This is a genomic window from Sphingomonas metalli (genome assembly GCF_014641735.1).
Taxonomy (GTDB): Bacteria; Pseudomonadota; Alphaproteobacteria; order Sphingomonadales; family Sphingomonadaceae; genus Sphingomonas; species Sphingomonas metalli.
The window spans coordinates 112,499-167,345 of sequence record NZ_BMIH01000002.1 but is presented as its reverse complement, the minus strand read 5'-3'; the positions used below and the strand labels follow the sequence as shown (position 1 = coordinate 167,345).

The 54,847-nt window shown below is 69.5% G+C and carries 57 protein-coding genes and 1 pseudogene (2 of these 58 cut by a window edge); 32 read left to right on the top strand and 26 right to left on the bottom strand.

Annotated elements, in window-relative coordinates; all coding sequences use genetic code 11:
• Positions 1–900, bottom strand: the 5' portion of a protein-coding gene (tgt, locus tag IEX18_RS06955; RefSeq protein WP_188658016.1) for a tRNA guanosine(34) transglycosylase Tgt. 237 nt of this gene lie to the left of the window's left edge; only the first 900 of its 1,137 coding nucleotides appear in the window; its start codon is at positions 898–900; its stop codon lies off the left edge, out of view.
• A 245-nt stretch (positions 901–1,145) separates the two neighbouring features.
• Between tgt and IEX18_RS06950 the strand changes: the two genes are divergently transcribed.
• Positions 1,146–3,098 (top strand): alpha/beta hydrolase family protein, encoded by a 1,953-nt coding sequence (locus IEX18_RS06950; RefSeq protein ID WP_188658015.1) that lies wholly within the window; start codon positions 1,146–1,148, stop codon positions 3,096–3,098.
• Positions 3,099–3,222: 124 nt separating this feature from the next.
• On the opposite strand, the gene IEX18_RS06945 is transcribed toward IEX18_RS06950, so the two are convergent.
• From IEX18_RS06945 to pyk, 8 genes are all read right to left on the bottom strand, one after another.
• Entirely contained in the window at positions 3,223–3,738 is a 516-nt protein-coding gene (locus IEX18_RS06945; RefSeq protein ID WP_229664424.1) for an EF-hand domain-containing protein, read from the bottom strand.
• Between the two features lie 100 nt (positions 3,739–3,838).
• A complete protein-coding gene (locus tag IEX18_RS06940) occupies positions 3,839–5,224 on the bottom strand; it encodes a PepSY-associated TM helix domain-containing protein (RefSeq protein ID WP_188658014.1) in 1,386 nt (461 codons plus the stop codon).
• A gap of 16 nt (positions 5,225–5,240) precedes the next feature.
• Positions 5,241–7,409, bottom strand: a complete 2,169-nt coding sequence (locus IEX18_RS06935) for a TonB-dependent receptor (protein WP_188658013.1) — start codon at positions 7,407–7,409, stop codon at positions 5,241–5,243.
• Between the two features lie 135 nt (positions 7,410–7,544).
• Positions 7,545–7,964: a DUF2946 family protein gene (locus IEX18_RS06930; protein WP_188658012.1), complete on the bottom strand. Its 420-nt coding sequence runs from the start codon at positions 7,962–7,964 to the stop codon at positions 7,545–7,547.
• Between the two features lie 56 nt (positions 7,965–8,020).
• Positions 8,021–9,046 (bottom strand): tRNA preQ1(34) S-adenosylmethionine ribosyltransferase-isomerase QueA, encoded by a 1,026-nt coding sequence (gene queA, locus IEX18_RS06925; RefSeq protein WP_188658011.1) that lies wholly within the window; start codon positions 9,044–9,046, stop codon positions 8,021–8,023.
• Positions 9,043–9,795 (bottom strand): peptidylprolyl isomerase, encoded by a 753-nt coding sequence (locus IEX18_RS06920; protein WP_188658010.1) that lies wholly within the window; start codon positions 9,793–9,795, stop codon positions 9,043–9,045. Before IEX18_RS06920 ends, queA begins: the two co-directional genes overlap by 4 nt.
• Before the next feature lie 373 nt (positions 9,796–10,168).
• Positions 10,169–10,936, bottom strand: a complete 768-nt coding sequence (locus IEX18_RS06915; protein ID WP_188658009.1) for a Crp/Fnr family transcriptional regulator — start codon at positions 10,934–10,936, stop codon at positions 10,169–10,171.
• An 81-nt stretch (positions 10,937–11,017) separates the two neighbouring features.
• A complete protein-coding gene (gene pyk / locus IEX18_RS06910; RefSeq protein ID WP_188658008.1) occupies positions 11,018–12,481 on the bottom strand; it encodes a pyruvate kinase in 1,464 nt (487 codons plus the stop codon).
• Between the two features lie 77 nt (positions 12,482–12,558).
• On the opposite strand from pyk, the gene IEX18_RS06905 reads away from it, so the two are divergent.
• The 6 genes from IEX18_RS06905 (at position 12,559) to IEX18_RS06880 (ending at position 16,291) form a co-directional block, all read left to right on the top strand.
• Complete coding sequence (locus IEX18_RS06905; RefSeq protein WP_188658007.1) at positions 12,559–12,849, top strand: DUF1244 domain-containing protein; 291 nt, start codon at positions 12,559–12,561, stop codon at positions 12,847–12,849.
• Positions 12,850–12,933: 84 nt separating this feature from the next.
• Complete coding sequence (locus IEX18_RS06900; protein ID WP_308419328.1) at positions 12,934–14,259, top strand: metal-dependent hydrolase family protein; 1,326 nt, start codon at positions 12,934–12,936, stop codon at positions 14,257–14,259.
• A gap of 9 nt (positions 14,260–14,268) precedes the next feature.
• Complete coding sequence (locus IEX18_RS06895; RefSeq protein WP_188658006.1) at positions 14,269–14,844, top strand: sigma-70 family RNA polymerase sigma factor; 576 nt, start codon at positions 14,269–14,271, stop codon at positions 14,842–14,844.
• On the top strand, positions 14,834–15,541 hold the full coding sequence (locus IEX18_RS06890; RefSeq protein WP_188658005.1) for an anti-sigma factor: 708 nt from the start codon (positions 14,834–14,836) through the stop codon (positions 15,539–15,541). The genes IEX18_RS06895 and IEX18_RS06890 overlap by 11 nt, the downstream gene beginning before the upstream one ends.
• A gap of 31 nt (positions 15,542–15,572) precedes the next feature.
• The gene (locus IEX18_RS06885) at positions 15,573–15,815 is read left to right on the top strand and encodes a hypothetical protein (RefSeq protein WP_188658004.1); all 243 of its coding nucleotides are present in this window, start codon (positions 15,573–15,575) and stop codon (positions 15,813–15,815) included.
• Positions 15,812–16,291 carry a DUF3429 domain-containing protein gene (locus tag IEX18_RS06880; protein ID WP_188658003.1) on the top strand — a complete coding sequence of 160 codons (480 nt, stop codon included), beginning with the start codon at positions 15,812–15,814 and terminating at the stop codon, positions 16,289–16,291. Before IEX18_RS06885 ends, IEX18_RS06880 begins: the two co-directional genes overlap by 4 nt.
• Positions 16,292–16,328: 37 nt before the next feature.
• Here IEX18_RS06880 and hemA read toward each other — a convergent pair whose 3' ends face one another.
• Positions 16,329–17,570, bottom strand: a complete 1,242-nt coding sequence (gene hemA / locus IEX18_RS06875) for a 5-aminolevulinate synthase (protein ID WP_308419327.1) — start codon at positions 17,568–17,570, stop codon at positions 16,329–16,331.
• A 112-nt stretch (positions 17,571–17,682) separates the two neighbouring features.
• A complete protein-coding gene (murI, locus tag IEX18_RS06870; protein WP_188658002.1) occupies positions 17,683–18,480 on the bottom strand; it encodes a glutamate racemase in 798 nt (265 codons plus the stop codon).
• A gap of 123 nt (positions 18,481–18,603) precedes the next feature.
• Between murI and plsY the strand changes: the two genes are divergently transcribed.
• The 4 genes and pseudogenes from plsY (at position 18,604) to topA (ending at position 23,517) form a co-directional block, all read left to right on the top strand.
• Positions 18,604–19,206, top strand: coding sequence for a glycerol-3-phosphate 1-O-acyltransferase PlsY (gene plsY / locus IEX18_RS06865; protein ID WP_229664423.1), 603 nt, complete (start codon positions 18,604–18,606; stop codon positions 19,204–19,206).
• A gap of 10 nt (positions 19,207–19,216) precedes the next feature.
• Positions 19,217–20,299: pseudogene (gene dprA, locus IEX18_RS06860) on the top strand (DNA-processing protein DprA).
• A gap of 68 nt (positions 20,300–20,367) precedes the next feature.
• Positions 20,368–20,736 carry a DUF4440 domain-containing protein gene (locus tag IEX18_RS06855; RefSeq protein WP_188658000.1) on the top strand — a complete coding sequence of 123 codons (369 nt, stop codon included), beginning with the start codon at positions 20,368–20,370 and terminating at the stop codon, positions 20,734–20,736.
• A 252-nt stretch (positions 20,737–20,988) separates the two neighbouring features.
• Positions 20,989–23,517 (top strand): type I DNA topoisomerase, encoded by a 2,529-nt coding sequence (gene topA, locus IEX18_RS06850; RefSeq protein WP_188657999.1) that lies wholly within the window; start codon positions 20,989–20,991, stop codon positions 23,515–23,517.
• 154 nt (positions 23,518–23,671) lie between these two features.
• Here the strand turns inward: topA and IEX18_RS06845 are convergent, their stop codons facing one another.
• Both IEX18_RS06845 and panC read right to left on the bottom strand, forming a co-directional pair.
• Positions 23,672–23,947 carry an SEL1-like repeat protein gene (locus tag IEX18_RS06845; RefSeq protein ID WP_188657998.1) on the bottom strand — a complete coding sequence of 92 codons (276 nt, stop codon included), beginning with the start codon at positions 23,945–23,947 and terminating at the stop codon, positions 23,672–23,674.
• Between the two features lie 65 nt (positions 23,948–24,012).
• On the bottom strand, positions 24,013–24,855 hold the full coding sequence (gene panC / locus IEX18_RS06840) for a pantoate--beta-alanine ligase (protein WP_188657997.1): 843 nt from the start codon (positions 24,853–24,855) through the stop codon (positions 24,013–24,015).
• An 81-nt stretch (positions 24,856–24,936) separates the two neighbouring features.
• Here panC and IEX18_RS06835 point away from each other — a divergent pair, with 81 nt between their 5' ends.
• The 4 genes from IEX18_RS06835 to IEX18_RS06820 all read left to right on the top strand — a co-directional run bounded on the left by IEX18_RS06835 (position 24,937) and on the right by IEX18_RS06820 (position 28,298).
• Entirely contained in the window at positions 24,937–25,728 is a 792-nt protein-coding gene (locus IEX18_RS06835; protein WP_188657996.1) for a division plane positioning ATPase MipZ, read from the top strand.
• The gene (locus IEX18_RS06830) at positions 25,725–25,988 is read left to right on the top strand and encodes a J domain-containing protein (protein WP_188657995.1); all 264 of its coding nucleotides are present in this window, start codon (positions 25,725–25,727) and stop codon (positions 25,986–25,988) included. The genes IEX18_RS06835 and IEX18_RS06830 overlap by 4 nt, the downstream gene beginning before the upstream one ends.
• 70 nt (positions 25,989–26,058) lie before the next feature.
• Positions 26,059–27,435, top strand: coding sequence for a phosphoglucomutase/phosphomannomutase PgmG (pgmG, locus tag IEX18_RS06825; RefSeq protein WP_188657994.1), 1,377 nt, complete (start codon positions 26,059–26,061; stop codon positions 27,433–27,435).
• 98 nt (positions 27,436–27,533) lie between these two features.
• Complete coding sequence (locus IEX18_RS06820) at positions 27,534–28,298, top strand: 3'-5' exonuclease (protein ID WP_188657993.1); 765 nt, start codon at positions 27,534–27,536, stop codon at positions 28,296–28,298.
• A 121-nt stretch (positions 28,299–28,419) separates the two neighbouring features.
• On the opposite strand, the gene IEX18_RS06815 is transcribed toward IEX18_RS06820, so the two are convergent.
• Positions 28,420–29,487, bottom strand: a complete 1,068-nt coding sequence (locus IEX18_RS06815) for a DUF3667 domain-containing protein (protein WP_188657992.1) — start codon at positions 29,485–29,487, stop codon at positions 28,420–28,422.
• Positions 29,488–29,579: 92 nt separating this feature from the next.
• Here IEX18_RS06815 and IEX18_RS06810 point away from each other — a divergent pair, with 92 nt between their 5' ends.
• From IEX18_RS06810 to IEX18_RS06755, 12 genes are all read left to right on the top strand, one after another.
• Positions 29,580–30,842, top strand: a complete 1,263-nt coding sequence (locus tag IEX18_RS06810) for a glutamate-5-semialdehyde dehydrogenase (RefSeq protein WP_188657991.1) — start codon at positions 29,580–29,582, stop codon at positions 30,840–30,842.
• A 31-nt stretch (positions 30,843–30,873) separates the two neighbouring features.
• Positions 30,874–31,128, top strand: a complete 255-nt coding sequence (locus IEX18_RS06805; RefSeq protein WP_188657990.1) for a type 2 periplasmic-binding domain-containing protein — start codon at positions 30,874–30,876, stop codon at positions 31,126–31,128.
• On the top strand, positions 31,125–31,406 hold the full coding sequence (locus IEX18_RS06800; RefSeq protein ID WP_188657989.1) for a type II toxin-antitoxin system RelE/ParE family toxin: 282 nt from the start codon (positions 31,125–31,127) through the stop codon (positions 31,404–31,406). The genes IEX18_RS06805 and IEX18_RS06800 overlap by 4 nt, the downstream gene beginning before the upstream one ends.
• Positions 31,403–32,035, top strand: coding sequence for a nicotinate-nucleotide adenylyltransferase (locus IEX18_RS06795; protein ID WP_188657988.1), 633 nt, complete (start codon positions 31,403–31,405; stop codon positions 32,033–32,035). Before IEX18_RS06800 ends, IEX18_RS06795 begins: the two co-directional genes overlap by 4 nt.
• A complete protein-coding gene (gene rsfS / locus IEX18_RS06790; protein WP_188657987.1) occupies positions 32,032–32,403 on the top strand; it encodes a ribosome silencing factor in 372 nt (123 codons plus the stop codon). Before IEX18_RS06795 ends, rsfS begins: the two co-directional genes overlap by 4 nt.
• A 2-nt stretch (positions 32,404–32,405) precedes the next feature.
• The gene (locus IEX18_RS06785; RefSeq protein WP_188657986.1) at positions 32,406–32,828 is read left to right on the top strand and encodes a 23S rRNA (pseudouridine(1915)-N(3))-methyltransferase RlmH; all 423 of its coding nucleotides are present in this window, start codon (positions 32,406–32,408) and stop codon (positions 32,826–32,828) included.
• A gap of 5 nt (positions 32,829–32,833) precedes the next feature.
• On the top strand, positions 32,834–34,018 hold the full coding sequence (locus tag IEX18_RS06780; protein ID WP_188657985.1) for a murein hydrolase activator EnvC family protein: 1,185 nt from the start codon (positions 32,834–32,836) through the stop codon (positions 34,016–34,018).
• A 99-nt stretch (positions 34,019–34,117) separates the two neighbouring features.
• Positions 34,118–35,464: a S41 family peptidase gene (locus IEX18_RS06775; protein ID WP_188658624.1), complete on the top strand. Its 1,347-nt coding sequence runs from the start codon at positions 34,118–34,120 to the stop codon at positions 35,462–35,464.
• Positions 35,461–35,958 (top strand): disulfide bond formation protein B, encoded by a 498-nt coding sequence (locus tag IEX18_RS06770; RefSeq protein WP_229664422.1) that lies wholly within the window; start codon positions 35,461–35,463, stop codon positions 35,956–35,958. The genes IEX18_RS06775 and IEX18_RS06770 overlap by 4 nt, the downstream gene beginning before the upstream one ends.
• A complete protein-coding gene (locus tag IEX18_RS06765) occupies positions 35,955–36,503 on the top strand; it encodes a demethoxyubiquinone hydroxylase family protein (protein ID WP_188657984.1) in 549 nt (182 codons plus the stop codon). The genes IEX18_RS06770 and IEX18_RS06765 overlap by 4 nt, the downstream gene beginning before the upstream one ends.
• A 14-nt stretch (positions 36,504–36,517) precedes the next feature.
• The gene (locus IEX18_RS06760; protein ID WP_188657983.1) at positions 36,518–36,979 is read left to right on the top strand and encodes a hypothetical protein; all 462 of its coding nucleotides are present in this window, start codon (positions 36,518–36,520) and stop codon (positions 36,977–36,979) included.
• Positions 36,980–37,280: 301 nt separating this feature from the next.
• Positions 37,281–38,651, top strand: coding sequence for a hypothetical protein (locus IEX18_RS06755; protein WP_229664421.1), 1,371 nt, complete (start codon positions 37,281–37,283; stop codon positions 38,649–38,651).
• On the opposite strand, the gene IEX18_RS06750 is transcribed toward IEX18_RS06755, so the two are convergent.
• From IEX18_RS06750 to IEX18_RS06735, 4 genes are read right to left on the bottom strand one after another with little or no spacing between them, the layout of a single operon-like run.
• The gene (locus tag IEX18_RS06750) at positions 38,632–39,267 is read right to left on the bottom strand and encodes a DedA family protein (protein WP_188657981.1); all 636 of its coding nucleotides are present in this window, start codon (positions 39,265–39,267) and stop codon (positions 38,632–38,634) included. The genes IEX18_RS06755 and IEX18_RS06750 overlap by 20 nt on opposite strands.
• A 51-nt stretch (positions 39,268–39,318) precedes the next feature.
• The gene (locus IEX18_RS06745) at positions 39,319–40,026 is read right to left on the bottom strand and encodes a GDSL-type esterase/lipase family protein (RefSeq protein ID WP_229664420.1); all 708 of its coding nucleotides are present in this window, start codon (positions 40,024–40,026) and stop codon (positions 39,319–39,321) included.
• A 37-nt stretch (positions 40,027–40,063) separates the two neighbouring features.
• Positions 40,064–40,528, bottom strand: coding sequence for a group I truncated hemoglobin (locus IEX18_RS06740; RefSeq protein WP_188657980.1), 465 nt, complete (start codon positions 40,526–40,528; stop codon positions 40,064–40,066).
• 13 nt (positions 40,529–40,541) lie between these two features.
• Positions 40,542–41,411, bottom strand: a complete 870-nt coding sequence (locus tag IEX18_RS06735; protein ID WP_188657979.1) for a DUF3034 family protein — start codon at positions 41,409–41,411, stop codon at positions 40,542–40,544.
• A gap of 85 nt (positions 41,412–41,496) precedes the next feature.
• Here IEX18_RS06735 and IEX18_RS06730 point away from each other — a divergent pair, with 85 nt between their 5' ends.
• Both IEX18_RS06730 and IEX18_RS06725 read left to right on the top strand, forming a co-directional pair.
• On the top strand, positions 41,497–42,087 hold the full coding sequence (locus IEX18_RS06730) for a methylamine utilization protein (RefSeq protein WP_188657978.1): 591 nt from the start codon (positions 41,497–41,499) through the stop codon (positions 42,085–42,087).
• Between the two features lies 1 nt (position 42,088).
• Entirely contained in the window at positions 42,089–44,473 is a 2,385-nt protein-coding gene (locus tag IEX18_RS06725) for a putative bifunctional diguanylate cyclase/phosphodiesterase (RefSeq protein ID WP_188657977.1), read from the top strand.
• Positions 44,474–44,497: 24 nt separating this feature from the next.
• Here IEX18_RS06725 and IEX18_RS06720 read toward each other — a convergent pair whose 3' ends face one another.
• The 4 genes from IEX18_RS06720 to IEX18_RS06705 all read right to left on the bottom strand — a co-directional run bounded on the left by IEX18_RS06720 (position 44,498) and on the right by IEX18_RS06705 (position 49,601).
• Positions 44,498–45,211: a ZIP family metal transporter gene (locus tag IEX18_RS06720; protein ID WP_188657976.1), complete on the bottom strand. Its 714-nt coding sequence runs from the start codon at positions 45,209–45,211 to the stop codon at positions 44,498–44,500.
• A gap of 35 nt (positions 45,212–45,246) precedes the next feature.
• Positions 45,247–47,394 carry a TonB-dependent receptor gene (locus tag IEX18_RS06715; RefSeq protein ID WP_188657975.1) on the bottom strand — a complete coding sequence of 716 codons (2,148 nt, stop codon included), beginning with the start codon at positions 47,392–47,394 and terminating at the stop codon, positions 45,247–45,249.
• 294 nt (positions 47,395–47,688) lie between these two features.
• Entirely contained in the window at positions 47,689–48,336 is a 648-nt protein-coding gene (locus IEX18_RS06710) for an Npun_F0296 family exosortase-dependent surface protein (RefSeq protein ID WP_188657974.1), read from the bottom strand.
• Positions 48,337–48,524: 188 nt separating this feature from the next.
• A complete protein-coding gene (locus tag IEX18_RS06705) occupies positions 48,525–49,601 on the bottom strand; it encodes a beta-N-acetylglucosaminidase domain-containing protein (RefSeq protein WP_188657973.1) in 1,077 nt (358 codons plus the stop codon).
• A gap of 99 nt (positions 49,602–49,700) precedes the next feature.
• Between IEX18_RS06705 and modA the strand changes: the two genes are divergently transcribed.
• From modA to IEX18_RS06690, 3 genes are read left to right on the top strand one after another with little or no spacing between them, the layout of a single operon-like run.
• Positions 49,701–50,483, top strand: coding sequence for a molybdate ABC transporter substrate-binding protein (gene modA / locus IEX18_RS06700; protein ID WP_229664419.1), 783 nt, complete (start codon positions 49,701–49,703; stop codon positions 50,481–50,483).
• Position 50,484: 1 nt separating this feature from the next.
• Positions 50,485–51,171 (top strand): molybdate ABC transporter permease subunit, encoded by a 687-nt coding sequence (modB, locus tag IEX18_RS06695; protein ID WP_188657972.1) that lies wholly within the window; start codon positions 50,485–50,487, stop codon positions 51,169–51,171.
• Positions 51,168–51,932: an ATP-binding cassette domain-containing protein gene (locus IEX18_RS06690; RefSeq protein WP_229664418.1), complete on the top strand. Its 765-nt coding sequence runs from the start codon at positions 51,168–51,170 to the stop codon at positions 51,930–51,932. The genes modB and IEX18_RS06690 overlap by 4 nt, the downstream gene beginning before the upstream one ends.
• A 35-nt stretch (positions 51,933–51,967) precedes the next feature.
• Here the strand turns inward: IEX18_RS06690 and IEX18_RS06685 are convergent, their stop codons facing one another.
• From IEX18_RS06685 to IEX18_RS06670, 4 genes are all read right to left on the bottom strand, one after another.
• Entirely contained in the window at positions 51,968–52,675 is a 708-nt protein-coding gene (locus tag IEX18_RS06685) for a phosphocholine cytidylyltransferase family protein (protein ID WP_188657971.1), read from the bottom strand.
• 14 nt (positions 52,676–52,689) lie between these two features.
• Entirely contained in the window at positions 52,690–53,781 is a 1,092-nt protein-coding gene (locus IEX18_RS06680; protein WP_188657970.1) for an inositol-3-phosphate synthase, read from the bottom strand.
• Positions 53,781–54,656 carry a CDP-alcohol phosphatidyltransferase family protein gene (locus IEX18_RS06675; RefSeq protein ID WP_188657969.1) on the bottom strand — a complete coding sequence of 292 codons (876 nt, stop codon included), beginning with the start codon at positions 54,654–54,656 and terminating at the stop codon, positions 53,781–53,783. Before IEX18_RS06675 ends, IEX18_RS06680 begins: the two co-directional genes overlap by 1 nt.
• A 93-nt stretch (positions 54,657–54,749) precedes the next feature.
• Positions 54,750–54,847, bottom strand: the 3' end of a protein-coding gene (locus IEX18_RS06670) for an NAD(+) synthase (RefSeq protein ID WP_188657968.1). 1,978 nt of this gene lie beyond the right edge of the window; only the last 98 of its 2,076 coding nucleotides appear in the window; its start codon lies off the right edge, out of view; its stop codon occupies positions 54,750–54,752.

The window sequence follows — 54,847 nt, the reverse complement described above, 5'->3', positions numbered from 1 at the left end:
GCGCGCGTTGCGGATGTTGATCGGACCCTGCCGGGTGAAGGCCTGTCCGGTGCGGCCCGAGCGGGTCGGCATCACGCAGTCGAACATGTCGATTCCGCGCTCGACCGCGCCGACGATATCGGTCGGCTTGCCGACCCCCATCAGATAGCGCGGGCGATCGGCGGGCAGCTGCTGTGGCGCATAATCGAGGCAGGCGAACATCGCCTCCTGCCCCTCGCCGACCGCGAGGCCGCCGACCGCATAGCCGTCGAAGCCGATATCGATCAGCGCGTCGGCCGACGCCTTGCGCAGCCTCTCGTCCAGCGCGCCCTGCTGGATGCCGAAGATCGCGTTGTGGGCGGCATGGTCTCCGCCGGCGTCGAAGGCGGCGCGGCTGCGGCGCGCCCAGCGCATCGATCGCTCCATGGCGGCCGCCTGCACCTCGCGCGGGGTAGTGGTCGGCACCAGCTCGTCGAACGCCATGACGATGTTGGAGCCGAGCAGCCGCTGGATCTCGATCGAGCGCTCGGGGGAGAGGAGGTGGCGGCTGCCGTCCAGATGGCTCTTGAAGGCGACTCCGTCCTCCGACCGCTTGGTCAGTTCGGCGAGGCTCATCACCTGATAGCCGCCGCTGTCGGTCAGGATCGGGCGGTTCCAGCCCATGAAGCCGTGCAGCCCGCCGAGCCGCGCCACCCGCTCCGCGCCGGGGCGGAGCATCAGGTGATAGGTGTTGCCCAGGATGATGTCCGCGCCGGCCCGCTCGACATCCTGCGGCTTCATCGCCTTGACGGTGGCGGCGGTGCCGACCGGCATGAAGGCGGGGGTGCGGATCACGCCGCGCTCCATCGCGATCGTTCCCGTCCGCGCGCGCCCGTCGGTGGCGGCGATGGTGAAGGCGAAACGCGGGGGATCGGACGACATAAACGAAAAGGACGCTTCTGACGGGTCGCGGAGGGGAGAGGCGGGCGCGGAGCGCCGGCCGGGGGCGGACCAACGCTATCCGCCAGTCGTGTGCGGCTTGCAACGGGCTTTTGCCCGTCGACGCCGTCCGCGCCGCAGCCGATCCCCATCCGGTACGGTCGCGAGCGACTTCAGCCTCTGGCGGGCGTCGCCCCGGCTGCTACAACCATGGCGGGGTTTTTCGGGGAATAGGAATCTTGCGTCCAATGTTGCGCCGCGCGGTGATCGCGGGCTGTGTCGTCATCGCGCCCTTGGCTGCCATCCGGGCCCAGAATGCGGCGCCGGCCGCGAGTGAGCCGAGCCCGGCTGCCAAGACTCAGCTGCATCTCACCGCCGAGAACTTCTCGATGCTGCCGTCGGTGCAGCAACCCGCGCTGTCGCCCGACGGGAAGCGCTATGCGGCGCGGATCGCGATCAAGGGCAAGCAGTATCTCGGCATCGTGACCTTCGAGGGTAACAAGCTGCAGCTGGTCGAGTTGGGCGATATCGACCTGAACTGGTGGCGCTGGGTCGGCGACGACTGGGTGGTGATCGGGGTCGGCCAGATGCAGCCGGTGTTGCAGCAGGACATGTACTTGCGCCGCGCCATGGCCGTGCAGGTCGGCACGGGCAAGATTACCGCGATCTCGCCGCGCGACGCCGCGCAGCTGGCCGACGACATCATCTGGACGTCCAGTGACGGGCCGCCGCGCGTCATGGTATCCTACCAGACGTCGGTCTTCCTCAACGAGGAGGGGTTCTGGCCGCAGGTGCACGAAGTCGACCTAGCGACGGGCAAGCAGCGCAACGTCCAGCGCCCGGTCACCGAGGTGATGGGCTGGTATGCCGATGCCGACGGCACGGTGCGGATGGGCGTCGCGCATGGCAATGACGGTCGATCGACGCGCGTCTTCTACCGCGACCAGCCGGGCGCTTCGCTGCGCGTCATCGCCCGCACGGCAAGCCGCGACACCGGGCTGATGATCCCGGCGCTGTTCACCGCCGACCGTGGCAAGGCGCTGGCCATCGACGATGACGATGACGGCTACAGCGCCTTGTGGGAGCTGGACCTGGCGACGATGAAGCGCGGCAAGCAGCTTGCCGCAAGCAAGGGCTATGACATCGCCGGGATCGAGACCGACCCGTCCGGCCGCGAGCTGTGGGGCATCGACGTCAACGAAGCGCGATCGGAAGTGCGCTGGCTCAATCCCGACATCCAGGCCATGGCGCGCGAGGCGGCGGCGCTGGTCAAGGGAGGGCAGGTCGATATCGTCTCGGTCAGCCGCGACCGGCAACGGGCCATCGTGCTGGTCAGCGCCGCGTCCGCGCCGGGCCTCTACATGCTCTACGACCGCACCGCCAAGGCGATGGAGATGATCGACTTCGTCAATCCGGCGATCAAGATGCGCCGGCTGAACCCCGTCAGCACCCTGCGCTACACGGCGCGCGACGGGCTGGAGATCGCCGCGGTCCTGACGCTGCCGCGCGGGGCGTCCAAGAATCTGCCCCTGATCGTGATGCCGCATGGCGGCCCCTTCGCTCGCGACGGCGAGGAATGGGACTGGTGGGTCCAGTTCCTCGCCGATCGCGGCTATGCCGTGGTACAGCCGAACTACCGCGGCTCTTCAGGCTATGGCACCAACTTCACCCGCAAGGGGGAGGGGCAATGGGGCCTGGCGATGCAGGACGATCTGAACGACGCCATCGGCGCGCTGGCGGCGCGGGGCATCGCCGATCCGAAACGGGTCTGCATCGTCGGCGCCTCCTATGGCGGCTATGCGGCGATGCACGCTGCCGAGCGCGATCCCACCCTCTATCGGTGCGCCGTCTCCTATGCCGGCGTGTCGGACCTCAAGGCGATGCTGAGCTATGACGGCCAGTTCCTGAACGCGGGCGCGGGCAAGGACTGGCTTAAGAAGCAGGCCCCGGATCTCGCGGCGGTGTCGCCGATCAACCACGTCGCCGATTTCCGGATGCCCATCCTGCTGGTCCATGGCGTCAAGGACCGGCGGGTCCCCTATCGCCAGTCGAGCCTGCTGGCGCAGCGGCTGAAGGCGGCGGGCAAGGACGTGACCTATATCCAGCAGCCCGAGGCGGACCATCATTTCAGTCGCCAGCAGGACCGGCTCCAGTTCCTGGAAGCCATGGAGGCTTTCCTGAAGGCGCATAACCCGGCCTGAGGGGAGCCATTCCTGCTCCCCGAACGTCGCCCGGCGAAGGCTGGGGCCTTTGGCGATTAGGGCGCTGCGGATCGCTGAAGATCCCAGCCTGCGCTGGGATGACGTTTCCGGGATTGGCGAATCGTCAACGTCCGCCCTTGCGCCGCTCGCCGGTGGGCGGTCGCGGTGCGGTGGGGCCGTTGCGGTCGGCCGGGGTGGCGCGCACGGTCAGTGTCTCGCTGCGGCTGATCGCGCCGTCTCGATTGGCGTCGAAGCGCGAGAAGAGCTTGGCGAAATGCGCCTGCAGCTCGTCCAGCGTGATGCGGTTGTCGCCGTCTCGGTCGACGTCGAAGGGACTGGGCAGGGCGTTGCGATCGCCCAGCCATTTCTCCGCCCAGTCCGCGAACTGGATATAGCCGAGCGAGCCGCGATGCTGGGTGTCGATCGCCTCGAACGAGTGGCGCACGCCCTCGATCATCTCGCTTCGCGTCGTCTCGCCGTCGCCATCGGCGTCCAGCGTCGCGATCATCATCGCCACCGGCTCGATCACCATCGTCGCCGGCGTCTGGCCGAACGGGGTGGCCGGCGCCCGAACAACGATGTCCGATCCCGGCGGCGGCGTGGCGGCGGCCTGCAGCAGCAGGAGCGCGGCGACCATCATCGGCGGACCCCGTTACGGGGCGATCCCATCATACGCACATCGTACTCCCCCAGAGCCAGTGGCCCGGAACGAGCCGCCGCTATGCCGCTCGCGGCCCCGGTCAGGCAACCGCTTTCGCGCGCCGCCCGAACGCCAGCACCGCCCGGTCGACCAGCCAGACAGCCAGGATCGAGAGGCCGAGAAGCGGCAGGACCAGTCCCGCGGCGAGCAGGATCGCGACGGCGCCGCCGAGCCGCGCTGCCCCTTCCCGTGGCGGCGCGGCCAGACGCCCGGCGGGCCGGCGCTTCCACCACATGGTCACGCCACTGACGACGAGGAGGACGATGCCGATGCAGGGCACCAGCATCACGACCTGGTTCGCGCGCCCGAAATAATTTCCCATGTGAAGCTGGACGCCGATCTCGATCGCCCTGGCCGCGGGGCCGTAATCCGCGAAGCCGACCTGACGGATCAGCCGGCCGGTATAGCGGTCGAAATAGAGGCTCCGCTGCCCCTCGGGCCGGTCGGGATAGGTATAGGCGGTATAGACGCCGGTCGGCCCGGCCGGAGGAAACAGCCGATAGCCCCCGGACAGGCCATGCTCGCGGGCCAGCGTCGCAGCGATCCGGTCGAGCCCGGCGATCGCGGCGGCGTCGACCCGCCCCGATGCCATCCCGTGGGCGGCATGGCCGCCGGAGCCGGAGACCGGCATCGGCATCGGCTCCAGCGTCCAGGGCGCGGTGCCCAGTGCGGTCTTCATCGGAACGCTATGCGGGGCACCGGCGGTGGCATGGGAGGCCGGATAGCCGATGCCGAGGGCGGCGCTGCTCCGCTGGAGCAACGGACCCTCCACCCCCGCCCAGGGCAGGCCGGTCAGGAGCAGGAAGCCGATCAGCGCGATCGTCCACACACCGGTGCTGGCATGCAGGTCGCGCCAGAAGACCCGTCCCCTCGCGGTCCAGCGCGGATAGAGCAGACCGGCAAGCCCCCGCCGCCCGCGCGGCCACCAGAGATAGAGGCCGGTGGCGATCAGCACGAGCGCCCAGCCGGCGGCGAGCTCGACCAGAACCTCTCCCACCTGCCCCAGCATCAGCGAGCCATGGACGGTGTCCGCGATGCCGACCAGCGTGCGGATGTAGACGAAGCGACCGATCACCCGGCCGCTGCCCGGATCGACCGCCACCCTTTGCGGCGGGCCGTGGGTGGCCGTGACGAAGACCAGCGCAGGCCGGTCGCGCGCGGCGGGCATGTCGATCCGGGTCGCGTTGCCCGGCACCGCGGCGAGGGCCGCGGCGACGAGGCGTGACGGGGGCAGTGGGGTGACGACCGCAGGGACGAAGCGCCGCGCCGGGCTGAATGCATCCTCGATCTCGTCGTTGAACAGGTAGATCGCGCCGGTGACGCTGAGGATCAGCAGGAACGGCGCGACGATCAGCCCGGCATAGAAATGCCAGCGCCAGATTGCGCGATAGGCGCGGGCGGTATCGGCGGGCGTGGTGGAGGCCATGCTGCGTCCCTTTCCCTCAGAACCGGCTCGACAGGGTGACGTCTACCCCGCGCGGCGCGCCGACATAGACCTGCTGCTCGCCATAGCCCGACCAAAAGGCATAGAAGCGGTTGGCGAGATTGCGTCCGCGCACGGCCAGCGTGGCGTGGCCGAGGCGGTAGCTGACTGCCGCATCGAGGAGCGTATAGCCTGCCACCCGCACCCGGTCGGCCGGGCTGGTATAGAGGTCGCCGACATGGCGGATCGCGCCGCTGATCGTCAGCGGCAACGGGTCCGCGGTCCAGTACAGGGTAAGATTGGCCAGCCGCTGCGGCACATTGGGTGGCCGGTTTCCGGCCAGATCGACCCCGCCGGCGCCGGTCAGCCGGTCGTAGCGGGCGCGGAGCAGCGCGCCGTTGGCGTCGAAGCTCCAGCGGCGGGACAGGGCGCCGGTCGCCGCCAGCTCGATCCCGCGCGAGGACTGGACGCCGCCCTGGACCTGGACCGACGGGCGGGCGGGATCGCGGGTGAGGATGCCCGACTGGCGGATCCAATAGCCGGCCGCGGTCAGGGTCAGGCGGTCGCCGAGCAGCTTCGTCTTGACCCCGCCCTCGAGCGAATCGCCCCGGGTCAGGTCTACGCTGGCACGCACCACATTGGCGAGAAGCAGCGAGCCGACCGGCGTCACCGCATGGCTGTATTGCGCGTAGAGCTGCGTGGCGGGCGTGACGCTGTACACGCTGCCGAACCGTCCGGAGAGGGCGCTATAGTTGCGCCCGAAACGGGTGGTGGTCGCTGCGTTCAGGTCATCGACCTGCCGGCGCAGCGCGATCCGGTCGTAGCGTAGCCCGCCCAGTACCAGCCAGCGGTCGGACAGGTCGACCGCATCCTCCGCGAACAGCGCCCAACTGCTGACCCGCGAGGTGAAGTTCGCGCGATTGCCCGTGCCGGGATAGTTGGCGGCGGTGTCGATGGGGAACAGCCCGCGGATCGGATCGATGAGGGTAACGGGGCTGGTCTCGCCGAAGCGACGCAGCGTGGTGAAGCGGGTGCGATTGTACTCCGCGCCGAGGTTGATCCGGTTGCGCAACCCGGCGAGCCGGACCGCGCCGGTCAGGAATCCGCGGTTCGACCAGCTGTCATGATCGTGCCAGATCTTGGTCGTCGTCCGGTCGAGCAGGCCGCTCGCGGGATCGAAGGTGAAATCCTCCGAATTCTCCCATTCGCGCTTGCCGTGATAGACATGCGCCTCGTCGGTCAGCAGCCAGCCCTCGCCCAGATCATAGGCGACCCGCCCCCGACCCCAGACGCTGTCCGAATCCATGCGCCCGTCCAGGACATTGTAGTTCTCGTCGCGCATCGCCCGGTCGAGCACATAGCGATTGGCGCCGGTGACGCGGCCGGACGGATCGCGCGCGGCGGCGGCCGGCACGAGCGGTACGCCTTGATAGGGCGTGCGATTGCGATCCTGGAACGCGTCGATCGCCAGCAGGATCGTCAGGCGGGGCGCGGGGGCGAGGAGGAGGCTGTTGGTCGACTGGATCGTGCGGGTCCGCGTGTCCGCGACATAGCCGTCGCTGCGCGACAGGCCGAGATCGCTTCGCACCGCGGCCCCTCCGCCGAGCGGCAGGTTGAGCCCCGCGCCGAGCCGCACGGTGTCGAAGCTGCCATAGCTGGCGAGCGCGTCGATATGGGCGGCATTAGGATCGGGCTTGCGCGGGACGAGGTTGATCGCGCCCGCCAGTGCGCCATCGCCATAGAGGATCGAGGCGGGGCCCTTGAGCACCTCGACCCGCTCGAAGTTGAAGCTGTCGTAGTTGCGGTTGAGGATCGCCGAATCCGCCACCCGCATTCCGTCGAACAGGTAGGAGACCGCGCCGGTGGAAAAGCCGCGGATGGTGGCGCTGGCGGGCTCGCCGGGCAGCAGCCCCGCCACGACGCCGGGTACGCTGTCATAGATTTCGACGGCCGATCGCAGGCCCTTGGCCTCGATCTGCGTGCGGGTGACGCTGTCGATCGTCGCCGGTGTCTCGCGCGCGGTGAGGCCGGTACGGCTGGCAACCGGGGCAGGCCGGTCCAGCCCCGCGTCGTCGCGCTCGCCGGTGACGAGGATATCGGGGCCGGCATCGCGCGTCTGCGCGGCGGCGGGATGGGGCAGGAGCAGGCACGACGCCGCAGCGCCGGCCAGGGACGGGAAACGGAACATGGATACAGACTTTCGCTCGCGGGTCTCTTCGACCCGGGCCACTCCGACATGCACGGCCGACGGTCCCCGTTGTCAGGGCGGCCGCAGTGTGTCGGAGCGATGCAGGGCGCCCGTGCGCGGCGGCGCGGGCAGCGGTCAGACGCGTGCGGGCGGTCCGCGCAGGGGGGGACGCAACCACAGCCGCGCCACGGGGGAGAAAGGCGCATCGGGTCCGAGACCCGCCGCCATGACATGAGCGATCTGGGCCGCGAGCAGGACCGGCCCCGCTGCCCCGAGCGTCGCCACACCGAGCCCGGCAAAGGCGCAGGGCATGTCGGGCCGCCCGTCATGCTCGCCGCCCCGGTCTTCCTGGCCGCCGTGATGCATGGCGGACATGCCGGGCAGCGCCATCGCGATGCTGCGCGGCTGCGTACCCGAGCAGATCTGGATCGTTACGCGGCCATGGTCCTGGCCGACCATATAGCCATTCGGCACGAGCAGCCGCACGAACAGCGTCAGCGCGCACAGGAGCGCGGCGAGGTGCGGGTTCGCGATCAGGCGGCGGCAGACGTGCACCGCCCGCGCCTACCGCGCCCGCAACCCCCTGTCACCAGCAGGACGCGTGATGTCGATCAGGGGATCAGCAGCGATGCGTCGCCATAGGAATAGAATCTGTACTCCTGCGCGATTGCATGGGCGTAGGCGGCCTTGATCCGGTCGATCCCCATCAGCGCCGAGACCAGCATCATCAGCGTCGAGCGCGGCAGGTGGAAGTTGGTCATCAATCCGTCGACAGCGCGAAAGCGGTAGCCGGGCGTGATGAAGATCGCCGTATCGCCCTCGAACGGCCTGATCGTCCCGTCCGCGCCCGTCGCGCTCTCCAGCAGGCGGAGCGAGGTGGTGCCGACCGCGATCACCCGGCCGCCGCCGGCGCGCACCGCGTTCAGCCGATCGGCGGTGGCGCCATCGATCCGCCCCCATTCGGCGTGCATGCGATGGTCTGCCGTATCCTCGGCCTTGACCGGCAGGAAGGTGCCCGCGCCGACATGCAGCGTCAGCGTCTCGTGCGCGATCCCCGCATCGGCAAGGGCCGCCATCAGTTCCGGGGTGAAGTGCAGCGCCGCGGTTGGCGCGGCCACCGCGCCGGGCTCGTTGGCGAACATCGTCTGATAGTCGTCGGCGTCGCGCGCGCTGATCCCGCGCTTCTGCGCGATATAGGGCGGCAACGGCATCGTGCCGGCCCGCTCGAGCAGCAGCTCGACCGGCTCGTCGCCGGCAAAGTCCAGGGCCCAGCTGCCATCCTCGCCCCGCGCGGTGCTAATCGCGGACACGCCCGCGCCGAAGTCGATCGCGTCGCCGTTGCGCAGGCGTTTGGCGCCCCGGACGAAGGCGCGCCAGCGACGGGCGCCTTCGCGCTTGTGGAGCGTCGCCGCGATCCGGGCTGCGCCCCGCGTTCCGGACAGCTGGGCCGGAATGACGCGCGTGTCGTTGAAGACCAGGCAGTCGCCCGGCCTTAGGCTGGCCGGCAGGTCGCGCACCGTGCGGTCGTGCAGGCCGGCCGCATCGACGACCAGCATCCGCGCCGTATCGCGCGGCTGGGCGGGATGGAGCGCGATCCGGTCGGGCGGCAGGACGAAGTCGAAGAGATCGACCTTCAACGGCGGGGCTGCGCCGGCTTTGCTGCAGGAGCCTTGCGGGCGGCGGCGGCCGGCGCGGCCTTCTTCGGCGCAGCGGTGCCGGCCGGCGCGCCGGTGCCGGGAAGCGTCACCGGCGCGCCCAGATCGGCGGGCGGCGGCGGCGGGGCGGCGACATAGGCCGGCGGATTGTCCGAGGCGATAAAGGCGTGGAGGATGCGGCTGGGGTTCTGCGGCGGCTCGCCCCGCTCGATCGAATCGACATATTGCATGCCGTCGATCACCCGGCCGAACACGGTGTACTTCTTGTCCAGCGCGAGCCGCGGCTGGAAGACGATGAAGAACTGGCTGTTGGCGCTGTTCTTGTCGTCGGCGCGCGCGGCGGAAACCGCGCCGCGGACATGCGGGAGATAGTTGAATTCGGCCGGAACGTTCGGCAGCGTCGAGCCGCCGGTGCCGTCGCCCTTGGGATCGCCGCCCTGCGCCATGAAGCCGTCGATCACCCGGTGAAAGGTCAGTCCGTCATAGAAATGCTGACGGGTCAGCGTCTTGACCTGTGCGACCATCTTCGGCGCGACATCGGGGCGCAGCCAGATCGTCACCCGGCCGCCGGTCGACAGATCGAGCAGCAGCAGGTTTTCCTTGTCGGTCATCGCGGGCGGCTCGGCCCGGGGAGCGGGCGCGGGCGGCGGGGCGGGCGTGTCCTTCTTGGCGGCGAGCGCGGGTGAGGCGAGACAGGCGGCAAACGCGAACAGACCGGCAAAAAGACGCATGGAGTTCCACTCTTGGGGGATCGCGCCGCGCTTTAGAGCAATTCGCGGCTTGCGCCAAACTGAACGTTCGTCGACGGAACGATCCGTCGGATGGGGGCTGAATCTTTGGAGAAGCTCCATGACGACCTTTCATTCGTCACCCAGCGCAGGCGAAGCCTTTGCGCTAGTCGCCCCCGTCATGCCGGACGTGTTCCGGCATCCACGGCACCGCAAGCGCACAAGCCGTTGATCCCGCGGAACGGTGGATCCCGGAACGGGTCCGGGATGACCATTGAAATCGGCGATGTCGCGACCTTCACCTATGTTCCGCCTGGGGGCGAGTGACGACCGAAGTAAAGGTAAGGAAATAGCGCAGATGGCCGTCGGCCGGCCTTCACCGCGGCGGCGGGAGCCAATCGGTCGCGATGGTCGCGTGGCGGTCGACGAAGCCGGTGAAGCCGACCAGCGCCGCCTCGTCGCAGATGCGGATGCGGCGGCCGTTGCGGGCGATCATCCCACGCTCCTCCATCTCGCGCATCGTGCGGTTGACGTGCACCTTGGTCAGGCCGAGCGCATCGCCCAGATCGGTCTGGGTCAGCGGCAGGTCGAAGCTGTCGACCACCCCGCCAGCGGTCACCCGCAGCCGCGCGAGCATGTCGAGGATCAGCGTCGCCAGCCGCTGGATCGCGTTCATCCGGCCGATCGACGTCAGCCGGTCGGCCATCGCCATCGCCTCCGCAGCTGCGACGGCGTAGAGAAGGCCCGCGATGCGGCCATGCTGCGCGAGGAGCGCGCCGAGCTGCTTCTTGGAAATATCGCTGACGATGCAGTCACTGACCGCGGTCAGCGTGGTCGGCGCCCTGGCCCAGGCGATCGAGCTGTTGTCGACCAGATCGCCCGGATAGTGAAAGCTCAAGATCTGCCGACCGCCGACGGGCGGCCGCACCGACGAGTGGAGCCAGCCCTGCTGGACGACGAACAGCGAGTCGACCGGACCGCCTGCGTCGAGCAGCGCCTCTCCGGCGATCAGCTTGCGCCGCGGACCCTGCGCCGCCTCGATCGCGGCGGCCTCGGAGGCGGTGAGCGGCAGATAATGCGACAGCCGGATGGTCAAGGCACTACGCGTGCCGGCCGGCGAGGAGAACGGCATGCGGCACGTCATGCCACGGTCATTTTGCCCCCGCAACGGTGGCGGACGGCGACCATCGCTTTTTGTACGGTCGCCGTCGTCTACACCTAAAAATCAGCCCTCGCCGATATAGTTCTTCAGCTCGTCGCCGGTCAGCTGCACGACATGGACGACGTTGGTCGAGCCCGGCGTGCGGAAGGGGACTCCCGCCATCACGACCACGCGGTCCCCGGCCTTCGCCATGCCGTGGCGCAGCGCCATCCGCTTCGACTTGGCGACCATCTCCTCGAACGATTCCACGTCGCGGGTATGCACCGCATGGGTGCCCCAGAGCAGCCCGAGCCGCCGCGCCGTCTCCGCGCGCGGGGTGAGGACGAGGATCGGCACCGACGGCCGCTCGCGCGCGATCCGGCGCGCAGTCGAGCCGGAGGAGGTGAAGCAGATGATGCAGCTCGCCGAGACCGTCCGCGCGATGCCCTTCGCCGCCTCTGCCAGCGCGTCGGCGGTGGTGGGGTCGGGACGCATCACGGTGAAGTGGACGCGGTCGCCATGCGCCGGATCGCTTTCGACCGACTGGCCGATCGCGTTCATCATCGCGACCGATTCCACCGGCCAGTCGCCCGCCGCGCTCTCCGCCGACAGCATGATCGCGTCGGCACCGTCATAGATGGCGGTCGCCACGTCCGACACCTCGGCGCGGGTCGGCGAGGGCGACTTGATCATCGACTCGAGCATCTGGGTCGCAACCACGACCGGCCGGCCCATCCGCCGCGACACCTCGACGATGCGCTTCTGGAGCGGCGGCACCTGCTCGGGCGGCAGTTCGACGCCGAGGTCGCCGCGCGCGACCATCACGCCGTCGCACTGCTCGACGATCTCCTCCAGCCGCTCGATCGCGGCGGGCTTCTCGATCTTGGCGAGAAGCGCAGCGTTGCCCTTGATCAGCCCGCGCGCTTCCATCAGGTCTTCGGGGCGCTGGACGAACGACAGGGCGATCCAGTCGACACCCTGTTCCACCGCGAAGGCGAGGTCCGACCGGTCCTTCTCGGTCAGTGCGGCCATCGGCAGCACGACGTCCGGAACGTTGAGCCCCTTGTTGTTCGACAGCGGGCCGCCGACCTCGACCAGCGTCTCGATCCGGTCGGGGCCGTGCTCGGCCACGCGCAGCACCAGCTTGCCGTCGTCGAGCAGCAGGCGCGCGCCCGGCTCAATCGCCTCGAAGATCTCACGATGCGGCAGCTCGACGCGGGTCGCGTCGCCCGGGGTCGGGTCGCGGTCGAGGACGAAGGTCGAGCCCGTGACCAGCTCGACGCGGCCATCGGCGAATTTGCCGACGCGCAGCTTCGGTCCCTGCAGATCGGCGAGGATCGTGGTCGGGCGGCGGAAGCGGCTTTCCAGCGCGCGGATCGCCTGGATCACCGGGATCTTCGACTGCTGGTCGCCATGGCTCATGTTGATCCGGAAGGCATCGGCGCCCGCCTGGAACAGGGTCGCGATCATCTCGGGCGAGTTGCTGGCGGGGCCGAGCGTCGCGAGCACGCGGATCTTGCGCGAGCGGGGGGCAAGGGCCTTGGTCATGGATACGAGCGTTTCCTTGGGGGATGCAGGGCGCTGTCTAGCCGCTATTGGGCCGGGATCAACCTCGGAGCATACGAATGGACCCGCTTGACCATATCGACGACGCCGTCGCCGCCGCCGCCTTTCGCCGCCTGGTGCGGCATCTGCGCCACCGCACCGACGCGCAGAATGTCGAGCTGATGGGCCTGGCCGGCTTCTGTCGCAACTGCCTGTCGGACTGGGTCGGCGAAGCCGGCGGGCTCGACCGCGAGACCGCGCGCGAGGCGATCTACGGCGTGCCCTATGCCGAATGGAAGGCGCGGCATCAGACCGAGGCGACGCCCGAGCAGCTGGCGCGGATGGCCGAGAGCGTGAAGAGGAACGGTTGAGGCTCAACGCCCTTGCCCGTTTGCCAATAGCCTCTATCCCTTAGCGGATCGGGCCGGGCTGAAACCGGCGATGGGGGGATGGACATGATGCTGCGCACGATCACCGCCGCCGCGCTGCTGGCGCTCGCCGCTCCGGTGGCGGCGCAGCTCGCCCCGCCGGCCTCTCCGGTCACCTACATCCTGGCAGGGCAGCTGCTCGACCGTCCGGGCGAGCGGCCGCGCGGCGCGAGCACGATCGTCGTGCGCGACGGCCGCATCGCCGAGGTGCGCGACGGCTTCGCGACGCCGGAGGCAGGGGCGACGGTGATCGACCTGCGGGATAGGTTCGTGCTGCCCGGCCTGATCGATGCCCATGTCCATCTGCTCGGGATCGGCGGCGACCCGATGCGCGCGCGGCTGACCGCGCTGAATACCGAGCCGGCGGACGACATACTGTACGGCGCGGGCAATGCGCGGGCGACCCTGATGGCGGGCTTCACCACGGTGCGCGATTTGGGCGGGGATGCGCGCGGGATCCGCGCGCTGCGCGATGCGATCGACCGCGGGGACGTCGACGGGCCGACGATCGTCAATGCCGGCATGCCGATCTCGGTGACGGGCGGCCATGGCGATCCGCTGAACGGCATCGCCGAGCCCTATGCGCACGCGATGGCCGGCTCGGTGGAGAATACGTGCGACGGCGTCGATGACTGCCGCCGTGCGGTGCGCCGGCAGGTCGGGCTGGGCGCGCAGGTGATCAAGTTGACCGCGACCGGCGGCGTGCTGTCCAACGTGTCGGGCGGGCTCGGCCGCGCGTTCACGCCCGAGGAGATGCGCGCGATCGTCGAGACGGCGCATGGCCTGGGGCGCAAGGCCGCGGCGCACAGCCATGCCGCGGACGGGACCAAGGCCGCGCTGATCGCGGGCGTCGACTCGATCGAGCATGGCAGCTTCCTCGACGACGAGGCGATCGCGCTGCTCAAGAAGACCGGCGCCTGGCTGGTGCCGACCGAGATCGCGCCTGTCGCCGCGCTGGCGCAGGCGCGCAGCGGCGCGCTGCCGCCCGCGACGATCCCGAAAGCGGAAGCGGCCGCGGCGGCGATGGTCGACAGCCACCGGCGTGCCTTCAAAGCAGGTGTCAAATTCGCCTTCGGCACCGACTCCGGCGTGTCGAAGCACGGCGACAATGCGCAGGAATTCGCGCTGCTCGTCGAGAGGATCGGCATGACCCCGATGCAGGCGATCCGCACCGCGACGGTCGCCGCGGCGGATCTGCTCGGCCAGTCGGACCGGCTCGGCACGATCGTACCGGGGAAGGCGGCGGATATCATCGCGGTCAGCGGCTCGCCGCTCGACGACGTGCGGCGGCTGGAGAAGGTCGAGTTCGTCATGCACCGCGGCTTGGTCGCCAAGGCGCCGAAGGTCGGCTGAGCCCGGAACATGCCCCTCCGCCGCACCGCCAGTGACGATGCCCGCGCCCATCTCGCCGCGACCCTGATCGCCACCGGCAGCGAGGATCGTGCCGCGTTCCGCGAACTTTATCGCCTGACATCGGCGAAGCTGTTCGGCATCGTCCTGCGTATCTGTGGCGAACGACAGGCCGCGGAGGATGTGCTGCACGACGTCTATCTCCTGATCTGGCGGCGCGCCGGCGCTTGGGAGCCGGGGCGGGCCAGCCCGATCAGCTGGCTCGCCACGATCGCCCGCAACCGCGCGATCGACTGGCGGCGCGCGGAAGGCAGCCGCCGTGCCGCGCCGATGGCCGAAGCGCCCGAGATCGCCGACCCTGCGCCGGATGCGGAGGCGATGCTGGTCGCGGACGGCGAACGCCACAGTTTGCTGGAATGTCTGGAGGAACTCGAGCCTCGTACCCGTGCCGCGATCCGCACGGCCTTTTTCGACGGAATGACCTACAACGCCATCGCGGCCGCTCAGGGCGTGCCGGCCGGCACTGCCAAGAGCTGGATCCGCCGCGGGCTGGCGCGCCTGAAGGATTGTCTGAGCCGTGACGACTAAAGCGCCCTCTTCCGAACCGGACGTCGCGGCCGCGGAGCTCGCCCTGGGTCTGCTCGAGGGTGAGGAGCGGGCGGCGGCGCTGCGCCGGGTCCTCGCCGAGCCGCATTTCGCAGCCGAGGTCGAGGACTGGCGGATGCGCTTTGCGCAATTGTTCGACCTCTGGCCGGAGGTCGCGCCGCCGCCCGAGCTGATCGAGCGGATCGACGCGAGCCTGCACGGCGTCGCACCCGCGCCACGCCGCCGCTTCCCATGGCCGGTGCTTGCGATCGCAAGCAGCGCGCTTGCCGCCTGCCTGCTCGTCATCGTCGCGCAGGGTGGCGGGATCGGCGGAGCGAATGCGCCGGTGCCGCCGCCGGTCGTCGTGGAGCCGCCCGCGCCGCTCGTCGCGGCGATCGCCGGGGAGCAGGCGGCAGTGGCGGCGTCGTTCGACCCGCGCTCCGGTGCGCTGCGCCTGACCGCGGCCCCGCGCGTGCCCGCAGGGCGGGCGGCGCAGCTCTGGGCGATCGGCGGCGATGGCGTGCCGCATCCCCTCGGGTTGCTGGCGGCCCAGGCCGTCGTGCTGCCGCTGTCTCCTGGCGATCGTGTGCGTCTGACGCCGGGCGTCACGCTCGCCATCTCGGTCGAGCCCCCCGGCGGCTCGCCCACCGGCAAGCCGACCGGTCCCGTGATCGCCACCGGTGCGTTGGCGGCGGTGTGACGACCGATCGGCCTTGTGGTAGATGCGGCCGGTGAACAGGGCCGCCCATCCTGCCTCGCCCTCGGCCTTTGCCGGCTTCACTGCCGGCGAGTTCCTGCGCATGGTCGATGCCGGCGCATATTCGGACCTGCGCGTCGAGCTGGTCAGGGGTGCGGCGACGGTCCATGCGATGGCGGGGCCGGCGGGCGACACCTATGCTGACCGCGCTGTAATCCGGGTCGGCGAGCCGCTGACGGTGCCGGGGACGGATGCGACGATCGTGATCGAGATATGATGCGCGTCGGCCCGGTGGCGCGGATGCTCGGCTTCGCGGGATTGCTGCCGCAGGCGGTGGCGGTGCTCCTCATCGTCCTCGCGCGGCGCTCGGTGGGCGATCTGGGCTTTGTGCTGGCGCTCACCGGCTATTGGCTGGCGATGCTGTACGGCGCGCTGATCCTCAGCTTCCTCGGCGGGATCTGGTGGGGCTTCGCGATGCGGCGCGAGGCTGGACAGGGGGCGCTGGCGGGTTTCGCGGTAGTGCCGTCACTGGTTGCGCTGGGGACGGTGATCGCCGGCGCATGGAAGCTGCCGCATCTGCCGTCGCCCTGGCCGGCGGTGGTGCTGGGCAGCGCGATCCTGCTGACCCTGCTGGTGGATCGGCGGCTGGCGGAAACGGGCGAGGCGCCGGAGGGATGGATGACGCTGCGGGTGCCGCTGTCGGTGGGGCTGGGCGGGCTGACGATCGTGGCGGGGATACTGTTCGGCGGGTGAGGAAACAGTCCGCAGTTCGGCGGAGACCTGCTCTTGCTCAGGCCGCCTTCTTCAGCTCCAGCCGGCTCCAGATCTCGACCAGGGCGTCGGTCAGGTCGCGCATCATCGCCTCGTCATGCGCCGGGCCGGGCGTGAAGCGCAGCCGCTCTGTGCCGCGGGGGACGGTGGGATAATTGATCGGCTGCACGTAGACGCCGTATTCGGCGAGCAGGATATCGCTGATCTTCTTCGCCTTGACCGGGTCCCCGACCATCACCGGGACGATATGGGTCTCGCCGAGCATCACCGGCAGTCCCGCATCGCTCAGCATCGTCTTCAGCGTCGTCGCGGCGGCCTGCTGCCCCTCGCGCTCGACGCTCGAGCCCTTCAGGTGGCGGACGCTCGCCAGCACGCCGGCCACCAGCACCGGCGACAGGCTGGTGGTGAAGATGAAGCCCGGCGCGTAAGAGCGGATCACGTCGATGATCGTACGGTCGGCGGCGATATAGCCGCCCATCACGCCGAACGCCTTGCCCAGCGTTCCCTCGATGATCGTCAGGCGATGAGCCACCGCGTCGCGCTCGGAGATGCCGCCGCCGCGCGCCCCGTACATGCCGACGGCGTGTACCTCGTCTAGGTAGGTCAGCGCGTTGTACTTGTCAGCAAGATCGCAGATCGCGGCGATCGGGGCGACGTCGCCCTCCATCGAATAGACGCTTTCGAACGCGATCAGCTTGGGCGCGGACGGATCCTCGGCGGCGAGCAGTTCCTCCAGATGCGCAAGATCGTTGTGGCGAAACACCCGCTTCTCGCACCCGGCATTGCGGATGCCCGCGATCATGGAAGCGTGATTGAGCTCGTCGGAAAAGATGATGCAGCCCGGCAGGATCTTCGCCACGGTCGCCAGCGTCGCCTCGTTGGAGACATAGCCGCTGGTGAAGAGCAGCGCCGCCTCCTTGCCGTGCAGGTCGGCGAGTTCCGCCTCCAGATCGACGTGATAGTGCGTATTTCCGCCGATGTTGCGCGTGCCGCCAGAGCCGGCGCCGACATCGTGCAGCGCCTCTTCCATCGCGGCGATCACCTTGGGATGCTGGCCCATGGCGAGATAGTCGTTGGAGCACCAGACGGTGATCGGCTTGGGGCCGTTATGCCCGGCAAAGCAGCGCGCATTGGGGAAGGCGCCCTTGTTGCGCAGGATGTCGATGAACACCCGGTAGCGCCCTTCGGCATGGAGGCGGTCGATCGCCTGAGTGAAGACGCGGGCATAGTCCACGCGCGCATCCGTGCCGTCGCTGGTCATGGCGACGGCATGTATCGCGGGCAGCCCTCATTTTCCAGCATGATCCGTCGCTCACAGTGATCGGCGGGGCTGGACAAATTGTCCCAGGGCCGGTCACCGGCGGGACGAGGCGCTAGAGGCTTTCGGGGAGGTCGAAACCCTGCGCGGCCAGCCCTGCCGCGATCCGCCTCTCCCGTGCGTCGAGCCGGGTGAAGACGAGGCGGTGGACGGGCGGCAGGTTCGGCCAGTCCTGCCCTTCCGTCAGATGCGCGATACGCCTGGCGATGCCGGGCCCGCCGTCGACGAACCTGACGCCGGCCGGCGTCACCGTTGCCATCTCGCGCACGAGCAGCGGGAAATGAGTACAGGCGTTGACGATCACGTCGATCCGCTGCCCGCCGGGCTGGCCGAACAGGCCCGCGAGTTCGGCCGCGACGCGGTCGTGCGACGGCGGGTCGCCTGCCAGCGCCGCCTCGGCCAGCTCGACCAGGGCGGCGGAGCCATGGCGCAGGACCGTGCAATCGCCGGCGAAGCGCGCGGCGAGATCGTCGACATAGGGCTGGCGCACCGTCGCCTCTGTCCCGAGCACGCCGATGGTCCGCGTCACGCTCGTTTCGGCGGCGGGCTTGATCGCCGGGACGGTGCCGACCACCGGCAGGTCGAGCGCCGCGCGCACAGCGGGCAGCGCGATGGTGGAGGCAGTATTGCATGCGATCACCACCAGCCGCGGCCGATAGCGCTCGACCAGCCGGCCGAGCAGTGCCGGGACGCGCGCGGCAATCTCCGTTTCCGATTTCGTGCCATAGGGGAAGCCGGCGCTGTCGGCGGCGTAGACGATCCCCGCCTGCGGCAGCAGGGCGCGGGTCGGCGCAACTACAGACAGGCCGCCGACGCCGGAATCGAAGAACAGGATCGGGCGGTCGTCGGCCATGGCCGGGCGATGCCGGTCTGGCCCCACCGCGTCAATCGTCTCCGCGTGGCGGCGCGTAAACAGAGATCATTTGGTGAACGTCGCCGCCTCGGCTATGCTGGTGCCAAGGAACTAGGGGGTCGCTTGCACACCGACATTCTTTGGACGGCACCGACGCTGGCGCTGTTGCTGGGGTATCTGCTGGGTTCGATCCCATTCGGCATCCTGCTGACCCGGGCGGCGGGCGCGGGCGACCTGCGGCAGATCGGCTCGGGCAATATCGGCGCGACCAACGTGCTGCGCACCGGGCGGAAGGGACTGGCCGCGGCGACGCTGCTGCTCGATCTGCTGAAAGGGGCGGCAGCGGTATGGCTGGCGGGTGCCCTGTTCCCGGGCCATGCTCCGCTCGGCGCGGTGGGCGCGTTCGTCGGCCATTGCTATCCGATCTGGCTGCGCTTTCGCGGCGGCAAGGGCGTGGCGACGCTGATGGGCGTGGTCGTCGCGCTCCACTGGCCATCCGGGCTGATCTATGCCGCCATATGGCTCGGGCTGCTCGCGACCGTCCGGATCTCCGCGGTCGCGGGAATGGCGGCGGCGGTCGGCGCCCCGGTCGCGGCGGCGCTGTTCGGCCGGTTCGACCTCGTGCTGCTCTTCCTCGGCTTCGCGCTGATCGTGATCTGGAAGCACGGCGACAATATCGAACGGCTGCTCGCCGGCACCGAGCCGCGCATCGGCCGCAGGCGCTGACCGCCCCCGCATGGCCGACCCGATCGCAGACCGGCTGCGCCTGATCCGCACGCACGGCATCGGACCGGTCGCCTATCGACAGCTGATGGCCCGTTTCGGCAGCGCGGAGGCGGCGCTGGCGGCGCTGCCGATGCTGGCGGGGCGGGGCGGGGGGCATGCGCCGGTCCCGCCGCAGCCCGCCGCGATCGAGCGCGAGATGGCGCAGACGGCCCGGCTCGGCGCGCATTATCTCTTCCTGGACGACCCGGACTATCCGCCGCTGCTCGCCGAACTCGACAACGCGCCCGCGGCCGTCACCTGGCGCGGCGACCTGTCGCTCGCGATGCGGCCATGCGTCGCGCTCGTCGGCGCCCGCAATGCCTCGGCCGCCGCATGCCGCTTCGCGCGCGGTCTGGCGCAGGAGCTGGCGACCCAGGGCACCATCATGGTCTCGGGCCTGGCGCGCGGGATCGATACGGCTGCCCATCAGGGCACGCTGGCGGGCGGTACGATCGGCGTGATCGCGAGCGGCATCGACATCGGCTTCCCGCCGGAGAATGCGGCCTTGCAGGAAGACGTCGCGAGCCGGGGCCTGCTGATCGCCGAGCAACCGCCAGGTACCCAGCCGCTCGCCCGCCACTTCCCCTCCCGCAACCGGATCATCGCCGGGCTCGCCGCCGGCACCGTGGTGGTCGAGGCGGCGCCGCGCTCGGGCTCGCTGATCACCGCGCGGCTCGCGGCCGAGGCGGGGCGTGAGGTGATGGCGGTGCCGGGCAGCCCGCTCGATCCGCGGGCGCAGGGCTGCAACCTGCTGATCCGGGAGGGCGCGATACTGATTTAGACCGCGGCCGACGTGCTGGAGCAGATCCGCCCGATCGATCCGCGTGCGGTGCGAGCGCCCGCCGGCCGCTACGCTGCGGCGACCGCCGGCGAGCCGGACGACGCGGCGCGCCGGCACATCGCGGCGCTGCTCGGCCCCGTGCCGGTCGCGGTCGACGAGATCGTCCGCCAGTCCCAGGCGTCGCCGGCGGCGGTGCAGATGGTGCTGCTCGAACTCGAGCTGGCCGGCCGGCTGGAGCGGCATGCGGGAGGACGCGTAAGCCTTTCGCTCTAGCCGGGTTCCGCGCGGAACCGGGCGCGGCGCCCGAACGCTTGGCCCGCTCGACCGACGGGAGATACAGCATGGAAGACGATCGCGTCCGCGCTTTCGAGGAAAGCCTCTGGACCGGCGATGCCGATCATTATCGCGAGCTGGTGGACGACGAGGTCGTCATGGTCCTGCCCCAGCCGCCCTATGTCTATACCGGCGCGCAGGCGATCGAGGCGGTGGCGAACACGCCTCGCTGGACGACGGTGGAGCTGGCCGACCTCCAGATCATGCGCCCGCAGGAGGGCCTGATCGTGATCGCCTATCATGCCCGGGCGGCGAAGGAGGATGGCGAGGCTTATGAGGCGCATTGCACCTCCACCATCCGCCGGCTGGAACATGAGGTCTGGCGCGTCGTCCAGCACCAGCAGACGCCCCCGCTCGCCGCAGTCGCCAAGGCCTGAAGCTACCGTCCGCTGACGGGGATCGTCACGAAAAACATGCGTCATGCCGGACCTGTTCCGGCATCCACCGATCCGCGTACGCTCATTCCGTTGTTTTGGCGGCACGGTGGACCCCGGAACACGTCCGGGGTGACGTCGCTTTCGGGATGCCGCCTGCACTTTTGCAACGATCGCTTCAGGAGGAGGTCTTGACGATCAGAGGCGGGTCTCTCCACCCTCGCGCGTACACGTAAGAGAGACCCGTCTACCTCCATGCAGCTCGTCATCGTTGAATCGCCCGCCAAGGCGAAGACCATCGAGAAATATCTCGGCGCCGACTACCGCGTGCTCGCCAGCTATGGCCATGTCCGCGACCTGCCGCCGAAGGACGGGTCGGTGCATCCCGACGACGGCTTCGCAATGGACTGGGAGAACTACGCCGACAAGGCCAAGCAGCTGAAGGCGATCGCCGATCTCGCCAAGTCGGCCGACCGCCTGATCCTGGCGACCGACCCCGATCGGGAGGGCGAGGCGATCAGCTGGCACGTGCAGGAGGTGCTGAAGAGCCGCCGCGCGCTGCCCAAGGACGTCCAGCGGGTTACCTTCAACGCGATCACCAAACAGGCGGTGACCAGCGCGATGCAGGCGCCGCGCGAGCTCGATACCGACCTGATCGACGCCTATCGCGCCCGCCGGGCACTCGACTATCTGGTCGGCTTCACCCTGTCGCCGGTGCTGTGGCGCAAGCTGCCGGGCGCCAAGTCGGCGGGCCGCGTCCAGTCGGTCGCACTGCGGCTGATCGTCGACCGCGAGCGCGAGATCGAGGCGTTCCGCGCGCAGGAATATTGGTCGGTCACCGCCATGCTGGAACAGGACGGCACGCCGTTCACCGCGCGGCTGGTGACCTGGCAGGGCAAGAAGCTCGACCGGCTGTCGATCGGCAACGAGGGCGACGCGCTCGCCGCCAAGGCGGACGTCGAGGCAGGACGCTTCTCGGTCCAGTCGGTCGAGACGCGGCCCGCCACGCGTAACCCGCCGCCGCCCTTCACCACCTCGACCCTGCAGCAGGAGGCGGCGCGAAAGCTCGGCTTCTCCGCCGATCACACGATGCGGATCGCGCAGGGCCTCTACGAGGACGGCGCGATCACCTATATGCGGACCGACGGCGTGCAGATGGACGGCAGCGCCATCTCGGCCGCGCGCAAGGCGATCGCGGAGCGCTACGACGGCGGCTATGTGCCGGATAGTCCGCGGCAATATCAGACCAAGGCGAAGAATGCGCAGGAAGCGCACGAGGCGATCCGTCCGACCGATTTCGGCAAGGACCGGGTCGGCGGCGGCGATCACGCACGCCTCTACGAGCTGATCTGGAAGCGCGCGCTGGCCAGCCAGATGGCGTCGGCGCGGCTCGAGCGGACCACGGTGGAACTGGCCGAGGGCACCGGCCGGCACGTGCTGCGCGCGACCGGGCAGGTGGTGCTCTTCCCCGGATATCTGGCGCTGTACGAAGAGGGGCAGGACGATTCGGCCGACGAGGAATCGCGTCGGCTGCCCCGCCTGCGCGAAGGCGATGCGCCGGCGCGCAAGAGCGTCGAGGCCGAACAGCATTTCACCCAGCCGCCGCCGCGCTTCTCCGAAGCCTCGCTGGTCAAGCGGATGGAGGAGCTGGGGATCGGTCGCCCCTCCACCTATGCCTCGATCATCAAGACGCTGAAGGACCGCGCCTATGTGCGGGTCGAGAAGAACCGCTTCTTCGCCGAGGAGAGCGGCCGGCTGGTAACCGCGTTCCTCGAGCGCTTCTTCGAGAAATATGTCGGCTACGACTATACCGCCGGGCTCGAAGAGGAGCTCGACGACGTGTCCGGCGGCCGCGCCCAGTGGCAGGCGGTGCTCGAAGCCTTCTGGCGCGACTTCAAGCCGCGCACCGTGGAGGTGATGGAGCAGCAGCCGAGCGCGATCACCGCCGAGCTCGACCAGTTCCTCGCGCCCTATCTCTTCCCCCAGCGCGCCGATGGCGGCGATCCGCGGCTCTGCCCCAATTGCGGGGCGGGGCAGCTGTCCCTGCGCGGCGGGCGGTTCGGCGCCTTCATCGCCTGCTCCAACTATCCGGAGTGCAAGTACACCCGCCGCTTCGCGCAGGGAGGCGAGGCGGGTGAGGACAGCGGCCCGGAGACGCTGGGTCAGGATCCCGAGACCGGGCTGCCGGTCGAGCGCAAGTCGGGGCGCTTCGGTCCCTATATCCAGCTCGGCGAGGGCAAGGAGGCCAAGCGCGCGTCGATCCCCAAGGATGTCGATCTCGACCTCGACTGGGCCTTGAAGCTGCTCAGCCTGCCGCGGACGATCGGCAACCATCCGGAGACGGGCGAGCCGATCACCGCTTCGATCGGTCGCTACGGCCCCTATCTGGCGCATGCCGGCAAGTATGCGCGGCTGCAATCGACCGCCGAAGTGTTCGAGACGGGGATGAACGCGGCGGTCGCCAAGCTGGCGGATGCGGCGGCGGGCGGTGGCCGGCCTGCGCGGGGCGCGGCACGGGCGCCGCTGAAGGAGTTCGGGCCGCATCCCCGCACCGGGGCCGAGATCCGGCTGATGGAAGGTCGCTATGGCCCCTATGTCACCGACGGCGAGACGAACGCGACGCTGCCCAAGTCAATCACGCCCGACCAGCTGACGCTGGAAGAGGCGGCGCAGCTGATCGACGCGCGGGCGAGCGCTGCGCCGAAGAAGAAGCCGGTGAAGAAGGCTGCGGCGAAGAAAGCGCCGGCGAAGAAGGCCGCGGCGAAGAAGCCGGCGAAGCAGTAGGGGATTAGGTCGCTGCGGGCGGGCAGCTCTTGCCTCGTGCTCTGACCGGGAGATTCGAGCCTTCGCCGGGATGGCGCCGGGTTCGATCCGGATGAATGACCGTCCAGATCTGCGAACGTCGCCGTCAGCCCGCGTCGCCCCCGACGCGGAAGCCTCAAGCGGCGCGCTGTTCCGTCTGCGCCATCCAGCCGCGCGCGGCCGAGCGTGCCGCGGCCTGGGCGGCGGCGATCTGGCGGGCGCTCATCGCGCTCGCGACTTCCGCGCGCGCGAACTGGGCGGCCTCCATCCCGGCGATCGCCGCGAGATTGAACCATTTGTGCGCCTCGATCAGGTCGATCGCGACGCCGGCGGTGCCGGTCTGATAGCAGATGCCGAGGTCGTAGGCGGCATCGCCATCCCCCCGGGCCGCGCGGGCCAAAAAGTCGTTCATAGAACCATCCCCAATCCTGTTGACGATGGTCTTGGACCGATTCGGCCTGACAAATGGTTAACGGCTTAACCGTGTTCGATCGGCACGTTGTCGATCAGCCGGGTCGTGCCCATCCTTGCCGCCGCGAGCAGCCGGCGGGGCCGGTCCGCTGCAGGTTCGCCGGCGAGCGTCTCCGCATCGGCCAGCGCGACATAGTCGACCTCGAACCCGGCGGCGGTCAGCGCCCCTTCCGCGTCGGCGAGCACCGCCGCCGGCGCCTCGCCGCGACCGATCGCGCGCGCGGCGATCCCGAGCGCGCGCGGCAGGGCGACGGCACGGGCGCGCTCGTCATCGTCGAGATAGATGTTGCGCGAGGAGAGGGCGAGCCCGTCGTCGTCGCGCTGGGTCGGCACGCCGACGATCTCGATGTCCATGTCGAGATCGGTGACCAGCCGCCGGATCACGGCCAGCTGCTGATAATCCTTCTCGCCGAAATAGGCGAAGTCGGGCCGGACTTGGTTGAACAGCTTGGTGACGACGGTCGCCACACCGTCGAAGTGGCCGGGCCGGGCCGCGCCGTCCAGGCCCTCGCTGACGCCGGAGACGGAGATGTTGGTCGCGAACCCGGCCGGGTACATGACCTCGACCGGCGGCAGCCAGAGGAGGTCGCAACCGCCCTCGGCGAGCAGCCGCGCATCGGCCGCCTCGCGCCGCGGGTAGCGTGCCAGATCCTCGGTGGGCGCGAACTGGCGCGGATTGACGAAGATCGAGGCGACGACTCGCGTTCCCGGCCGCCGCGCCGCCTCGACGAGCGCCATGTGGCCGGCGTGGAGCGCGCCCATGGTGGGCACCAGCGCCACCCGCGCCCCCTCGCTTCGCCAGGCGCCAAGCTGCTGGCGAAGGTCGGAAATATCACGGACGGTCAACACGGGAAAACACCCCCTCGAAACATGCGGTCGAGGCTTCTATGGAGGGCGGTCGAACGGATCAACAGGGAACAGGGCGACCCGATGAGCGCGCCACACATCATCGTCTTCGCCAACGAAAAGGGCGGGACCGGAAAGTCGACCACGGCGGTCCATGTCGCCATCGCGCTCGCCGCGAAGGGGGCGCGGGTGTCGTGCTTCGATCTCGACCACCGCCAGCGCACGACCGGGCGTTATCTGGACAATCGCGCCGAGACGATCCGGCGCAAGGGCGTGGCGCTGCCCATGCCGCGCCATGCGACGCACGACGGCGAGAGCGAGGATCGGTTCCAGGAGCTGTGGTACAGATTGCTCGCCGATACCGACTTCCTGATCGTCGATACGCCCGGCCGCGACGATCATTTCGCGCGCACCGCGGCGACGCTGTCGAACACGTTGGTCACGCCGTTGAACGACAGCTTCGTCGACTTCGACCTGATCGGGCAGGTCCATCCCGAAACGTTTCAGGTCACGCGCCCGTCCTTCTATTCGGAGATGATCTGGGATGCGCGCAAGGAGCGGGCGCGGGCGGACGGGACGACGATCGACTGGGTCGTCCTGCGCAACCGCCTGCAGCATGTCGAGGCGCGCAACATGCGCCGCGTCTCGGACGCCTTGAGCAACCTGTCCAAGCGCGTGGGCTTCCGCGTCATTCCCGGTCTGGGCGAGCGCGTGATCTATCGCGAGCTGTTCCCGCAGGGACTGACGATGATCGACAGCCGCGAGTTCGGCGCGATGGGTCTGGCGCATGTCGCTGCGCGGCAGGAGTTGCGCGAGATGATGGCGGCTCTCCAGCTGCCCGAGGTCGATGCGGAGCTGCCGGTGGCCGCCGCATGAAGTGGATCGTCGCCGTCCTGCTGATCTGGGCGGCCTGGAAGTTCCTCCGGCCGTCCGCCAAGCCGCGCCGGCCGCTGCCCGCGGAATGGGAGAAAGCGGAGGCGCGCGCGGTCCTGGGACTGTCCGCCGAGGCCGACGAGGCCGCGATCCGCGCCGCGCACCGGCGGCTGCTGGCGGGCGTCCATCCCGATCGCGGCGGGTCGGAGGATCTGGCGCGCCGCGTCAACGCCGCGCGCGATCTGTTGCTGCGGGGGCAGTAGGGGACGATGCCATCAGCCCCCCCCTCGCGGTGGAGGGGCGGTCGAAAGAAACCCCATCTCACGGAGTTCCATGGCCCATCGTTTCCACCCCGCGATCCTGCGCGACTACGACATTCGCGGCACGGTCGGCCGAACCCTCTTCGCCGCCGACGCCTACGCACTCGGTCGCAGCTTCGGGACCGTGGTCAAGCGGACGGGCGGCCAGCGGGTGGCGGTTGGGCGCGACGGGCGGCTGTCCTCGCCGATGCTTGAGACGGCGCTGGTCGAGGGGCTCGCCGGAAGTGGCGTGGATGTCGTGCGGATCGGGCTCGGACCTTCGCCGATGCTGTATTTCGCTGAGGCCGTAATGGGCGTCGACGCCGGCATCCAGGTGACCGGCAGCCATAATCCCCCCGACGACAATGGCTTCAAGATGGTGTTGGGGCATCGAGCCTATTGGGGTGAGGACATTCCGGCACTCGCGACGCTGGCCGCGGCGGGCGAATGGGAGGACGGAAGCGGTCGGATCGACGAGATCGGCATGCTCGATCGCTACGTCGCGCGGCTGGCCGAGGATGCCTCCGAGCGGCCCTTCCGCATCGGTTGGGATTGCGGCAGCGGCGCCGCCGGCCCCGCGGTCGAGGCGCTGACCGCGCGCCTGCCGGGCGAACACCATCTGCTCTACACCCGTCCGGACGGGCATTTCCCGCACCACCATCCCGATCCCACGGAAGAGAAGAATCTCGCCGACCTCAAGCGGCTGGTGGTCGAGCGGTCGCTCGACTTCGGTTTCGCCTTCGATGGCGATGGCGACCGAATCGGGGCGGTCGATGGCGCCGGGCGGACGATCGCGGGCGACATGATCCTCGCATTGCTCGCCGAACCGTTGCTCGCCGACCGGCCCGGCGCCACCATCATCGCCGATGTGAAGTCGAGCCAGACGGTGTTCGATCGCATCGCCGCGCTCGGCGGCCGGCCGCTGATGACCCGCACCGGGCACAGCGCGATCAAGTCCGAGATGCTGCGCCATGCCGCGCCGCTGGCCGGCGAGATGTCCGGCCACATCTTCTTCGGCGAGGCAGCGGGCTGGTACGGCTTCGACGACGCGCTCTATGCCGCGGTACGGCTGATCGGTGCGGTCGCGCGATCGGGCCGTTCGCTTGCGGCGGTGCGCGACGGCATGCCGTCGATGTCGGCCACGCCCGACCTGCGCATCCCGGTGCCCGACGAGCAGAAGCATGCCGCTGTCGCGAAGGTCGCCGCCACGCTCGCCGTCGCCGGCGCGGACATGGACACGATCGACGGTGTGCGTGTGCGCGACGCGGAGGGTTGGTGGCTGTTGCGGGTCTCGAACACGCAGGCGGCGATCACCGTCCGCGCCGAGGCGACGGACGAGGCTGCGCTGGACCGGTTGCTCGCTACCGTCCGCGGCCATCTGGCGCGGGTCGGCGTGACGAGCGGCCTGTGACGGGCCAATAGGGCGGAGGATGGGGGCGGAGGGCAAGGCTCGACCCGCGCGGCAAACCGCATTGGCAATTTCGCCTGCGAGCGCCCACATAGGCCCCGATGCCTCCCGCCCCCCAGCCTTCGATCATCCGCGTCATCGACCTCGAGACCACGGGCAACGCTCCGCCCGCCCATGGAGTTTGCGAGGTCGGCTGGCAGGACGTGGCGCTCGGCGCGGACGGACGCTGGGAACTGTATGGCGAGGGCGGCAATATCCTCGTCAATCCGGGCCGGCCGATCCCACCGATTACTATGGCCGTGCACCACATCCGCGACGAGGATGTCGCCGATGCCCGCTGGTGGCACGACGTGGCCCGGCCGGTGCTCGATCCGTGGCCGCGCCGCATCGCCCTCGCCGCCCACCGGGCCGCCTTCGAGGAGCAGTTCTGCACGCCGTCGTTGACCCATGGCGCGAAGTGGATCTGCACCTGGAAGTGCGCGCTGCGGCTGTGGCCCGACAGCCCGAGCTTCTCGAACCAGGTGCTGCGCTATTGGCGGCGCCCTCAGGGTCTCGATCATCAGCGCGGCCTGCCGGTACACCGTGCCTTTCCCGACGCCTATGTCACCGCGCACCATCTGCGCGACCAGCTCAACGAGGCGAGCGTGGAGCAGTTGATTCAGTGGTCGTCCGAGCCGGGCCTGTTGCCGCGCGTCCGCTACGGGCCCGACCGCGGTAAGGAATGGCGCGAAATCGAGGAGGAGAGCCTGATCGGTTTCCTCACCGATCGCGACCCGGATATCCGCTTTACTGCCGAGACCGAGATGGCCCGTCGCCGGGGCGGGGGCCATGTCGGGCGCCTGACCCCGCAGGAACTGCTTCTATAGTGGGGACTGGCATCAGCTTGGCCGTTCGTGCCGGGCGGAGTCGAAGCACTAAGGATCTCAGGCCCTTCGATCGTGCTCGACATGAACGGGGCAGGGTAAGTCGATCTCGTGCCGCCTCTGGCTAACCTACAAGGCCCAGACCCACGAGCAGCGCGCCGAAGAAGACCAGCGCCATATTCGCGCACACGAACATCAGCAGGGTGCGCACCAGCGCGCCGAAGCGGCCGATGCCGTAGGCGCCGCGAAGCTGCTTGTACATGTGGACGGGGATCAGGATCATCGCGACGAAGACGAGCAGCCCCGGGCTGATCGCAAACAGCCCCGCCATGCTCAACGCGATCCCGAACAGGCTGACGAAACACAGCGAATAGGTGACGAAGATCGCGTGATCGTAGAAGGTGAAGCGCCGGCTGAAAGGGAACATCAGCCACATGAACGGCAATGAAAAGGGGATCAGTACCCAGGCGAACTTATAGGCGTTCGATTGCAGCTTGTAGAGGATGAGGTTGGGATTCTCCGCCGCCTTGCCCAACCCTTTGTCGAGGCGCTTCCAGCCCGTGTGGATCTGCCCGAGTCCCTCGAAGCCGGGCACGCCGAGCGTTTCCATCGTCGTCTCGACCATCTTGGTCTCGCGGCGGTTCTCGGCGATCCTGCCGTCGAGCGCCTTGATCTGCGCCGGGTCCCGCGTCGCGGCGCGCTGCTGCGACAGGCGCGCGAGCTGCTCGCCGTTGCGCGCGATCGCCGCCTCCATCTCGATCCTCGCCTTCCGGGCCTCGGGCGAGCCCATTTCAGGCATTTCGAGATGCGCGCCGATGACGCTCAGCATCGCGAACAGGACGAAGATGATGAACAGGAACAGGGCGAGCGGGGAGACGAAGCGGGCGCGCTCGCCGTGGATGTAGCGGCGGGTCAGCTCGCCCGGTCGGAAGAGCAGCATCGGCAGCGTCCGCCAGATCTTGCCCTCGAAGTGGAAGACGCCATGGGCCAGTTCGTGCCCGATCGCGCCGAAGCTGCGATGGACATGGCTGGACTGGCCGCAGATATGGCAGAACTCGCCCGCGCGGCGGGTGCCGCAATTAAGGCAGATCCCGCCCGCGCCGCCGCCATGCGCGTCGTCATGCGGCTCTACGGCATGCGCCAGCATCATCCCCATCGCCAGATCCCCGGCGGCCCCGATTTCCCCCGTCATGTCCACGGCTTCTATCAGCCCGCCGGGCCCGAGGCGAGAGGCGCGCGGCAGGGCTGGGCGCCGCCGCCGCAGCCATGCTAGCAGGACCCATCATGGCCGACATCGATACCAGCCCCGCCCGGATCGTCACTGCGATGGGCGAACGCGCCCGCGCCGCCGCCGATGCGCTGGCGGGTCTGCCGACCGCGGCGAAGCGTGCCGGGCTTCACGCTGCCGCGGCAGCGATTCGCGCCGCGGCCGAGCAAATCCTGGCTGCCAATGCCGAAGACGTCGCGCGCGGCGAGGCTGCGGGGCTGTCGCCTGCGCTCCTCGACCGTTTGCGCCTTGATCCCGCACGGCTCGGCGCCATCGCCGACGCGGTGGAGGCCGTGGCCGGGCTCGACGATCCGGTCGGCGCGGTGATCGACTCGCGCACGCGGCCGAACGGCCTTGTGCTGACGCGCGTTCGCGTGCCGATCGGCGTCATCGGCATCATCTACGAGAGCCGGCCCAATGTGACCGCCGACGCCGCCGCGCTGTGCGTGATGAGCGGCAATGCCGCGATCCTGCGTGGCGGCAGCGAGGCGCTGGCGAGCAACCGGGCGTTGCACGCCGCCTTCGTCGCCGGTCTGGCCGATGCGGGCGTGACCATGGATGCGGTGCAGCTGGTGCCCGTCGCCGATCGCGAGGCGGTTGGCGCGATGCTGGCGGCCTCCGGCGTGATCGACCTGATCGTGCCGCGCGGGGGCAAGGGACTGGTCGCGCGGGTACAGGCGGAGGCGCGCGTGCCGGTGCTCGCGCATCTCGACGGCATCAACCATGTCTATGTCGACGGTTCGGCCGAGCCCGACATGGCGCGGCGCATCGTCCTCGACGCGAAGATGCGGCGGACCGGGGTCTGCGGCGCCATGGAGACTCTGCTGATCGACCGCACCTTTCCCGATGCCGAAGGGCTGGTCGGGGCGCTGGTGGCTGCCGGGTGCGAGGTGCGCGGCGACGCGGCGCTGGCGGCGGCGACGGGTATCGCGGTCGCCGATGCGGCCGACTGGGATACCGAATATCTCGACGCCATCGCATCGGCCGCACTGGTGGACGGCGTGGACGCGGCGATGGCGCATATCGCCCGGCACGGTTCGCACCATACCGACGCGATCGTGGCCGCGGATGAAGCGGTCGCCGAGCGCTTCCTGGCGGGGGTCGACTCGGCGATCGTCCTGTGGAACGCCTCGACCCAGTTCGCCGATGGCGGCGAGTTCGGGATGGGCGCGGAGATCGGCATCGCCACCGGCCGCCTCCACGCCCGCGGCCCGGTCGCGCTGGAAGGGCTCACGACCTATAAGTGGATCGGCCGCGGGGCAGGGCAGGTGCGCGGTTGATTAGCCGGTCGGGCGATCATAGGTTGATGCTATGACGATGCCCGTCTCTCTGCCTATCCATGTCGACGCGGAATTGCTGGCGCTGGCAGAACAGGCCGCCGAATGGAGGCACCTGACGCTGGAGGCGTTCGTCAACGCAGTGATCCGGCGCGCTGCCGAGGCTGACCTGAGACTGGCGGCCAAGATCCACGAGGCCGAGGAGTCGCTGGATCGCGGCGAATTCCACACGCAGGAAGAGGTGGAAGCCTGGTTTGCTCAACAAATCGGTCAAGCCGCCGCTGAATGAACCTCATCCGCTGGGCGGTCGAGGCGCGCCGCGATCTAGAAGAAATTGACGGCTATTATCGACCGCTCGACGGGCGGTATGTGGATCATCTGCTGGCCCGTATCATGAAGGCAGCGACCTTTCTCGCAGAATTTCCCCGGGCCGGTGCTGTGTTGGGCGGCGATGCGCGCAAGTGGAGCATCACCGGTTCCGACTATATCCTGATCTATCGAACAGTTCCGGACGGTATCGACGTGCTGCGCATTCGCAACGCGCGAGAGAATTGGTGGGGCGAATGACCCGCACCGGCCTGCTCGGCGGCAGTTTCAATCCCGCCCATTCGGGGCATCGGCGGATCACGCTCGCGGCGATCGATGCGCTCGGTCTGGACGATGCCTGGTGGCTGGTGTCGCCGGGTAACCCGTTGAAACCGGCCGCCGGCATGGCGCCGCTCCCGGCACGGCTCGCCTCCGCCCGGGCGATGGCGCGGCGGGCCCCCATTCGCGCGACGGCGGTGGAGGCGCGACTCGGGACACGCTACACGGTCGATACGATCCGCCGGCTCCAGCGGCGGCACCCGCATCGGCGGTTCGTGTGGATCATGGGTGCCGACAATCTCGCCCAGTTCCACCGCTGGCGCGACTGGCGGGGGATCGCGCGTGCGATCCCGATTGCGGTCGTCGCCCGTCCGGGATATGATGCACGTGCCCTCGCGGCCCCCGCGATGGCCTGGCTGCGGCGCTATCGACGACCGCGGTCGGCCGCGAAACGATGGACGACGTGGAGTTTGCCGGCCCTGGTGCTGCTGCGCTTCCGCCCCGATCCGACGTCCGCCACCGGCCTGCGTGCCGGTGATCCCGACTGGCACCGCCGTTTCGCAAGCGGGCCGTCCTCCCAGGAGTTCCCTTGGCCACTTCCCCTTCCGTGAACCGATCCAACGACGCTGCCGAGATCGAGGCGCTGCACCGGCTGGTGCTGCAATCGCTCGACGACGATCAGGCGGTGGAGACCATCTCGATCCCGCTCGCGGGCAAGTCGACGATCGCCGATCATATGGTGATCGCCAGCGGCCGCTCGACGCGCCAGGTCGCGTCGATGGCGATGAAGCTCGCCGAGCGGATCAAGGCGGAGACCGGCCGCAGCCCGCGGATCGAAGGGCTGCCGACGGCCGACTGGGTGCTGATCGATGCTGGCGACGTGATCGTCCACCTGTTCCGGCCCGAGGTGCGCTCCTTCTACAATCTGGAGCGGATGTGGTCGTTCGGCGACGCGCCGGCAGCGCCCGCCCTTAGCTGACGGTGCTGCTGCACATCGTCGCGCGCGGGCGGATCGGCCGCTCGCCGGAAGGCGAGCTGGTCGAGCGCTATCTGAAGCGGATCATCTGGCCGACGCGCGTGACCGAGCTGCCCGATACCGGCGGCAGGGAGCCGCCCGCTGTGCCGCAAAGCCGCCGCATCCTGCTGGATGAGAAGGGCGAGCCGCTGACATCGATGGCCTTTGCCGAGCGGATCGGGCGGTGGCGCGACGACGGGGTGCGCGAGGCGCGCTTCCTGCTGGGCGCCGCGGACGGGTTCGACGCGGCCGAGCGATCGGATGCGGACCTGCTCTTCTCGTTCGGCCGGGCCACCTGGCCGCATATGCTGGCGCGCGCGATGCTCGCCGAGCAGCTGTTCCGCGCCACCAGCATCCTGGCCGGCCACCCCTATCACCGCGAGGGGTAATGCGGATGCGGCTGTGGGCGATCCCGGTGGGTGTTGCGGTGCTTCTGGCGGCAGGCGTCGCCGCGCAACAGATCCCGGTCGATCCCGCCGCCAATGCATCGCTGGCGGCGCAGCGCCAGCGCCTCGCCATCGCCCGACGTGAGGCGGCGCTCGCCAGCCAGCGGGCCGAGCGCTTGCTGCTGGCGGCGGCAATGGAAAGCGATGCGGCCGGCCGCGCCGCCACCGAACAACAGGGGCTGGCAGAGCGGGTCGCGGCGGCGCAGGCTGGGCTGGAGGCCGCGGAGGCTCGCGCCGCGATCGTCGCCCGGCTGCTGGCGACGCGGCGGGCGGCGTTGGCCGAGCAGCAGACACCGCTCGCGAGACTTCTGGCGGCGATGCAGTCGTTGACGATGCGGCCGGCTGCCGCATCGCTGGCGCAGCCGGGATCGGTCGACGATCTCGTCCATCTGCGTGCCGTCCTGTCCTCCGTCATCCCGGCGATTCGGCAGCGGACGGCTGGCATCCGGTCCGAGGTGGCCGAAACGCGGGCGTTGCGCACCCGCGCGGTCGCGGCCGGGCAGGCCCTGCGGGCCGGGCGGCGGCGGCTCGATACCGAACAGGCCGCCCTTGCCGCGGTGGAGGCGCAGCATCGTGCGCGGGCCGCCGAGCTGGGGCAGGGTGCGCTGACCGAGAGCGATCGCGCGCTCGCCCTGGGCGAGAATGCCCGCGACCTGATCGAGCAGATGGAAGAGGCCGGACGCGGCCAGGCGGTGGTCGCGATCCTCGCCCAGCTGCCGGCGCCGACCCCGCGCGCCGTGGGCGAGGTGCGGATGGAGGCACCGCCGTCGCAGATCTACCGGCTGCCCGTCGAAGGTCAGCTCGTCACCGGCTTCGGCGAGATCTCGGACGCCGGCGTACGCTCCCGCGGCCTGACCTTCGCCGTCGCGCCGGAAGCCGAAGTGGTCGCGCCCGCCGACGGGACCGTCCGCTATGCGGGGCATTTTAGAGGCTATGGCCGGATCGTGATCATCGACCATGGCGGGGGCTGGACCAGCCTCGTCACCGGCATGGGGCCGCTCTCGGCCGTACTCGGCCAGACCGTCCGCGCCGGCGACGCGCTCGGCCGCGCCGCGACGGTGGAGGAGCCGCGCGTCACCGTCGAATTGCGCCGCCGCGGCGAGCCGATCGATGCCGCGGCCTTGATCGGCTAGGGACGAAGGCGTGCCGTCATCCGCCGTTCAGCGCAGAGCTGCTTTGCTCCGACGCGCGGGAGGCGTTAGGATGGCCGCCCGTCTGCCATAAGGTCCATGATGCGTCGTCCGCTGCTCACTGCCACCGCGATCGCTGCCGCAATGTCGGCGATACCGCTCGCCACCGCTGCCATGGCGGCGGCGGATAGCGACACCTATCGCGAATTCGACCAGTTCCTCGACGTGTTCAACCGGATCAAGGCGAACTATGTCGATCAGGTCGACGACAAGACGCTGATCAAGGGCGCGATCGACGGCATGCTCGCCGCGCTCGATCCCCATTCGGTCTACGAGACCGGCGTCGACTACGACAATCTGCGCATCATGACCGACGGCGCCTATGGCGGCCTTGGCCTGACTGTCGGCATGCAGGACGGCGCGGTGAAGGTGATCGCGCCGCAGGAGGATACGCCCGCCGACCGCGCCGGGGTGAAGGCCGGCGACCTGATCCTGCGCGTCAACGGCGAGCTGGCCTATGGCCTGACGCTCGATCAGGCGGTGGCGAAGATGCGGGGCGTCCCCGGCAGCAAGATCACCCTGTCGCTGGTGCGATCGGGCCACGACAAGCCGATCGACGTGACGATGGCGCGCGAGCGGATCGTCCAGAAGCCGGTCAAGTGGGAGGTGCGCGGCCAGGTCGGCTATATCAACATCAACACCTTCTCGAAGAACACCGGCGCCGAGACGCGCGCGGCGGTGGCGGCGATCAACCAGGCGCTGGGTCGCAAGCCGCTGGGCTATGTCGTCGATCTGCGCAACAATGGCGGCGGCCTGCTCGATGAGGCGGTCGCGGTCGCCGACACCTTCCTCGACAAGGGCGAGATCGTCTCGCAGCGCGGTCGCGGGACCGATATCGAGCGCTACTACGCCGAAAGCCGTATTCCGGGCGACGTCACGGGTGGCCTGCCGGTCGTCGTCCTGACCGATGCGGGCACGGCTTCCGCCTCCGAGATCGTCGCCGGCGCGCTCCAGGATCATCATCGTGCGCTGATCCTGGGCGAGCGGAGCTTCGGCAAGGGATCGGTCCAGTCGGTGATCGAGATGGGGCCGCATCGCGCGCTCAAGATCACCACCGCGCGCTACTATACGCCGTCGGGCCATTCGGTGCAGGAAGGCGGGATCGAGCCGGATATCGCCGTGCCGCAGATCAGCGACCCCGATTACAAGAGCCGTCCGGTCATCCGGGAGGCGGATCTGCGCCGTCATCTGATCAACGAGGGCAAGGCCGACGATCGCACGATCGAGGAGGACGCGAAGGACGATCCGCGCTTCGCCGCGACCCCCGAGGCGCTGAAGAAGCAGGGCATCGACGACTTCCAGCTTTATTACGCGCTGAAGACGGTGGCGCGGCTCGGCGGCGCGGCGCAGGTTGCCGCCGCGACGAAGGCCAAGGTGGCCACCAAGTGAGGGCGGCCATCGGCCGCTTCGGGGCGGCGCACGTCCTCGCCTTTGGGCTGCCCCTCGCGCTGCTCGCGGGCGCCTGGGGATCCCAGCTGTTCGGCGGCCTCTATCCGTGCCAGCTCTGCCATTGGCAGCGCTGGCCGCATTACGCGGCGCTGGCCATTGCGGGCCTCGCCTTCTTCGTGCCCGGAGCGGGGGTTCGGCGGGCGCTCGTCCTTCTCGCGGCCGTGGCCATAGCCGTGTCGGGCGGGATCGGGATCGCGCATGCCGGGGTCGAATATGGCTGGTGGCCGGGCTTCACGGCCTGCACCTCCACGCTGCAACTCGGCGGGCTGGATGCGGCCGGGCGGCTCGATGCGATCATGCACGCGCCGCTGGTCCGCTGCGATCGTGCGCCGTGGACGCTGGCCGGTATTTCGCTGGCGGGGTTCAACGCCATCTTCTCGCTGGCGGGGGCAGCCACCATCTTCCTCCTGACCCTGACGAGGAGCGTGCGATGAGCGGCTGGCGACCCGGCGACCGACGAGACGGCGAGGCCCGATCGACCGATGCGATGATCCGCGTCGATCAGGCCGGCGAATATGGCGCCACCCGGATCTATGCCGGTCAGCTGGCGGTGCTCGGCGATCGTCATCCGGCCTCGCGCGCGATCCATCATATGGCCGCGCAGGAAGAGCGGCATCGCGCCTTCTTCGACCGGATGATCGTCGAGCGGGGCGTGCGGCCGACGCTGCTCCAGCCATTCTGGAACGTCGCCGGCTTCGCGCTGGGCGCCGTTACCGCGGCGCTCGGCCCGGACGCCGCCATGGCCTGTACCGCCGCAGTCGAAACCGAGATCGACAAGCACTATGCCGAGCAGCTCGAGACGCTCGGCGACAGCGATCCGGAACTGTCCGCAGCGATCGCCGATTTCCAGGCGGAGGAACTGGAGCATCGCGACCACGCTTTGGCTTCGGGTGCGGAGAACGCCTTCGGCTATCCGATCTTGTCCGGTGTGATCCGGCTGGGCTGCAAGGTCGCGATCGCGGCCGCCAAACGAATCTGAGGGAAGGGACTGTGATGGTGAGGACGCTGGCGATGATGGCCGTGATGGCCGCGGCGGTGCCCGCGACGGCGCAGCAGCAAGCGGCGGCGCTGCCCGGGGCGGAAAAGCCGCGGCCGGTGCAGCAGCAGGCCGGCGTCGGCAAGGGGGCACCGGTCAACGGCGTTCTGATCCTCTACGGCAACGAGCGGTGCCCGACGAACAGCGACGGCGAGGAGATCGTGATCTGCGAGCGGCGCAATGCCGACGAGCAGTTCCGCGTTCCCAAGGAGCTGCGTAACCTCGAGATCACACCCGAGAACCGCAGCTGGGCGGCGCGGGCCCAGGAGACGCTGGACGTCGGCACCGGCGTGAACGGCACCGGCAGTTGCTCACCGGTGGGCGCGGGCGGGGCGACCGGCTGCTTCGGCCAGGCCGCGCGCACCAATCGGGCAGTCAACAAGGCCCGGAAGGAAGAAGAGGCGCGGGCCCCTCAATAACGGCTGGGTTTGGTGCCGGGGGGTATCGTCGCCGCTGAGGTGACTGCTTCCCGTTTGTCACCCCCGCGCAGGCCAGTGCCCAGTATGGGGACGTTGGTGAGGTGTAGTGCCGTTACAAAGACCTTCCCAGCCGGGCCCTGGCCTTCGCCGGGGTGACAGACGGGGGCGAATGCCGGGAGAGTAGACGAAAAGCCAATCGACTTCGCGCCGCCGCCCTCTTCGTCTACAGCATCTGCCACCAGACGGGGGCAGGGACATGACGCGCAATCCGGCACCGGTTCCCCGTTCCATACCGGCGGGTTTGTTCCTGCTCGTGTGGCTGTCGATCGCATGGTTCGGCTCATGGGAGTTCAATCCCAACAACGCCACCCGCCTGTTCGCCGCGATCGCGCTGGTCGAAGACGGCAGCGCCCGGATCGACTCCTTCGCGCCGCTGACGATCGACAAGGCCGAATTCGACGGCCATGCCTATCTCGACAAGGCGCCGGGCATGACGTTGATGGCGCTGCCTGCCGTCGCCGCCATGACCTGGGCCGGCGGCGAGCGTTCCTCGGCCGTCCCGCATGTGTTCGGCGATCCCCATCTCGGCCGCTTCCTGCGCCTGCGCCAGCGTATGGCCGTGGCGACCGGGCCGGCCCTGTTGACGGCGATCGCCGCGGTGCTGCTCTGGGACATGGCGCTGGGGCTGACCGGCAGCGCGGCGGCGGCGCTGTTCGCGGCGATCGCCTATGCGCTGGGAACGCCGGTCTGGGGATGGTCGACCACGATCACCGGTCATGCTCCGGTGGCCGCTCTCTATATCATCGCGGTGGCCGGGTTCCGCCGTTCCCGACCGGGTTGGGCGGTGGCGGCCGGCGCGGCGCTGGGCTGGGCGGTGGTGATCGAATATCAGGCCGTGCTCGCCGGCCTCGTCATCGCCGTCTGGGCGGCCTGGCAGTGGCGCCGCCACCCCGATCGCGCGCGACTGCTCGGCTTCGCCGCAGCGGCCGGAACCGCAGCGCTGCTCCCGCTTCTTGCCTATAACCTCCTGGCGTTCGGCGAGCCGTTCCGCATCGCCTATGCCGGGGTGCAGGGATTCGACGGCATGAAGCAGGGCCTGTTCGGATTGGGTGTGCCCCGCGCTAGGGTGCTCCTGGAGATCCTGATTGGTGACCGGCGCGGATTGCTGTGGGTCGCGCCGGTCGTGGTGCTCGCGCCGCTCGGGCTGTCGATCGCGGGCGAGCGCGCCAGGACCCGCAGCCTGGCCGCCATGCTGGCGGCTGCGATCGCGGTCGTGCTGCTCGTCAACGCGGCGTATTTCTATTGGGACGGCGGCAATGCGACCGGACCGCGGCATGCCGTGCCGCTGATCGGCTTCGCCGCGCTTCCGCTCGCCTGGGTGTGGCAGGAAGGCGGCTGGGCCCGTTCGAGCGCGATCGTGCTGCTATGCCTGTCGATGGTCATCAACCTGATGGTCGCGGCAGCCGAGATCTTCGCGCCGCCCGAATATCGCTGGCCGCTCTGGTCGGCGGTGTACGAGCTGCGCTTCAGCCGGGGCGACCTGCGCACCGTTCCCAGCGAATGGTGGGGCTGGACGACGTGGCACGGGCTGGCGCTCTATCTCGTCCTGGCCTTGCCCCTTCTCGCCTTCGTGATCGGGAAGACCCGCGCGATCAGCCGCGGTTCCGCCTGATCCCGCGTACCCGATGCCAGACATAGACGCCGATCGCCGCCACCAGCACCAGCCCGATCGCCAGATCCGCCTGATGGAAGAAGGCTTTGAGCCGCGGATCGCTGTTCCACCTGTCGCCCAGCGTCATGCCGATCCACGCCAGTCCCAGGCAGAAGGGCCAGGAGCCGAGGAACGTATAGAGATGAAAGGGGACGAGCGGCATCCGCGCCACACCGGCGGGAAAGGCGATGAAGGTGCGGATGACCGGCAGCAAGCGTCCGATCAGGACCGCCAGATTCCCCCATCGCGCGAAGAAGCGGTCCGCCGCATCGAGTTCGTCGGCGCCGATCAGCAGGTACTTGCCCCAGCGTTCCGCCACCGGGCGCCCCCCGCGCTTGCCGATCTCATAGGCGACGACCGAGCCCAGATTGCACCCCAGCGCGCCGGCCGTGGCGGCGAGGAACAGGTCGAACCGTCCCGTCGATACGAGATAGCCGGCGAACGGCATGATGATCTCGGACGGCAGCGGGATGCAGGCGCTTTCGATCGCCATCAGCAGCGCGATGCCGAGATAGCCCCCCGACGCGATGATCCCGATGATGAAATTGGCCAGCGCGGCGATGATCGTCTCGAACATGGTCCCGGCGCTTGGGCGATGCGCTGCGCGCGGTCAACTCGCAGCCGTGCGCTACAGGCCCAGCTCGCGCAGCACCGGTAGCAGCACCGTCTCCATCGCCGCGAAACCATCGGCCGTGGGATGGACGCCGTCGCCCGCCATGCCCGGCCGCATCGCGCCTGCCGGGGTGGCCAATACGGGCGTGTAGTCGATCATGCGGGCGGCGAGGCGCGGCGCCTCGGCAGCGATCCAGCGGTTGATCCGGCGGATGGGCCCGACGGTCTCCAGCCCCGGCTGCCATGGCAGCGCGTCGGTCGGCGGAACCGATGCGAGCAGGACGGCGATGCCGTTCGCATGGGCGATCTGGCAGATCGCGGTCAGGTTCGCCGCGAGCCGATCCGGCGCGTCCGGACCGAAGGCGCCGACATCGTTGGTGCCCGCCATCAGATGCAGCGCCTGCGGCCTGAGCGCGACGACGTCCGGCATCATGCGCACGAGCATCTGGGCGCTGGTCTGTCCGCTGATGCCGCGGTTGATCCGGTTCGCGCCGAAGACGGCAGGGCGCAGCGCGCCCCAGCCCTCGGTGATCGAGTCGCCGAGAAAGACGATCCCGCCATGGTGACCGGCGGCGATCAGCCGACGATTGTCGTCCGCGTAGCGGGCCAGGTTCGCGAAGTCGGCATCGCTCTGCGCCGCTGCACTCCGCCGGGCGGCGCCGATGCCGCACAGCGCCGCGACGGTCAGCAGGGAGCGGCGGGCGATCGGGAGCATGGCGACCATCGTGCCGCCCCGATCGATCCGGGGCAAGCCGGTCGCTTCAGCGGGTCACGACGACGCGCTTCATCGGGGCCAGTTTGGCGAGGAGCTGGTTCTGCGCCGCGAACGGCACGCCGGATTCGCGCATCGCGCGCTGCAGATTTTCGACCAGCGCCGCCATGTCCGCGGTCTGGAGCCCCATATTGTGATGGGCCGCCTTCATGTCGCGTCCGCTATAGGTGCAGCCACCGCCAAGGATGTAGCAGAACTGTTCCTTGAGCACGCGGCGAAGGCGCACCAGATCCTGTCCCTTGAAGATGTCGGCAATACGGGGATCGTTCTGGTTGAGCTCGACCAACCGGTCGACGATCCGCGCGACACCCGGCGCTGCGCCGAAGGTCCGCCACAGCCGGTCGTCGGGAAAGGGAGTGGCGCCGGCATTGGCGTCGCTCCGGGCATAGGGCGCGACCGACTCTTCGCCGGGCGGCGTCTGGAGAGCCAGCGACAGGGCGAGGGTGAGGATCATCGGTGTCTGACTTTCAGAAGGCGGTGCGAAGGGACAGGAACGGTCCGCGCTGGCGCCGGACGGTCGCGATGCTGCCAAGGTCGGCATAGGCGGCGGTGACGGTCAGGTGCCGCGCGATCGCCCAGGCTGCGAACAGGTCGAACGCATGGTCTTCCCGAGCGAAGCGGAGATTGTCGGGCTTCGACCGGAACTCCGCCCCGACCACCAGCCGGGAGCTGAGCAGCTTGGCCGCCGACCCCTCGAACTGGACGCTGCGGCCGCGACGGCCGTCACCGCCGAAGCCCAGCAGCCCGAGCTGATTGGCCTTGGTCCAGCGCAGTGTGCCGTTCAGGACCAGACCCTCCGCCAGCAGCAGCTTGGTCGCGGCGACATAGAGGTCGGTGCCGCGGCTCTGCGCAGCGCCGACCGCCCGGACGACCGTGTCCTGGTTCGCGCGCTTGTACTGGATGCCGACGCTGATCTGCGGCAGCCAGCGATCCTGGTCGTACACCGCATCGCCCACGAGGCGCAGCTTGGCGCCGACGATGTCCTGTCCGAAGGTGAAGCCGCGGCCGAGACCGAGCGCGGCGCCGGCGGCACGCGTATCGAAACGCTGGCGGCCATAGGAGAGCTCGACGCGGTCGCGCAGGCCGATCGAGGCGCCCAATGCGGTCAGGGTGAAGGCCGGCAGCGCCACCAGCGTCGCATGCGCCGCCCCGCCGATACCGGCGTCGGTTTCCTGCCCGGCGATCGTAGCCCAGCTGGCGATGCCGCCGCCACCCGCGCCCTCGACGGTCGATATCCCGTCGGTCAGCAGCAGCTTGCCGCCCGATCGGTATTCGGCCGCAAGGATGGGGGAGGCGGGCAGGCACAGGCTCAAAATCGCCAAGCAGAACAGTCGCATCCGCATCGGATAGATCGTCGTGGTTGATGCCGCGTAAAGGCGGGATTTACGATGCGGCAATCGGGCCCGGGTTACGGAACGTGCCATGATCTGCCGGTTGCTGGGCGCGACGCTCGCCTGTTCTCTCGCCACTGCGGCCGCCGCCGCGCCCGTCGCCATCACGGTGCGCGGGGCTGATGGCGCGCCCCTGTCCGGAGCGGTGGTCACCGTGACCGCGCCGGGCGTTGCCGCACCCGTTCCGCGCGGCACCTATGCGGTCGAGCAGCGTGACATCCAGTTCCAGCCGCATGTCCTGATCGTGCCCGTCGGCGCGACCGTCGCCTTCCCGAATCGCGACAAGGTGCGCCATCACGTCTATTCCTTCTCCCGGCCCAAGAAGTTCGACCTCAAGCTGTACGGACGCGAGGACAGCCGCACGGTGACCTTCGACCAGCCGGGCGTGGTCGCGCTGGGCTGCAACATCCACGACACGATGAGCGGCTTCGTCGTCGTCACCGCGACGCCATTCGCCATCCAGTCGGACGGCGCAGGCTATGCCCGCTTCGCCGATGTGCCGGCGGGGCGGGTGACGGTGCAGGTCTGGCATCCATCGATCCGCGCGCCGGGCAACACGCTCTCGCAAACGGCGCAGATCGGCGCGTCCGGCCTGTCCACCACGCTCACCGTCCGGCACTGAGATGACGGTATCCGAAGTCCTCGCCCAGACCGGCGGACGCCTCCGCAGCTTCCGTTTCGGTTCGCTGCGCACGCGACTGGCGACGCTATACGCGGCGCTGTTCGCGGTGGCGCTGATCGGGATCGCCCTGGTCGCGCAGGTCGTCGTCAGCCGCAATGCACGCACGACCGTCGCCGCCGAGCTGGTGGCGAGCGGTGCGGTCTACGACCGTCTGTGGTCGCTGCGCGAACAGTCGCTGCGCAGCGCGGCCGACGTGCTCTCGCGCGATTTCGGTTTCCGCAGCGCCGCCGCGAGCGGCGACCGCTCGACCATCGCCTCCGCGCTGGTCAGTCTGCGGCAGCGCGCGGGCGTGCCGATCGCGATGTTCGTCGATCTGGACGGCGGGGTCATCGGCGGCACCGCCAGCGTCGCCCGGGTCGCGGCGGACGTGCCCTTCGCCATGGCACCGGGCCGTCGCGACGTGGTGATCCTGGCGGGCAGCACCGTCTATCGCCTCGTCCTGTCGCCGGTGCTCGCCCCGACCGAGATCGGCTGGGTCGTCTTCGCCGTCCCGCTCGACGCGGCGGAGATGCGCAATCTCGAGAAACTGTCGGCGATTCCGCTGATCGCGACGATGCTGCGCCGGGCGGACGACGGGCGCTGGGTGTCGATCGACGGCGCCGTGCCGCCGTCCGACGCCCTGGAGGCGCTGGGCGGAGCGCCGGACGGCAAGGGCGACCGGCACTCGGCGCCGGCCCTGCTCGACCTGCCCGACGGCGACGCCCTCGCGATCGCCCGCCCGCTCGCCGGCATCGGCGCCAAGCCGCAGGCGGCACTGCTGATCCGCTATCCCTATGGCCTCGCCATGGCGCCCTATCGTCCTCTGCAACTCGGCATCGGGCTGGCGGGATTGGCCGGCTTGTTGCTGGTGATGGCGGGCAGCCGACGGCTCGCGCGGAACATCGCCCGGCCGATCGCCGCGCTCGATCGCGCCGCGCAACAGCTCGAGGAGGGCGCACCCACGGTCGTCCAGGTGTCCGGCCGCGACGAGATCGGGCGACTGGCCGCCAGCTTCAACCGGATGGCGGCAGGAATCGCGGAGCGCGAGCAACGGATCGCCCATCTCGCCTTCCACGATCCGCTGACCGGACTGCCGAACCGCGTATCGCTGCGCGAGACGCTGGACCAGGTGAGCGCCCGCGTCCGGCGTACGGGCGGCCAGGCGGCGGTTCTGTCGCTCGATCTCGACCGCTTCCACGCAGTGAACGACACCCTCGGCCATCCCGCCGGCGATGCGCTTCTCCGGCGGATCGCCACGCTCCTGCCCGAGCTGGCGCCGGATGCCTTCATCGCCCGGTTGAGCGCCGACGAATTCGCGCTGGTGCTGGAAGGCGGCGCAGCCGATCGCCCGCGCGCGCTCGGTCAGGCGATCCTCGACCATTTCGCCGTCCCGATGATGGTCGAGGCTCACGCGGTGCCGATCGGTGTGAGCATGGGCATCGCCATCGCTCCGAGCGATGGCAACGATGCCGACACCCTCCTGAAGAACGCCGATCTCGCGTTGGCCGACGCCAAGCGTGACGGCGGCGGGGTGATGCGCTTCTTCGAACCGGCGCTCGACGAGGCCGCGCGCCGTCGCCGGATGCTCGAACTCGACCTGCGCGAGGCCGTGGCCAAGGGGCAGTTCACGCTCGCCTTCCAGCCGATCTTCGATCTCAAGGCGCAGCGGATCGGCGGTTTCGAGGCGCTGCTCCGCTGGCACCATCCCGATCGCGGCTGGCTGTCGCCGGTGGATTTCATTCCGGTCGCCGAAGAGACGGGCCTGATCGTGCCGATCGGCGAGTGGGTGATGCGCGAGGCCTGTCGCACCGCGACCCGCTGGCCCGAGCATGTTCGCATCGCCGTCAACGTGTCGGCGCTGCAGTTCCGCAGCCCCGGCTTCCAGACGGTAGTGCTCCAGGCGCTGGCGATCAGCGGGCTGGAGCCGCGCCGGCTCGAGGTGGAGATCACCGAATCGGTCTTCCTGGACGGGGAGGGGCCGGTCGTGGCGCTTCTCCATCGTCTGCGCGCGATGGGTGTCCGCGTGGCGCTCGACGATTTCGGCACCGGCTATTCCTCGCTCAGCTACCTGCGCAGCTTTCCCTTCGACAAGATCAAGATCGATCGCTCCTTCGTCACGCCGGTGGCACGCGATGCAAGTGCGGCCGCGATCGTGCGCGCGATCATCGACCTGTCCGCGGCACTGCGGACCGATACCACCGCCGAGGGTGTGGAGGACGACGAGCAGCTCGCGGTGCTGACCGAACAGGGATGCGGCAGCATCCAGGGCTATCTGTTCAGCCGCCCCGTCGATGCGGCGAGCACGCTGGAACTGCTGGCGACGCCCCTGGTGCGGGCGGCGGCCTGACGGAGCCTATCGAGCCTTGCCGGTTCAGTGGGCGAGCCGCGTCACCACCAGCATCAGCGCCAGCCCCGCGACCGTCGCCAGCGTCGCGCGCAAGCGGGGATCGCGCAGCCTGGCGCGGGGCACCAGCTCGCAGCTGCCGATGAACAGGAACACGCCGCCGAACGCCCCCAGGATGGGAGCGAGGAGGCTGCCGGGCAGCCGGATCGCCAGCCCGACGATCACGCCCGTCAGCGGCGCGAGCCCGTTCGCCAGGAGCCAGCGACGCGCCAGTGCCGGGCGGCTGCCGGTCAGCGAGAGGCTGACGGTGTTCACGCCGTCGGCCACGTCGTGCGTCAGGACTGCCAGGGCCAGGACCCACCCGATCTCGGGTGACATCTGGAAGGCGAGGCCGATCCCCATGCCGTCGAGGAAGCTGTGCAACGTCAGGCTGGCGGGTCCCAGATGGTCGCGCCATGGCGACGCGCCCTGGCCGAGCGCGCCGAGCCCGCGATCGAGCAGCATATAGCCGGCAAAGCCGGCCGCCACCCAGGCGAGGATCGCGCGGGGATCATACAGGCCACGGCCCAGCTCGAGCGCCTCCGGCACCAGATCGATCAGCGCGACGCCCAGCACGATGCCCGCCGCCAGACCGAGCACCAGCGAGATGCGGTCGTGGAAGCGCAGGGCGATGAGCCCGCCTAGCAGCGTCGCCGCGCTGGCGGCGATGCCGATGCCCAAGGGAAGCAGCAAATGGTCCATCTATTCCCCAGCCCCGCTGGCGCGGGGATGGCGGATCACAGCCCGACGCGCAACGTCGCGCGCAGGTCGCGCCCGGCAAGAGGCGCGAAATCCTTCAGGAAACTGGCGTGTCGACGAACATTGACGTCGAAGATGTTGTTCGCCGAGAGCAGGATCTGGGTCCGGTTGCCCGCCCCGAAGGGCGAGAAGGCGACGCTGGCGTTGACGACCGTATAGTCGCGGGTCGGCGTTTCGAAGGCGGCGACGCGGTTCTGGTCGAACAGATGCTCGATCTCGGCGCGGGCGGTGATCGCATCGCTCTGCGCCTCGAGTCCGGCGAGGACGCGCGCCGGGGGAATGCGCGGCACCGGCCCGACATCGACCACATTGGCGCGAACATAGTCGCCGAGCACGTCGAGGTTGAGGCGGGTGTTGCCGATCGCGAACAGATGCGCGGTCGCGTCCGCCTCCACGCCCCAATAGCGCGCGTCGGCCTGTTGGTACTGGAAGCAGGGCAGGTCGACCGCGTCCCCCGCCGCCGCGGCGCAGACCGACGGATCGACGGCGTTCTCCGAGATATAGTTGGAGAACCAGTTGTAATAGGCGGAGGCGTCCAGACTGAACCGGTCGGTATGGGCGTGAAAGGTCGCCTCGAGCGCCCAACCCTTTTCCAGCCGGAACCCGGCATTGCCCAGCTCATAGGCCTGGGTTCCCGCATGCGGGCCGTTGGCGAACAGCTCCTCGGCGGAGGGCGCGCGCTCGGTATGCGAGCCGTTGAGCCCGATCCGAACCGAGTCCGACAGCGCATAGGAAGCGCCCAGCGAGGCGGAGAAGGCGCCGAAATCGCGCCGGCCGCGCACGAACTGCGGCTGGGTGGTCAGCGGCCGGGCGGCGAGGCTGCTCCACTCATAGCGGGCGCCGCCCGCAAGCTTCCACTTGCCCGCATCATATTGTTGCAATGTGAACAGGCCGGTCTGATTGGTTTCGTTGGCCGGCAGGAACGCCTCGTCGCCGACCACGTCGAACAGGCGGTTGAGATATTGGATGCCGCTGGCACCCTTCCACCCGCCGCGATCGGCCTGGGCGACTTCGAAGCGGCCCTCCGTGCCGTTGTTGAAGAACTGGGTGCCGACCGATCCGTCCTCCTCCAGCTCGGCGTGGCGATAGTCGGCATGGCCGATGCGGATCCGCAGCGAGTCGATGAAGGGTCCGTTGACATAGACCTCGCCGCGCAGGTCGACGCGGTCCTGCGCCACGTCGAGGCGCGGCGCCTCCTGCTCCTGCCCGACCGCGGTCGCGTAGCGGATCGGCACGCCGTAGAAGCTGTCATAATGGCTGTAGGATACGCCGAGCTGCCCGCCCTCTGTGATCAGCGTGGCGCCCACGCCGGCTGTCCAGGTCTCACTCGCGGTGTTGGGCAGCCGGCCGCGGATCGCGGCGGAGGCGGCGAAATCGATCGGTTCGTCGCCGGTCTGCGGCAGGCCCACCTGGCTCAACGCCGCGGCGCGCGCGGCGGGCGACAGGGCGTAGCCGCCGATCTTCAAGTCGTCGGTCTTGATGTACGAACCATCGGCGTGCAGCACCAGATGCCGGCCGACGGCGACATCGCCCGCCGCGGAGGCCGAGCGCTCGTTCGCCGCCGAGCCATAATCGGCGATCCCGTCGAAGCGGTAGCCCTTCTCGGGCAGGCGACGGGGAATGCGGGTGTCGATGACGTTTACCACGCCGCCGACCGCGGAGGAGCCGAACAGCAGCGCCGACGGTCCCCGCAGCACCTCGATCCGCTCGGCAAGCAGCGGGTTGATGACGACGGGATGGTCGACGCTGGTGTTCGAGACATCGATCGAGCCGATGCCGTCGGTGAGGACGCGGATGCGCTCGCCCTGGAAACCGCGCAGGATCGGGCGCGACGCGCTCGGGCCGAAGGAGGTGGCCGACACGCCAGGCAGTCTGGCCAGCGTTTCGCCGATCGTGGGACGAAGGTCGCGCGTCAGCTCGGAGCCCGAAAGCACGGATGTGCCCTGGAGGACGTCCTGCTCGGTCTGATTGAGGATGCCGGTGATGACGATCTCCGGCGCCTGCCGGCTGGCCGCGACGGCGGCATCGTTCGGAACCGGGGCGGGCGCAGCGGCGGGGACACCGACCTGCGCCTGCGCCGTGGAGGCGAACGCGATCCATCCCGCGCTGAGCAAAAGACGCTTCATCAACTCGACTCCCGAACCTCGATGACGGTCGGGTAGTAGAGATGATATTATGTATCAAGAGACTTTTCTGTCATGTTGATCAAGGCAGGCGTGGCGTGGCGGCTCGAGCATGACGACGCTGATAGGCGGCTTACCGTCTGCTCCGAGCCGAACTGACGAGCCTGGAAACTCGCCGCCGCCTCGACTTCCCTCGGCACGTCCAGGTCCGCATGACGTCATACGCCACTCCAAATGGAAACAGCCGGGCGGGGGAGCGCCCGGCTGCTGCCGTTATCCGATCGTGACCGGCCGGGATCAGCCGTAGACGACCGCCTGGCTGCGGCGGCGGTAGCGCGACGCGCCCGCGACCATGCCGAAGCCCAGGAACATCAGTGCCCAGGTCGAGGGTTCGGGGACGGCGAAGACGACATTGTCGACTTCGATCGCCGGGCCCGACGACAGGAAGCGAACGCCGCCGATCAGGGCATCGACCGCATCGCGGGTGATGGTGATGCGACGGTTGGTGTTCGGCAGGTCCTGGTCGCCGTTCGGGTTCGCGGTGAACGACGCGCCGGTGTAGCGGGCGATCAGCGCACCGGTCGTGCTCAGCACTTCAACGGTGTTGAACGAGTCGATCGAACCGATGAAGAAGCTGACGCTCTGATAGCCGATCGTCGAAGCCAGCGTGGCCGAGGAGCTCGGGCCGACGGCCAGATAGGCCGAGCCGTCGCTGAACGCGGGCTGCGCATACTGACCGGCGGCATCGCCGCTGCGGATCGCCGCATTCGGACCCGTCAGGTTCAGCGTGATGCTCGAGGGCAGCGTGCTGTTGAAGTTCACGACCGTGCCGGCCGGTGCAGCGAAGGTGGCGGTGCTGCCATTCTGGGCGAAGAGCGTGGCGGCCGAGGCCGGGCTCGCGGCGCTCGCAAGCAGAGCGGCAGCAACAAAAATCTGTCGCGTCATGTTGGGTACTCCCTTTTACGGACAGGCGTCGCCACCGGCTGGCCCACCGCCAACCGTCAGAAAAGCCAAGCGTCTCCTGTCCAACCCGCAAACGACAGGTTGATCGAAAGGTTGCGGTGCAGCACAAAAATTTTAGTGAATTTTTTGGTAACCGTGGAGCTATGTCCCAATTGGGGACGTTATATCCACTATTGTGTCTGCACGTCCACTGCCGACACGGAATAGTGTCCCGCCAGCCACCGGACGATCTCGGCAGCGACCGGATGGTCGATTTGCGCATAGGCATGCGACAGGGAAGCATTCCGCTCGCCGAGCCGCGACAGACCGCCATCTTCGAAACTGAGAAGGTCCCGTTCCAGCATGGCGGCCAGCCGATCGCCGCACAGTTGCGTTGCCGCACTGCGGAATGCGTCCATGTAGCGATACGCCTCCCCCATTGCGTAGAGCATCGGCAGGGTCAGCGCCGGGATGCAGCCGAGCAGCGGCTGGAGCGCGGGGTTGATCGCGTGCCCGCTCAACCACGACGCGTTCGCAGCCGTCCGGCCGGTGAAGGCCCGCAGGTGCAGGTGCCCCGACATGCGCGGGCCGTCGTTGACGGGATAATTGTCCCAGAGACAGACCGGCCGCCCCAACTGCTCCGCCACGCGGGCTAGATGGCCGGGCGTGATCGCGCGGGCGCAGACCTCCTCGCCGGTCCAGAAGATCCGGACCGCCGGATCGAGCCGTCGGCCCAGCGTCTCGAGATACTGCGCCGGCCGCTGGCCGAACACCCGGTCGAGGACGCGATCGTTCGAATAGTAGCTCGGGCACATGAACAAGCGGGTCGCCCGCAGTCGTGCCGCACAATGATCGACGATCGCCGCCTGCCGTTCCGCCAGGTCCGGCAGGTCGCCGCGCATATCGTCGAACAGGATGGCGAGGTCATCGATCCCGAGCGCGTTCAGCGAAGCGATCCGGTCGGACAGTGCAGCCATCGCCTCCGCTTCCGGCGCCAGATGCAATTCGAAGGGGCTCAGCCCGATGCCGAATCGCATGCCGTACTCGCGGCAGTAGCTGGCGAAGGCGGCGATCTCCTGCGCCTCCGGATCCGGATGCGGCGAGCGCCAGTCCCGCCGCAGATGGCTGTCGGCCTTGGGCGCATAATGGTAGAAGCGGTAGCCCGCCGGCGCGAGATGCGCGACCACGGCCCGCCGCTCGGACCAGGACCAGCGCGGGCCGAAGAACCCTTCGATGATGCCGAGTTCGGGTGCGGGCGGGACGGTCATGACGGGGGCATCGCCCACCGGCGTCCCCCTTGTCCAGCGATGGGTGTCGCGAAGAGGCATTGATTGCCAAGCCTCTGCCCGCACCATATCGCTGCTGCCATGATGTCGCGTCATTTCACCCGGCGGGCGCTGTATGCGGGACTGGCCGTTCTGACGGCGGCGATGCCGCTTGCCGTGCCGGCCCAGCGCCAGCCTCTGACGGTGTTCGCCGCCGCATCCCTTGCCGATGCGCTGAGCGCCGTGGGGCGCGCCTATACCGCTCGCACGGGCCAACCCGTACGCCTCGCCTTTGCCGCCAGCGGCACCGCGGCGCGGCAGGTGCAGGCCGGTGCCCGCGCCGACCTGTTCGTCTCCGCCGACCGGGAGTGGATGGACGTCCTCGACAAGGCGGGCCGGCTGATGCCCGGCGCGCGGCGCGATCTGGTCGGCGGAAGACTCGTGCTGGTCGCGCCGGTGGCCTCCCGGACGCGGATGGTCATAAGACCGGGCTTTCCGCTTGCCGCTTCGCTCGGGCAAGGTCGTCTGGCGATCGGAGAGCCGGCTGCGGTTCCCGCGGGCCGTTATGCGCAGCAGGCACTGAGCCGGCTCGGCGTGTGGAACAGCGTCGCCGGGCGACTGGCGCCTGCGCCGGACGTGCGCGCAGCGCTCGCCTATGTCGCGCGGGGCGAGGCGCCGCTCGGCATCGTCTACGAAAGCGACGCGGCAGCGGAGCGGGGGGTGCGGATCGTCGGCGTCTTCCCGGCCGCGAGCCATGCGCCGATCGTCTATCCCGCCGCGGTGCTGAAGGGGGCGGGCAGCGGTTCCACGGCTTTCTACCGGTTCCTCGGCGGCGCGGAGGCGCAGGCGATCTTTCGCCGCTACCGCTTCCGCCCGCTACGCTAGGATGCTCAGTCCCGAGGAGTGGCAGGCGCTGCTGCTGAGCCTGAGGGTGGCGGGCTGGGCGACCTTCTGGGGTCTGATCGCCGCGATCGGCTTTGCGTGGCTGTTGGCGCGACACAGGTTCCCCGGGCGCATACTGCTCGATGCGCTGCTCCACGCGCCGCTTGTTCTACCACCGGTGGTCACCGGCTTTGCGCTGCTGCTGATCTTCGGAGTGGAAGGGCCGGTAGGTGGCTGGCTCGACCGGGCGCTGGGGGTCAGGCTCGCCTTCACCCCGGCCGGCGCAGCCCTCGCAGCCGGCGTCTGCGCCTTTCCGCTGATGCTGCGCGCCGCGCGACAGGCGATCGGCGCGGTCGACCCAGCGCTGGAGGATGCGGCGCGGGCGCTCGGCGCCGGGCCGGTCGACCGCGCCGTGACCATCGTCCTGCCGCTCGCTGCGCCCGGGCTTCTCGCGGCCGCGGTCGTGGGCTTCGCCGCGGCCCTTGGCGAGTTCGGGGCGGTCATCACCTTCGCCGCGAGCATTCCGGGCGAAACCCAGACGTTGCCGCTCGCCATCTATGCGGCCTTGCAGGTACCGGGCGGGGAGGGGGCCGCCTTGCGCCTGTCGCTGATCGCGCTGGCGGTTGCGCTCGTGGGGCTGATCGCGTCCGAGGCGCTGTTGGCGTTCGGCCGTCGGCGGGCGGCGCGATGACGCTGTCGGTGGCGATCCGCCGCCCGCTCGACGCCTTCTCGCTCGACATCGTCTTCGACGCGCCTGCCGATGGCCTGACCGTGCTGTTCGGTCCCTCCGGTGCCGGCAAGTCGGCCACGCTGGCGGCGATCGCCGGGCTCGCTCCGACCAGCTCGGCGCGAGTGGATCTGAACGGCGTCTCGCTGGATGCCTTGCCCGCCGAACGCCGCCGGATCGGCTTCGTCCATCAGCAGGCGCATCTCTTCCCGCACATGAGCGTCGAGCGGAACCTGCGTTATGGCTGGATGCGGGCGACGGAGACGAGGCCCATCGCCTGGGATGCCGTGATCGGGGTGCTCGGCATCGGCCACCTTCTCCACCGTGCCCCGCGCGACCTCTCGGGCGGCGAGCGGCAGCGGGTCGCGCTGGGGCGAGCGCTGCTGTCGCAACCCCGCCTCCTTCTGCTCGACGAGCCCGTCTCCGCCCTCGACGCCGCCCGGCGCGACGAGGTGCTGGGCTTCATCGCGGCCCTGAAAGAGCGTTTCGGCCTGCCGATCCTCTATGTCACGCACAGCGCCGAGGAGGCGCGGCGGCTGGGCGACTGGCTGGTGCGGATCGAACAGGGCCGCGTCGTGGCGCAGGGGCCGACCGCCGAGCTGCTCCCCGCGCGCGAGCTTGCGGGAGAGGTGATCGCGCCGGGCAGGATACGGGTCGACGGGCGGGACCTCGACATGCCCGGTATTGATGCGCCGGCCGGGTCGATCGTGCGGATCAGCTGGTAGGTCGGTCTGCCGTCGAACGGCGGCCGAGACGTCCTCTACGCGGCGCGCGCCAGCTGCCACGCCTCGGCCTTGGCGAGCGCGGCAGGATCGTCGACATCGATCCAGTCGAGATCGCTGCAATCGACCACCCCCGCCCGTCCTTCCGCCGCCAGCACCCGCACGCCGTCGGTCAGGGACGGCGCGCCGAAGCTGCCCAGAGCGGCGAACAGGGCCGGGCCGATCGCGAAGACACCGGTATCGTAGCAATCGGCGCTGCCGAGCCGCTTGCCGATCGCCACGATCGCGGCGCCGCGGGTCTCCACGCCGGTCACGTCGTCCGGATCGACCCAGGGATGACCGATTCGGCGATCGATCCCCAGCGTCACGCCGTCGCATGCGCCCGTCGATGCCAGCCGCGCATAGAGCGCCGGCGCCACGAGGTGGTCGCACATCGCCAGCACAGCCTGCTCGCCCTTCAGCGCCGGCGCGGCGGCGAGGACGGAGACGCCATTGGGGCGATCGGGATCGGGGGTGAAGACCACCTCGACGAACAGCGGCCAGTGCCGCCGCGCGAGATGCTCGGCGATCGCCCCCGCGCCATAGCCGAGCACCACGACTGCCCGGGTCAGCCCCGCCTCCGCCATCCCCGCCAGCGCATGGTCGATGAGCGGGCGGCCGGCGACGGGGCACAGCGGCTTGTACGGCGCCGAGCCGCGCAGCCGGCTGCCATGCCCTGCCGCCAGCAGCACCCCCGTCCGGATCATCCCCGTGCCGCCGCTCAGGCCGCGGCGATGAAGCGCTCGACCTCGGTCTGCGCCAGATCGTCGGTCATCTGGGTGCGCGGATGCTTGCAGAAATAGGCGGAGGCGGGATCGATCACGCCCCGCATCCCGCGATCGCGTGCGATCTTGGCGCAGCGGATCATGTCGATCGCCACGCCCGCGCTGTTCGGCGAATCCTCGACCGACAGGCGCAGCTCGAGGTTCATCGGCACGCCGCCGAACAGCTGGCCCTCCATGCGCAGGAAGCAGACCTTGTTGTCGTTCTGCCAGGGCACATAGTCGCTCGGGCCGATATGGACGTTGTCGTCCTCCAGCCGCTCTGCCGCGACCGATTGCACCGCCTCGGTCTTCGACACCTTCTTGGAGGCGAGCCGGCGATGGTTCGACATGTTGAGGAAGTCGGTATTGCCGCCGGTGTTGAGCTGATAGGTCCGGTCGAGCTTGACGCCGCGCTTGGCGAACAGGTCGGTCAGCACGCGGTGGACGATCGTCGCGCCCAGCTGCGCCTTGATGTCGTCGCCGATGATCGGCACGCCCGCCGCCTCGAAACGCGCCGCCCATTCGGGATTGCTGGCGATGAAGACGGGAATGTTGTTGACGAAGGCGACGCCGGCTTCCAGCGCGCACTCGGCGTAGAATTCCGTCGCCTGCTGGCTGCCCACCGGCAGATAGTTCATCAGCACGTCGGCGCCCGAGGCCCGCAATTCGGCGACGACCTCGTCCTTGCTCGGCTGGGTGTCGTTGGCGACGATGAAGGTCCGCTCGTCCTTATAGTCGGCCATGTGCTCGGCGACCCCGTCGAGCACCGCGCCCATCTTCACCACCGTACCGGTCGCGGGCACGTTGGGGGCGAAGACCGCGGTGCAGTTCGGCTTGGCGAAGATCGCGTCGGCGACGTCGCGGCCGACCTTGCGACTGTCGACGTCCCAGGCGGCGACGACCTTGATGTCCGCCGGGCGATAGCCGCCCATGTCCCAGTGCATCAGGCCGACCATGTCGTTGGCCCCCTCGCGATAATGTTCGAGGCCCTGCACCAGGCTGCTGGCGCAATTGCCCACGCCGATGATCGCGATGCGAATCGTACCCATTATTGTCCCTGTTCCCTGACGGTTAGCGCAACCGAAGCGGCCGGCATCGAATGAAGAAACGTGCGCTCGACCCGGCGGTGCCATGCCAGGCCCACCAGCGCGGCCAGCGTCAGCGGCCCGATCTCGAACCACCAGAACAGCCGCGGATCGCCGGCGAGCGCGGCCAGCGCGATGGCTGCGACCCGCACGTTCGCGGTCTGCAAGGCGAGGAGGCGCATCGGCGCGACAGCCGCGGCGGCATAGAGTCGGCCGAGTGCCGCCGAATCGGACGCGCTCGCCAGTCGCCGTTCGAACCCGTCCGACAGCCGCTCGGGCGTGCCCGCCAGCGCGTCGTAGAGCCGCACCGCGGGGCTGTTCGCGACCGGGTCGGCGGCCCTGCGGGCCTCGCCGCGGGCACGGCGATGGAAGCGTGCGCGCTCACCCTCGTAGAGGCTCGACTGCAGCGCATGCGCACCGCCCGCGGCGAAGGCCAGCGCCCACGCCTCGCCGGTTCCGATCGTCAGCGCGAGCGCGACATAGATGAGGATGAAGACGCCGTGATCGCACAGCCCGTCGAGCACCCGGCCGAGGGGGCTTGCCGTGCCGGTCGCCCGCGCGACCATGCCGTCGAGCCCGTCCATCACCAGCCACAGGACCGCGAGCACCAGCCCGGCGGCGATCCAGGCCGGGCGACCCGGATGCGCGAAGCTGAGCGCAGCGGTCGCGCCGATCGCCAGTCCGCCCAGCGACACCATATTGGCCGACACGCCCGCGCGAAGCGCGAGCGGCAACAGCCGCCGGCCGAGCGGATGGATCAGCCACAGGTTCGAGGGATCCTCGATCCGCCGATCGCGCGAATGGTCGAGCAGGGGCGCACGATGTGGCGGACGTGTCATCAGACCGTCACAATGCGCCCCTCCGCGAGGCTTTTCAATATGGCGCGAATTGATCTGTCGCAGCCTGGCACCCGCGCACCGGGCGGAAGGCACCTATGGCATGTTCGCCGCGATGTCTTCCAGCCACAGGGTCGCGGTGCCGTCCGAAGGTGCGCGCCAGTCGCCGCGCGGGCTGACCGCACCGCCGCTCG

What these genes read in the sequence shown, in the direction of transcription:
- IEX18_RS06950 (WP_188658015.1), top strand. Translation starts at nt 1,146, where the DNA reads ATGTTGCGCCGCGCGGTGATCGCGGGCTGTGTCGTCATCGCGCCCTTG.
- IEX18_RS06945 (WP_229664424.1), bottom strand. Translation starts at nt 3,738, where the DNA reads ATGATGGTCGCCGCGCTCCTGCTGCTGCAGGCCGCCGCCACGCCGCCG.
- IEX18_RS06940 (WP_188658014.1), bottom strand. Translation starts at nt 5,224, where the DNA reads ATGGCCTCCACCACGCCCGCCGATACCGCCCGCGCCTATCGCGCAATC.
- IEX18_RS06935 (WP_188658013.1), bottom strand. Translation starts at nt 7,409, where the DNA reads ATGTTCCGTTTCCCGTCCCTGGCCGGCGCTGCGGCGTCGTGCCTGCTC.
- IEX18_RS06920 (WP_188658010.1), bottom strand. Translation starts at nt 9,795, where the DNA reads ATGCGTCTTTTTGCCGGTCTGTTCGCGTTTGCCGCCTGTCTCGCCTCA.
- IEX18_RS06915 (WP_188658009.1), bottom strand. Translation starts at nt 10,936, where the DNA reads ATGACGTGCCGCATGCCGTTCTCCTCGCCGGCCGGCACGCGTAGTGCC.
- pyk (WP_188658008.1), bottom strand. Translation starts at nt 12,481, where the DNA reads ATGACCAAGGCCCTTGCCCCCCGCTCGCGCAAGATCCGCGTGCTCGCG.
- IEX18_RS06905 (WP_188658007.1), top strand. Translation starts at nt 12,559, where the DNA reads ATGGACCCGCTTGACCATATCGACGACGCCGTCGCCGCCGCCGCCTTT.
- IEX18_RS06900 (WP_308419328.1), top strand. Translation starts at nt 12,934, where the DNA reads ATGATGCTGCGCACGATCACCGCCGCCGCGCTGCTGGCGCTCGCCGCT.
- IEX18_RS06895 (WP_188658006.1), top strand. Translation starts at nt 14,269, where the DNA reads ATGCCCCTCCGCCGCACCGCCAGTGACGATGCCCGCGCCCATCTCGCC.
- IEX18_RS06880 (WP_188658003.1), top strand. Translation starts at nt 15,812, where the DNA reads ATGATGCGCGTCGGCCCGGTGGCGCGGATGCTCGGCTTCGCGGGATTG.
- hemA (WP_308419327.1), bottom strand. Translation starts at nt 17,570, where the DNA reads ATGACCAGCGACGGCACGGATGCGCGCGTGGACTATGCCCGCGTCTTC.
- murI (WP_188658002.1), bottom strand. Translation starts at nt 18,480, where the DNA reads ATGGCCGACGACCGCCCGATCCTGTTCTTCGATTCCGGCGTCGGCGGC.
- IEX18_RS06855 (WP_188658000.1), top strand. Translation starts at nt 20,368, where the DNA reads ATGGAAGACGATCGCGTCCGCGCTTTCGAGGAAAGCCTCTGGACCGGC.
- topA (WP_188657999.1), top strand. Translation starts at nt 20,989, where the DNA reads ATGCAGCTCGTCATCGTTGAATCGCCCGCCAAGGCGAAGACCATCGAG.
- IEX18_RS06845 (WP_188657998.1), bottom strand. Translation starts at nt 23,947, where the DNA reads ATGAACGACTTTTTGGCCCGCGCGGCCCGGGGGGATGGCGATGCCGCC.
- IEX18_RS06835 (WP_188657996.1), top strand. Translation starts at nt 24,937, where the DNA reads ATGAGCGCGCCACACATCATCGTCTTCGCCAACGAAAAGGGCGGGACC.
- IEX18_RS06830 (WP_188657995.1), top strand. Translation starts at nt 25,725, where the DNA reads ATGAAGTGGATCGTCGCCGTCCTGCTGATCTGGGCGGCCTGGAAGTTC.
- pgmG (WP_188657994.1), top strand. Translation starts at nt 26,059, where the DNA reads ATGGCCCATCGTTTCCACCCCGCGATCCTGCGCGACTACGACATTCGC.
- IEX18_RS06820 (WP_188657993.1), top strand. Translation starts at nt 27,534, where the DNA reads ATGCCTCCCGCCCCCCAGCCTTCGATCATCCGCGTCATCGACCTCGAG.
- IEX18_RS06815 (WP_188657992.1), bottom strand. Translation starts at nt 29,487, where the DNA reads ATGACGGGGGAAATCGGGGCCGCCGGGGATCTGGCGATGGGGATGATG.
- IEX18_RS06810 (WP_188657991.1), top strand. Translation starts at nt 29,580, where the DNA reads ATGGCCGACATCGATACCAGCCCCGCCCGGATCGTCACTGCGATGGGC.
- IEX18_RS06805 (WP_188657990.1), top strand. Translation starts at nt 30,874, where the DNA reads ATGACGATGCCCGTCTCTCTGCCTATCCATGTCGACGCGGAATTGCTG.
- IEX18_RS06800 (WP_188657989.1), top strand. Translation starts at nt 31,125, where the DNA reads ATGAACCTCATCCGCTGGGCGGTCGAGGCGCGCCGCGATCTAGAAGAA.
- IEX18_RS06795 (WP_188657988.1), top strand. Translation starts at nt 31,403, where the DNA reads ATGACCCGCACCGGCCTGCTCGGCGGCAGTTTCAATCCCGCCCATTCG.
- IEX18_RS06780 (WP_188657985.1), top strand. Translation starts at nt 32,834, where the DNA reads ATGCGGCTGTGGGCGATCCCGGTGGGTGTTGCGGTGCTTCTGGCGGCA.
- IEX18_RS06775 (WP_188658624.1), top strand. Translation starts at nt 34,118, where the DNA reads ATGCGTCGTCCGCTGCTCACTGCCACCGCGATCGCTGCCGCAATGTCG.
- IEX18_RS06765 (WP_188657984.1), top strand. Translation starts at nt 35,955, where the DNA reads ATGAGCGGCTGGCGACCCGGCGACCGACGAGACGGCGAGGCCCGATCG.
- IEX18_RS06760 (WP_188657983.1), top strand. Translation starts at nt 36,518, where the DNA reads ATGGTGAGGACGCTGGCGATGATGGCCGTGATGGCCGCGGCGGTGCCC.
- IEX18_RS06750 (WP_188657981.1), bottom strand. Translation starts at nt 39,267, where the DNA reads ATGTTCGAGACGATCATCGCCGCGCTGGCCAATTTCATCATCGGGATC.
- IEX18_RS06745 (WP_229664420.1), bottom strand. Translation starts at nt 40,026, where the DNA reads ATGGTCGCCATGCTCCCGATCGCCCGCCGCTCCCTGCTGACCGTCGCG.
- IEX18_RS06740 (WP_188657980.1), bottom strand. Translation starts at nt 40,528, where the DNA reads ATGATCCTCACCCTCGCCCTGTCGCTGGCTCTCCAGACGCCGCCCGGC.
- IEX18_RS06735 (WP_188657979.1), bottom strand. Translation starts at nt 41,411, where the DNA reads ATGCGACTGTTCTGCTTGGCGATTTTGAGCCTGTGCCTGCCCGCCTCC.
- IEX18_RS06730 (WP_188657978.1), top strand. Translation starts at nt 41,497, where the DNA reads ATGATCTGCCGGTTGCTGGGCGCGACGCTCGCCTGTTCTCTCGCCACT.
- IEX18_RS06725 (WP_188657977.1), top strand. Translation starts at nt 42,089, where the DNA reads ATGACGGTATCCGAAGTCCTCGCCCAGACCGGCGGACGCCTCCGCAGC.
- IEX18_RS06720 (WP_188657976.1), bottom strand. Translation starts at nt 45,211, where the DNA reads ATGGACCATTTGCTGCTTCCCTTGGGCATCGGCATCGCCGCCAGCGCG.
- IEX18_RS06715 (WP_188657975.1), bottom strand. Translation starts at nt 47,394, where the DNA reads ATGAAGCGTCTTTTGCTCAGCGCGGGATGGATCGCGTTCGCCTCCACG.
- IEX18_RS06710 (WP_188657974.1), bottom strand. Translation starts at nt 48,336, where the DNA reads ATGACGCGACAGATTTTTGTTGCTGCCGCTCTGCTTGCGAGCGCCGCG.
- IEX18_RS06705 (WP_188657973.1), bottom strand. Translation starts at nt 49,601, where the DNA reads ATGACCGTCCCGCCCGCACCCGAACTCGGCATCATCGAAGGGTTCTTC.
- modA (WP_229664419.1), top strand. Translation starts at nt 49,701, where the DNA reads ATGATGTCGCGTCATTTCACCCGGCGGGCGCTGTATGCGGGACTGGCC.
- modB (WP_188657972.1), top strand. Translation starts at nt 50,485, where the DNA reads ATGCTCAGTCCCGAGGAGTGGCAGGCGCTGCTGCTGAGCCTGAGGGTG.
- IEX18_RS06690 (WP_229664418.1), top strand. Translation starts at nt 51,168, where the DNA reads ATGACGCTGTCGGTGGCGATCCGCCGCCCGCTCGACGCCTTCTCGCTC.
- IEX18_RS06685 (WP_188657971.1), bottom strand. Translation starts at nt 52,675, where the DNA reads ATGATCCGGACGGGGGTGCTGCTGGCGGCAGGGCATGGCAGCCGGCTG.
- IEX18_RS06680 (WP_188657970.1), bottom strand. Translation starts at nt 53,781, where the DNA reads ATGGGTACGATTCGCATCGCGATCATCGGCGTGGGCAATTGCGCCAGC.
- IEX18_RS06675 (WP_188657969.1), bottom strand. Translation starts at nt 54,656, where the DNA reads ATGACACGTCCGCCACATCGTGCGCCCCTGCTCGACCATTCGCGCGAT.